The sequence below is a fragment of the Oryzomonas japonica genome (assembly GCF_008802365.1).
In the GTDB taxonomy this organism is placed as follows: domain Bacteria; phylum Desulfobacterota; class Desulfuromonadia; order Geobacterales; family Pseudopelobacteraceae; genus Oryzomonas; species Oryzomonas japonica.
The window spans coordinates 123269-180939 of sequence record NZ_VZQZ01000007.1 but is presented as its reverse complement, the minus strand read 5'-3'; the positions used below and the strand labels follow the sequence as shown (position 1 = coordinate 180939).

Below are 57671 nucleotides of genomic sequence, written 5' to 3'. Positions count from 1 at the left end.
AGGGAGGTCAGGATAACGGCATGCACCAGCGCGAAGGAAAGGGCCTGCAGTACGAAGCACTGGGCCTCGTCGCGGCGCCCCCGTCCCAGCGCATTGCCGATCAGGGTCGTTGCCCCGGTCGAGATGCCCGCGCCCACCGCCAGGATGATGAAGAACACCGGGAAGCAGAGCGACATGGCCGCCAGCGCCGTGGTGGAAAGCCGGCCGGCGTACCAGGTATCAACCACGTTGAACATGGTGTTGAAAAAGAAACCGATCCCGGATGGTATGGCCAGGCGCCGGATCAGTGCCGGTATGGGAGCGGTGGTCAGATCGGTGGTCATGGGTTACACCAATTCCAAATCAAGGCGCTATTCTCGCATTGGCTCGTCTTCGGCTCCTCAACGTACTCCCCGTACGCCTTCGTCGCCTCAATCCTCGTCGCATATTACTGTGCAATGGCATTCAACTCCACCCGGCTGCGTGAAGTCGTCTCCTTTTCCGGCGCCTTGAACAGGTCGTCGTTCTTCTGGAAGACCCGTTCGGCCGGGACATGCCCCTTTGCCACCAGGTAATTCATAACCGCCACGACCCGCTCGCGGGCCAGTATCTTCAGCTCCGTCTCCCCGATCACCGTATTGGCGATGATCAGTTTTTTCATCTCCTCGGGCGGAAGGGTCTTGACCAGGCCGAGCATATTGCGCGGTTTGGGGAATTTTTCCTTTTTGTAGACCGCGGTCAGATAGGTCGGATACTCATCCGGACCCACCGTGATGCTGTCGGCCTTTTCACCCTCCTTCAGCGCCCCCTGTCTGCCCAGGGCCAGGAACTTTTCCCCCCTCACCTTCCGGTCCAGCAGTTCGCGGCGGTACCCCTCCGTGTCCTTTTCCCGGTCCACATACCCTTTCAACTCCACCTTGAGGGCCGGCCGATCCAGGAGCGCCTTGGCCAGCGCGTTCAGCTTCTGTTCCTCCTGGGGGGGGATTGCGCTGGCGCCGTGGCCGAACTGGATGGCGCTGAAATCCTGGCCGCTGCCGACCATGGACGAGAGCAGGGACAGGGGCGAGGTGACCGCCTTGACCATCAGGTTCCTGATAACCTGAAAGACCAGCTTCCAGACGCTGAATTTGGGATCGTCGGTGCGGCCGGTGACCGGCACGTCCAGGTGGATCTCCCCCTTGCGGTCCTTGAGCAGGGCCAAGCCCAGCTTGACCGGCAGCTTGGTGGCCTTGCCGCTCTCCACCTTTTCGCCGAACGTGAACTGGTCGATGAAGATGCTGTTCGAGGCCTTGAGCAGTTTCTTTTCGATGTGGTACGTGAGGTCAAGGTACAGCTTGCCCTTCTCCACCGTGTACCCCAGATAGGTGCCGGAATAGGGGGTAACGGGCGACAGTTCGATGTCGCGGAAGGAGACCTTCAGGTCCACGAACAGGTCGTCGCGCAGCGGGTTGATCCGGCCGGTGATCTGGAGCGGCGAGTGGTTCTCCAGATTGCCGCGCAGGTCCACGTCGGCAAACTTGGATTCCTCGGAACTGAGGCCGCTGACCCGGCCGCCCAGGTTGTAGAAGGTGGTGGCGAAGTGTTGCGGCAGGTGGTTGTCGCTAAAGGACAGGGTACCGTCCTGAATCGTCACGGTGCCGATCTGTATCTGTTTTTTAGCGGCCGCCCGCTGCGGGGCGCTGGCGGCTGGAGGCACGGCCGTTACAGGGGCAGCGGATACCGGAGCGGCGGATGCCGAGGCCGCAGGGGTCGGCGCCTGTTTGGGTTTTTCCACCAGATTCTGCAGGTTCAGTGTGCCGTCCTTCCGCACGATGATGCGGGAGTAGACCCCGTTGAGGGCGATCTGGCGCAGGGCCAGGCTGAAGGGCTCCAGATTGCCTTGGATGTCGTCCAGTTGCAGGCTTTCCCATTTGAGCAGGTCTTCCTCGGACATGGTATCGATGGCGTGGAAGCCGCGGACACCGGCACTTCCTTTGAACGTACCGGTCGGCTTGCCGTCCTTGAGGGCGATATCCACGTACATGCTGGCGTCGGCGGAGCCCCCCAGGATGAAGACGTTGATGTTGGAGGGGAAGTATGCCTCAAAATCGCGGAGCGGCAACCTGCCCGCGCTGACGCTTCCACGGTAGCGGAAGGGATTGGGCGTGATCGTGCCGCTGGCCTTGAGCGGTGTGGCCTTGTTGAAGATCGACGAAAAACGCACCTGTGCCGGGGTGAATTTCGGGCCGTTCAGGTTGGCCAGGGTGAGACTGGTGTTGCGTAGCGTGAAGCGCGGCTTTTCCGGCAGCGTCTTGTCGGTAAAAGAACCGGCGAGTTTGTCGATACGCACCTTCTTGATGCGGAAGGAGAAGGGCTTGGCAGTCGGTCGTCCCGATGTTGCGGCGCTCTTCCTGCTCGAGGGCTTGGGCTTTTGTGCGGCGGCTCCCTGTGGTTTTTTCAACAGCGACAGGATCGAGATGCTGCTGTTTGCCTCACGGGAGAGAGAGACATTCCCCTGGGCCAGCATTACGTCGTCCAGATCAAGGCGGTTTTCCCGTTGACGGTAGGCCGCGCCGTTCACCTCCAGGCGCCGCAGGTCGAGCCCCTCTTTGTTGCCGTAGCGTGCCGAGAGCCCGCTGAGGGCAAGATCCGCCCGTTCCACGTCCACCCCGCTCTCCGGGGAATAGGCAGCCTCAACGGACAGGTCCAGGGTCCCCTTGAGCGGCGCCGTCAGGAACCGGGCCAGATAGGGCCACCCCCTCTGGAGTTTCAGGTCGTTCAGCTCGGCCGAAACCGTGGCCTTGAGCGGAGTCAGGCTGAAAGCGCCATCGGCGCTAAAGTCGGCCTCGTTGTCGAGGGACAGCGCCACTTCGTAATCAGTCGATTTTCCCGGTTCGTTGGTGAAACCTTTTACCGCGGCATTGACCCCGGTGATGTTTCCCTTGAAGCCTCCCTTGGGAAGGGCGTCGTTCACGTGGAGTACGCCGTTTTTGAAATCGAATGAAGCGATGCGGACCAAGGTTGCGGGGCTCTTTTTCGCATCCGTATCGGCCTTGGCAGCCGGTTTCTGCCCTGTCCCGGCAGACTGAGGCAGCAGGCGCTGGTACATCCACTCCCCTGCGGCACTGCGGCCGGCAAACAGTTCAAGCCCCTCCACCGTGATGCTGTCCACCAGAAAACGCCGGGCAAAGACCTCCAGGCTCGACGCCCGCACCTGGAACGACGGGAGCCGGAGCAGCGGCTGGCCCTCTTTAAGGTTAACGGTAACGCCATCCAGCTGCACCAGCCCCTTGATGGCCAATTCCGGTTTTTTTTCCGCGGATACGCGATAACTGACATCCGTGTTGACGGTCAGTTTGCCGGACGCCAGATCAGCCGGCGGCTTGACCGGCACATAGGCCACATAACCGGGCAGGTCGAGCTGCCGCAGGTCGATGTGCACGGAGGTTTCCAAGGATTTGCTGAGCGGTTTTACCTTGCCGGAAAAGCTGAAGGGTGCGCCGTTCACCAGGGCCGAGATGTGGGGATCGGTGTATTTTTCCACCAGATAGGGGATGTTGCTGATAAAGGGAACCGCAACCTTGAGGTCGCGAACGGTGTGTTTCCTCCCACCTCCCACGGCCCGGTCGTCAAAATCCACGGAACCGTTGGCAAGGGTGATATTGTTGATGGAAAAGCGGAATTCCCCTTTGGATTCCTTTTTGGGCTTTGCCTTCTGGCGCTCGATGATGTCGTTGAAGCTGTACCTGTTGGCGGCCAGACGGGCAATGGAGAGCGAAGGCGCCTCAATGGCGACTTGGGAGATGATCAGGGCGCGTTTGTAGATCGAGGCCAGACCGAGGGAGGCGCGGAGTTGCCTGATGGAGACAAAGGGGCCGCCCCCCTTCTCTTCGATGGCAAAGCCCGTGACCGTAACCGTGAGGGTAAAGGGATTGATGCCGACCTTCTCGATGCGGACCTTCCTGCCGGTGGCCTCCTCCAGGGCCGTGACGGCCTGGCTCCGGACGATGAGCGGCAGAATGGCGCTGCAGAAAAGGATGATCGCCACGAAAGTGGCGGCGATGATGATGGCTATCTTACTTTGTCTCGACATGTCGCCCTCGCGGCCCTCGCGGCAGAACAGGATCAACAAAAAAAAGTCCTTTTCAGAAATAATACCACGGACCCATCACCATTAATAATCCTAAAATCGGTACTTCCGCCACAGAGCCACCGGGACCCAGAGAAAATCACAGAGTTTTTCCAACTATTCTCACATTCGTGAATGAGCCATTAAGAAAATGAGCCAAAATGCTGTCTAACTCTCTGAAATTTTTCTCCGTGTCTCGTGTGGCCCTAGGGCACATGATCTAACGAAAAGGGCCGCGCAAGCGGAAATTGCGCGGCCCCAATGAGTCTGCGGCGACCGCCGCCCCTACCCTTTCCACCCTTTGGCGCCGCGCCCGATGGCCACAGCGCCGGTGCGGACCAACTCCTTCAACCCCAGTGGCCGGAGCAGTTCCAGGATGGCGTCGATCTTGGCCGGACTTCCGGTAGCCTCGATGGTGTAGGATTTAGGGGTGACGTCGATGATCTTGGCGCGGAAGATGTCGACAATCCGCAGCACCTCGGCGCGATTCTCGTCCTCGGCCGTAACCTTGACCAGAATCATCTCGCGTTCGATGGCGCTACCGTCGCTGAAATCGATCACCTTGAGCACGTCGATCAGCTTGTTAAGCTGTTTGGTGATCTGCTCAAGAATCTGCTCATCGCCACGGGTGACGATGGTCATGCGCGAGAGTCCCTCCTCGTTGGTCGGGGCGACGGTCAGGGAATCGATGTTGAAGCCGCGTCCCGAGAAAAGACTCGCCACGCGGGAAAGTACGCCAAATTCGTTTTCAACCAGTACTGATACGGTATGCAGCATGGGAAACCTCCATAAAGTCAAAAGCTACTTCCGCCACAGAGACACGGAGACACAGGGGCACACAGAGAAAACCCAAAAACAAAGCAATCCGAAAGGGATAATTCTATAAATGCATAAGACAAACGGGCCTTTCCGGCTATCTTCTGCCTTCGGCCTTTCTCTGTGTTTCTGCGTCTCTGTGGCAGATTTAATCAATTATTCATTCATGAGTTACGCATTCAAGACCATCTCGTTCAGCGACGCCCCGGCAGGAACCATGGGCAGCACCTTTTCCTCTCGGGCGATCTTGAACTCCATGATCACCGGACCCTTTTCCTTGAAGGCCTGCTTGATGACCGTTTCCACCTCGCCCGGCTTGGAGGTGCTGAACCCCTTGGCCCCGTAGGCCTCGGCCAGCTTGACAAAATCGATGGGCAGCTCCATGCAGGTCTGGGAATAGCGTTTGTCGAAGAATAGCTCCTGCCACTGGCGCACCATGCCGAGGAAGTTGTTGTTCAGGATCACGATCTTGACCGGCAGGCGGTTCTGCACCAGGGTGGCGATCTCCTGAATGTTCATCTGCACGCCGCCGTCGCCGCAGATGGAGATGACCTGACGCTCGGGGAAAGCTGCTTGCGCCCCCATGGCTGCCGGCAGGCCGTACCCCATGGTGCCGAGCCCGCCCGAGGAGAGGAGCGTGCGCGGCTTATTGAACTGGAAGAATTGGGCGGTCCACATCTGGTGCTGCCCCACGTCGGTGGCGACAATGACGTCATCGTCCGACAGTTCCCGCAATTTTTGAATGACGAACTGGGGCTTGATGATGGTTGAGCTCTGCTTGTACCCAAGGGGGTGTTTGTCCTTCCAGCCGGCAATATCTTCGTGCCAGGGGGTCAGCGCCGCCTTGAACCCATCCGCCTTATCCTTATGCTTGTCGGCCAGTTTGATCATCTTGGCCAAAACGTCCTTCACGTCGCCCACTATCGGCAGGTCAACCCGCACGTTTTTCTTGATGGAGGTCGGGTCCACATCGATGTGGATGATCTTGGCGCCGGGTGCAAACGTGGCGATCTTGCCGGTCACCCGGTCATCGAAGCGCGCCCCTACGGCAATGATCAGGTCGCTGTTGGTCATGGCCATGTTGGCGCAGTAGGAGCCGTGCATGCCCAGCATGCCGAGTGACAGCGGGTCGTTTCCCGGGAAGGACCCGAGCCCCATCAGGGTGGTGGTCACCGGCACCGACAGTTTGCGGGACAGGCCGGTCAGTTCGTCCGAGGCATTGGCCAGTATAACCCCGCCCCCGACGTAGATCACCGGACGGTGGGATTCCAGCAGCATGTCCACCGCCTTTTCCACTTGGCGGGGATGCCCTGTCACGGTCGGCTTGTAGCTGCGCATCTCTACCGTATCCGGGTAGACGAATTCAGTCTCGGCGATCTGCACATCCTTGGGAAGGTCCACTAGAACCGGGCCGGGCCGGCCGGTGCTGGCGATGTAGAAGGCCTTTTTCATGATCAGAGCCAGGTCCTTCACATCCCGCACAAGGAAATTGTGCTTGGTGCAGGAGCGAGTGATACCGATGATATCCACCTCCTGGAAGGCGTCATTGCCGATCAGCGCCGTGGACACCTGGCCGGTGATGATCACCATGGGGATCGAGTCCATGTAGGCCGTGGCGATACCGGTCACCGTGTTGGTAGCGCCCGGCCCGGAGGTGGCGATGGCGACGCCGACCTTGCCGGTGGCGCGGGCATAGCCGTCGGCCGCATGGGTGCCGGCCTGTTCATGGCGCGGCAGAATATGGTGAATATCCTTGAAACTGAAGAGTTCGTTGTAGATGTTGATCACGGTGCCTCCGGGATAGCCGAAGACCGTGTCCACACCTTCCTTTTTCAGACATTCCAGCAATATGCGTGCACCGTTCATTTTCATGGGTGATACCTCTTATTTGTAAGGATCGTTGAATGGGAAGCTATCGTTTGCGCGCCGCCATTGAAGCAATGACATGTATGGCGAAAACAACCGACCTGTGCGGAAGCGTTTCCATGGTTCCTCCTTTAAGCGCAGTCCGGTTCAAGACGCTCAGATGCATCAACCCCGGAAGTAGTAACAGACTGTTGAGAAATTGAGGTTATTCAAAAACAGTCAGATCGTCGCACCCGTAGAAGGTCCTGCGGAGGCGTAGCAGCGCTACGCCGCACAAGGGGGCCTTCGAGGATGGCGGCGAGATGGCTGTTTTTCAACAACCGACTTAATCGGCCGTGGTCACGGCGCCGGTGTGGGCCGAGGTCACCAGCTTGGCGTAGCGTGCCAGCCAGCCGGTCCTGATCTTGGCTTCCGGGGCCTTCCAGGCGGCCCGGCGGGCAGCCAGGGTGGCGTCGTCCACCAACAACTCCAAGCGGCGATTGGGGATATCGAGCAGAATGCGGTCCCCCTCTTCCACCAGGGCAATCGGGCCGCCCTCGGCCGCTTCCGGCGAGATATGACCGATACAGGGACCGCGGGTGCCGCCGGAGAAACGGCCGTCGGTCACCAGGGCGACCGAATCGCCGAGCCCCATCCCCATGATGGCAGCCGTGGGGGCCAGCATCTCGCGCATGCCGGGACCGCCCTTGGGTCCCTCGTAGCGGATCACCACCACATCGCCCGAGGTGATTTTCCCCTCCATGATGGCGGCCATGGCCTTTTCCTCGGCGTCGAAACAGCGGGCCGTCCCCTCGAACAGCATCATGGCGGCCGACACGCCCGACTGCTTGACCACCGCCCCCTTGGGGGCCAGGTTGCCGGTGAGGATGGCGATGCCCCCCTCTTTCTTGATCGGATTGGAGAGCGGACGGATCACCTCTTCATCCACATTGGCGATGCTTTCCGCCAACTGATGGGTGGTCAGGCCGAAGAGGGTCGGCGCATCCTTGATCTTGTCCCCCAACTGTTTGAGCACACCGCTGACGCCGCCGGCCACGTCCAGGTCTTCCATGAAGTATTCCCCGGCCGGGTTCATGGAGGCCAGTTGCGGGGTGTCCTTGGCCAGGATGTCGAAGGTCTCCAGCGGCAGATCCACCCCCGCCTCCCGGGCGATGGCCAGAAGGTGCAACACGGTATTGGACGAACCGCCCAGGGCCAGATCGACCCGGATGGCGTTTTCGAAAGCCGCGCGGGTCATGATGTCGCGGGGTTTGACGTCATTTTTCACCAGTTCGACGATCTTCTCGCCCGAGGCAAAGGCGATGCGGCGCTTGAGGGCAGAAACCGCCAGGGCGGTGCCGCAGCGTGGCAGGCTCATCCCCATGGTCTCGGTCAGGATGGCCATGGTATTGGCGGTGAACAATCCCTGGCAGGAGCCCATGCCGGGACAGGCGTTGTCCTCGCAGATCTTGAGTTCCTTGTCGTCGATCACGCCGGCCTTGTAGCGGGCCATGGCCTCGAAGGTATCGGTGACAAAGGAGTATTTGCGCCCGCTCAGGCTGCGCCCGCTCATCATGGGACCGGCGGTGACGATGATGCAGGGGATGTTCAGGCGCGCGGCGGCCATCAGCATGCCGGGGGTAATCTTGTCGCAGTTGGTCAGGAGCACCAGGCCGTCCAGCCGGTGCGCCTCGGCCACCGATTCCACCATGTCGGCGATCAGTTCGCGGGTCGGCAGGGAGTAATGCATCCCCTTGTGCCCCATGGCGATCCCGTCGCAGACGCCGGGGATGCCGAAGAAGAAGGAATAGCCTCCGCCGGAGTGGACGCCTTTCTCAATGAAGCGTTCCAGATCGCGCATGCCGGAGTGGCCCGGAATCAGATCGGTGAAGCTGGTTGCCACGCCGATGAACGGTTTTTCAAAGGCGCTGTCGGGAACGCCGGTTCCCTTGAGAAGCGCCCGGTGTGGTGTTCGTTCGAGTCCCTGCTTGATGGTATCGCTACGCATGATGGTCGTCCTTGATGATTCGAATTTTTCGTGGCGCCAAACAGCCGGTTGGCGCGAATAAAGGATATAAAAGATAGTATATATGCGGACGGGTGTCAACCCGGAATGCCGAGGAGTTACGCCGCTATTCCGCAGATAAAAAAACGGACGGTCGCCTCAAGGTCCCTCTGGGCGATGGGTGGGCAGGCTCAGTGTCGCTCGGTTGCCGAAAAACCCCATGGGCCACGATGTGCCGGCCAGGCAGTGCCTCGCAATCGCACGCCAAACCACCCAACTTCTGCACGGCGTTTGGCTCCGCCCCCCTCTCGACGCATTCATTAGCAATACCTAACCTTGCTTTCGAAGGAATCTGCCTATATACTTTATCGTCGCTCCCTAACACGTGACATGAAGGATCGGTTCCATGAACACACATGATATCCCTCCAAGCGGTGAAACGAAGCCGACCGCAACCGATCTGCAACGTTCCTTCATGCGGCATCTCCACTACACCCTAGTCAAGGACAAATACTCCGCCACCAAGGCCGATCTCTACCTGGCTCTTGCCTTTGCCGTGCGGGACATGCTGGCGGAACGCTGGCTCGACACCCAGCAGTCCTACTACATCAATGACGCCAAGCGGGTCTACTACATCTCCATGGAATTCCTGATGGGCCGCAGCCTGGGCAACAGCCTGATCAACCTCGGAATCAAGGAGGAGTGGGAAAATGCCCTCATGGAGATGGGGATCGACCTGGAGGACATCGCCGAAACCGAGTGGGACGCGGGCCTGGGCAACGGTGGCCTGGGACGGCTGGCGGCCTGTTTTCTCGACTCCATGGCCACCATGAGCCTGCCGGCCTACGGCTATGGCATCCGCTATGAGTACGGCATGTTTTATCAGAAGATCGTCGACGGCGGCCAATACGAACTGCCGGACAACTGGCTCCGCTATGAAAACCCCTGGGAGTTCGGCCGCCAGGAGCACCTGCACAAGATCCGCTACGAAGGCAGCATCGTGGAATCCAGCGACCCTGCGGGGGAGGTACGTCATTCGTGGGTCGATACCCATGACGTCATGGCCCTGGCCTACGACGTGCCGGTGCCGGGCTACGGCAACGAGACGGTCAACACCATGCGCCTGTGGAGCGCCAAATCGACCCGTGAATTCGAGCTTGAGTCCTTCAACCGGGGCAATTACGTGGGCGCGGTCGAATCCAAGATGAAGACCGAGAACATCTCCAAGGTGCTCTACCCGGCCGATCACATGGCCGAGGGCAGGGAGTTGCGCCTGCGCCAGGAGTACTTCCTGGCGTCGGCCACGGTGCAGGATATTTTCTACCGTTTTTCCAAAAAACATGACGACCTCAATCTATTGCCGGAAAAGGTGGCCATCCAACTCAACGACACCCACCCTACCCTGGCCATCCCGGAGTTGATGCGTATCCTGCTGGACGAGAAGCTGCTTTCTTGGAAAACGGCCTGGGACCTCTCCGTGAGGACCTTCGCCTACACCAACCACACCATCCTGCCCGAGGCCCTGGAAAAATGGCCGGTGCGCATGCTGGAGGGCATCCTGCCGCGCCACTTGCAGATCATCTACCGGATCAACGACCATTTTCTCAAGGAAGCGAGCGTCCGATTCCCCGGAGATAGCGACCGATTGCGTCGCATGTCCATCGTGGGAGAGGAGGGGGAAAAGCATATCCGCATGGCCTACCTGGCCATTGTCGGCAGCCACTCCATCAACGGCGTGTCGGTGTTGCACAGCGAAATCCTGAAGGACCACCTGTTCAGCGACTTCTTTGCCCTCTGGCCGGAACGCTTCAACAACAAGACCAACGGCATCACCCAGCGGCGCTGGCTCAAGTGCGCCAATCCCTGGCTGTCTGACCTGATCTCTTCCACCATCGGGGATGCCTGGGTCACCAATCTGGATGAATTGCAAAAACTGCGGGCAATGGCCGAGGACCGTGATTTCCAGCAACAGTGGGCGGAGGTAAAGCGTGCCAACAAGCAGAGACTGGCTGACTACATCTACCGGCATAACGGTATTCAGGTTTCTCCCGACTCCCTGTTCGACTGCCAGACCAAGCGTCTCCATGAGTACAAACGGCAGCTGCTCAACGTCCTCCACGTCATCGCCCGCTACAATCGCATCAAGGCCAATCCGGGCCTGAACGTCCCACCCCGCACGGTCATCTTCAGCGGTAAGGCGGCGCCATCCTATTTCATGGCCAAGCTGATCATCCGCCTGATCAATGCCGTGGGAGAGGTGATCAACAACGACCCGGCGGCCCACGACCGGCTCAAGGTGGTGTTTCTGGCCAATTACAGCGTTTCCCAGGCCGAACTCATCTTCCCGGCAGCCGACCTGTCGGAGCAAATTTCCACCGCAGGGACCGAGGCGTCCGGCACCGGCAACATGAAGTACGCCTTGAATGGCGCCCTGACCATCGGGACCCTGGACGGCGCCAATATCGAGATCATGGAGGAGGTCGGCCGGAACAACATCTTCATCTTTGGCATGAACGCCGAACAGGTGGAGGGTCTGAAGCGCGCCGGATACCGCCCCGGCGATTATTATTCCCACAATCAGGAGCTGCGGCAGGCTATGGACATGATCGCCGACGGCTCCTTCTCACCAGGCGATCCGGGCCTGTTCAAACCGATTGTGGACAACCTGCTGGGCAACGACCCCTACCTGCTCCTGGCCGACTACGCCTCCTATGTGGCCTGCCAGGACGAGGTGGACCGGCTCTACCGCCATCCCCACGAATGGACCCGCAAGTCGATCCTCAACACGGCCGGCATGGGGAAATTTTCCAGCGACCGTACCATCGCCGAGTATGCCCGGGATATCTGGGGCGTCAAACCCGAAAAGGTAGGCCGCCACAGCCGGCGCGACCTGGCCTGACCCGAAATGGAGCCAATGAAGACACCAACCCTGTGGGATTCCCCCGACAATTCAAAAGACCAACCGATCCCGGCGAACGCGCCGTTGGCGGAACGCATGCGCCCCCGCAGCGTAGCCGAATTCACCGGGCAGGAGCACCTGCTGGGCGACGGGCGCATCCTGCGGCGCATGATCGAGACCGACAACCTCTCCTCGATGATCTTCTGGGGCCCGCCCGGGTGCGGTAAAACCACCCTGGCCCATGTCATCGCACGGGAGACCAAATCCCACTTCATCTTTTTCTCCGCCATCCTCTCGGGGGTCAAGGAGATTCGCGAGATCTTCCGCGAAGCGGAGGGGTATGCCGCCCGCGGCGCCCGCACCATCCTGTTCGTGGATGAGATCCACCGCTTCAGCAAATCCCAACAGGACGCCTTTCTTCCCTACGTGGAAAAGGGGGTCGTCACCATTATCGGCGCCACCACCGAAAACCCCTCCTTCGAGGTGATCGCACCGCTCCTCTCCCGCTGTCGCGTACTGACCCTGAACCAGCTGGACGCGGCCACGGTCGGGACGATCCTGCGCCAGGCGCTGAACGATGGGGAGCGGGGCCTCGGCAGTCTCGGGCTGACGGCCGACGACGACGCGCTCGTCTTCCTGGCCGACCAGTGCGGCGGCGACGCCCGCATAGCCTTGAACACCCTCGAGGTGGCAGCGGGAATTACGACAGATGGCGTCATAACTATCGAGACCGTGCAGGAGGCCCTGCAAAAAAAGGCCCTGTTGTACGACAAGGGGGGCGAAGAGCATTACAACGTCATTTCCGCCTTCATCAAATCCCTGCGCGGCAGCGATCCCGATGCGGCCCTCTACTGGATGGCCCGCATGCTGGAGGCGGGGGAGGACCCGCTCTTCATCCTGCGGCGCATGATCATCATGGCCTCCGAGGACATCGGCAACGCCGACCCCCGGGCCCTGCAGGTGGCGGTTTCAGCCCTTCAGGCCTTCCAGTTCGTGGGGATGCCCGAGGGACGCATCACCCTGGGCCAGGCGGTCGTCTACCTGGCAACGGCCCCCAAGTCGAACGCCTCCTACGCCGGTATCAACGCAGCCCTGTCCGAGGTCAGGAAGAGCGGCGCCCTCCCCGTCCCCCTGCATATCCGCAACGCCCCCACCAAGCTGATGAAAGAATTGGGCTACCACAAAGGGTACCAGTACGACCACGACTACGAGGAAGGGTACGCCGGGCAGGAGTGCCTGCCGGAAAAACTGGCCGGACAGAAGTTCTACGAGCCCAAGGGGCACGGCTACGAGAAGAACATCCTGGAGCGCATGGAGTGGCTGCGCGCCAGAAAGAAAAAACCATAGAAAATGCATTTCCCCCTTTGCCCAAGGGGTGAAGCCTATCAAGGAGATACCTGCTCATGAAACGACTCGCCATACTTACCAGCGGCGGCGACTGTTCCGGCATGAACGCCGTGATCCGCGCCGCGGCCCGCACCGCCATCGCCAATAATGTGGAAATGATCGGCTACCGCAAAGGATTTGCCGGCCTCTTGAAGAACGACTATCTGGACCTTACGAGCAGAGCTGTTTCGGGGGTGCTCCAACGGGGGGGGACCTTCCTGCAGTCGGCCCGGTCCCAGGAATTCCGCACTGAGGAGGGACGCCGCAAGGCACTGGACAATCTGTTGCAGGAAAAAGTCGATGGTTTGATTGTCATCGGCGGCGACGGTTCCCTCAACGGTGCCCGCGCTCTCGACCTGCTCGGTTTTCCGGTAATCGGCATCCCGGCCAGCATCGACAACGACATCCCGTACACCGACATGGCGCTGGGGGTGGATACGGCGCTGAACAACATCATCTACGCGGTGGACTGTATCAAGGACACCGCCAGTTCCCACGACCGGGCCTTTATCGTAGAGGTTATGGGACGAAACTCCGGCTACCTGGCATCGACCTCGGCCATTGCCACCGGCGCGGAATTTGCCATTGTGCCTGAGGTGGAATTCGACCTTGCGGAAATGTGCCATCAGTTGCGGCGGCGCTACGAAGAAGGGCGCACCAATGCCTTGATCATCATGGCCGAAGGTGCCGGGCACGCCCAGGAGATCGCCGACAGCATCAAGGACTGCGCCGGCTTCGAGACCAGGGTGACCGTGTTGGGGCACTACCAGCGGGGCGGCGCGCCCACGGTCTTCGACCGTCTGCTGGGAAGCCGCTTCGGCTTGAAAGCGGTGGAGCTGTTGCTCTCCGGGACAAAAGGGGTTATGCTCGGCCTGTCGATCAATTCCTTGACCACCACGCTGCTGGAGATGGTGGTCAAGGGAGGCCAGAAAAAGCTGAACAACGAATTGGTGCACATGGCCGGCATCCTGGGGATCTGAGATGGCGCGCAAACGCAGGTTCTACAACGGGCAGTCCCGCAAGGCCGGTCTTCCTCCCGGCACCCTGGTCCACATCGGCACGGCTCGCAGCGGCGGCGCCGCCATCGACGTGACCGTCTATACGCCGGACACTGTCAAAGAATTTCGCCCCGAGGGATTCGATCAATGCATCCAGCCCCCCCCCAGACCGGCCATTACCTGGGTCAATCTGGAGGGGCTCCAGGATGTGGAGTTGATCCGGCGTTTCGGCGAATGCTATCATCTGCACCCGCTCGTGCTGGAAGATATCGTCAATACGACCCAGCGCCCCAAGATCGAGGATTACGGCGACTACATATTCATCGTCGCCCGCATGATCAGCTTCACGCCGGAACAGGGCATAGAAACCGAACAGGTCAGCATGATCGTCGGGCCGAACTACCTGCTGTCGTTCCAGGCAGGGACCGCCGGGGACGCCTTCGAACCGGTGCGGGAGCGGATCCGCAGCGGCCGGGGCCGCATCAGGACCATGGGTGCCGACTATCTGGCCTACGGCCTGATCGACGCCATTGTCGACAACTACTTTACCGTACTGGAGGGGATGGGGGAACTCATGGAGGATCTCGAGGAAGAGTTGGCCCAGGGGCCGACCCAGGAGATTCTCAAAAGGATCATCGCCCTCAAGCGGGAGATCATCTTCATGCGCAAGGGGGTCTGGCCGCTGCGCGAGGTCACCGCAGCCCTGGAACGGGGCGAATCGCCCCTGATCAGCGCGACGTCGCGGATCTTCTTCCGCGACACCTACGATCACACCATCCAGGTTATCGACGGCGTAGAGACCTTCCGCGACCTGTTGTCCGGCATGCTGGACCTGTACCTGTCCAGCATGAGCAACCGCACGAACGAGATCATGAAGTTTCTAACCGTCGTCGGCACCATCTTTCTGCCGCTGACCTTCATAGTCGGCGTGTACGGCATGAACTTCAAGTATATACCCGAGTTGGAATGGCGTTACGGCTATTTCATCATCTGGGGAGCGATGCTGGCCATTGCCGCGGCAATGGCTCTCTATTTCAAACGAAAACGGTGGTTATGAGCAGGTCATCGAAAAACTGCCGGAGGAAACTATGACACGACTCGTCCTAAAATGGGTATTGAACGCCTTTGCTCTCTTTCTAGTTATGAAACTGATTCCGGGGATTCAGATCGACCGCTTCCAGGATCTGTTGGTGGGAGCGCTGGTGATCGGCTTATTGAACGCTTTCCTGCGGCCGGTCATTGTCCTGCTGACCCTCCCGGTAACCGTGCTGACCTTGGGGCTCTTTACCCTGGTAATCAATGGGCTGATGTTTTATCTGGCCGCGACATTGGTCCACGGCTTCAGGGTCTCAGGCTTTACCACCGCCTTCGTGGCCGCACTGCTGTTCAGCCTGTTCAGCTTCGTCTTCAACATGCTCGTCCGCAAGGACTCCTGACATACCGGCAGCGTCAAGCCGTTCTTCTGTAACCAGGTCAATACATTGTCCTACAGCGGCAAAGAGATCCTGGTAACGGACCGGCTTGAAGAGATAGTGGCTGATCGTTACGCCTGAAACGCCGGAGTCTTCCGAGACCGACCTTTCGGTATCGGCAGTAATTACGATATGCTTCGTAGCGGGTTTGACGGAAGGGATTTGATCCGCCATCCGAACGCCTCCCCCTCCCGGCATGGTGATATCCGTGATAACGATATCCGGCGGGCATCCCCCCATGAGACTCAGCCCCGCCTCGCTATTGGCAGCCGAGTTAACGACGACACAGGGAAATTTCTTCGGGATTATGGCCGCGAGGATGTCGCGGGAGATATCGTCGTCCCCGATTATCAGCAGTGAGACCGCCGGGGGGTGGTTACAGGCCAACTCCATGTCACATTTCTCCCCTTGGACACTACGGGCACTAAAAAACCCGCGTTCAACGGGTAAATATCTAGCAACAACCGTACCTACCAGGCTTGAATTGACCGGCCGACCGGAAAATCACATCATTTTTCTCAAAAAACTACCCGTACACCGAAAAGCCGCCCCAGGGAGAACCTGGCGGCTGCAAGAGCGCCTGTTTTTCCTCACTGTTCACCGGCTGCGAGGCCTTCATTTTTGGGGGGGAGTCCTTCTGGGAGGTGGAGAGGGTAACAATATCGTCAGGCAAGACCTGTGGTCGGTTGGCGGCAACAGCATGCTTGACCGCAGCCGCTTCATTCGTGGCCGGGCGCTCTGCGAGTTGACGGGATACCAACTGCGACGCTGGTTGTGCGACTGTACCTGTCGATAATTTCATTTTGCAGCCCTTTTAATTAATTTTTGTTATATTACACCCAGCTACAGCGCAATACAAGCAGACTAATTTAGCAGGATTACTTCCCCGGTGTTTTTTGGTATAGTAACAACTCATTGAGCCAACTCAATGGCGTTAAAGGAAGGATCATGCTCCAATCGCTGCAAGGCGCCATGCAACAGATCGTACCCGACATCATTGCCCTGATCGAGAAAAAATGACCGATATCTCCGCCATGCTCCCCCCACGGGTCGCCCGCACCATCCGCGAGCAGCGGCTTTTTGAGCCGGGCGATACCATCATCGTAGCCCTCTCGGGCGGGGCCGATTCCACTGCCCTGCTTGACCTGCTTTCCCGTCTGCCGGGGCTTTCGCCACGGCTCGTGGCGGCCCACCTGAACCATTGCCTGCGCGGCCCGGAATCGGACCGGGATGAGGAATTCGTCCGTTCCCTTGCCGCCCGGTACCGCATTCCCCTGGAATGCCGCCGGGTGGATGTGAAAGAATATTCCCAAAGGGAACAACTCAACCTCGAAGATGCGGGCCGACGGGCGCGCATCGCCTTTCTCGACGAACTTCGCCACTCATGGCAGGCAACGGCGGTCGCGCTGGCGCATCACGCCGACGACCAAGCCGAGACGGTTTTGATGCGCCTCCTGAGGGGAGCAGGCCCGGGCGGCCTGGCCGGTATGTCCTACCGGAACGGTCGAGGCTTCATCCGTCCCCTGCTGGGGCTCAGCCGGGCCGAACTCGTGGCCTACCTGACGGAGCGAGGCCTCACGTGGCGCGAAGACGCCAGCAACCGGGACACAACATTTCTGCGCAATCGCATCCGCCATGAACTGCTCCCCATGCTGGAAGAGTACAACCCGGCCATCCGGGAACGCCTGGCCGCAACCGCCGCCGTGCTGTCGGATGAGCATGCGCTCCTTAATCAACTCACGAGTGCGATTGTCGCCCAGACCTGTGCCGCCGATGACGATACGCTCGCCTGCCCGGTCTCAACCCTGTCGGAGCAACCGCCGGCACTGCGTCGCAGGTTTTTCCGCCTGCTGCTGGAACGCCAGGCCGGTAATTTGAACCACTTTTCGAATCGGCATATCGCCGCCCTTGAGCACCTATTGGAGTCATCCCAGCCCAATGCGACCCTGAACCTGCCCCAAGGCATCACCGCCGTGCGCGAGTACGACACGCTGTTCTTACGGCGCAGAACCGTATCCGAACCGTCGCCACCGGCAATCGCCGTTGAACTGGAGATCACGGGCGCCGGACAGTACCGGCTTCCCGGCGGAGCAACCCTGACGCTGAGCCCTGTTGCCGCGCCGACCGGCGTCGAACCGCTCACAGCCAGCACCGCCCTCTTCGATCCGGACCGCGTCCCCTTTCCCTGGCGCGTGCGCATGTTCCGGAACGGTGACCGAATCACCCCCTTCGGCATGACCGGCAGCAAAAAGGTCAAGGAGCTTTTCATCGACGCCAAGGTCCCCCGCTCCAAGCGATGCGCCGTCCCCTTGCTCTTCTGCGGCGACGTCCTGATCTGGGTCTGCGGCCTGCGCACCTCTCAGCTTGCCCGCCTCGACGGCACCTCCACCCGTGCCATCAGGGCGGTTTTCTCGGAGCCGTGATGCCATGCACCGCTTTGCAGAGGCCGGCATCACGGCTCACCGGCCCGCCTTTTCAGTTCTCATGCTCATGATTACTGGAATCAAATTGAATCTGACGGTTCGTTATTGTTCATGTAGTTCTTGATCTTTTGCACTTGGTCCCGCTCACTTCGAAGGCTCTTCAATTCTTGAGGGGTATAGACAACCGTTCCTTTTGCGATTTCCCGGCCCAGCCGCTCAATTCTGTCCTGGAGCGAATTGGCTTGATTCGGACAATTCGCCACGTCCAACCGTGCGACCAGCAGGCATTCATCCTTCTGCATGGACCGTTCATCGTGCCCTTTCGCCCTTTCTTCAGCCAAAACCGGCAGTGCGGACATAACCATTGCCGCTGCCGCAAACGACAATATCGTGTATACTTTTCTCATGACGAACCACCTGATCAGGCAAAACCGAAAACGTTCCTTACCGATTAGTGCACCAACCGTTGCCAGGATTATGATATGAATTATCCCCTATCCTTTTCGCCGGCTCATTTATTGTTTAAAATACTACAATTCGATCTTTGTTGTAAATGATTTTCAATATCAATCCAAAACCGTGCCATCTTTCTTGGGGGCAATCGCCACCGCCTGTTAAAACCATGTCACCGGTCGTTTGAACTTGTCAATGGCCACTTGTTATGGTACTTAATTTCAATTTACACAAAAATGATTCGCACATTCAGGTACGGGGGTAACCGTGAACCAATTTTATAAAAATCTCGCACTCTGGCTCGTCATCAGCTTGATGATGATCCTGCTCTTCAACATGTTCAACAAACCGCGCCCGACGGCTGACAAGATCAATTTCAGCGATTTCATCGCCCAGGTGGATGCCGGCAAGATCACCTCCGTCACCATCCAGGGTAACGACATCACCGGCAAATTCGAGGGTAAGGACGGCAAGGAGTTCCGCACCTACAAACCCTACTCCGACGCTGACCTGACCGAGAAACTCCTGGATAAAAAGGTCACCATTATCGCCAAACCGGAAGAGGAAAAATTTTCCTGGTTCTCGATCTTCATCTCCTGGTTCCCGCTACTGCTCCTGGTGGGCATCTGGATCTTTTTCATGCGCCAGATGCAGGTCGGCGGCGGCAAGGCCATGTCCTTCGGCAAGAGCCGGGCAAAACTCCTGACGGAAAGCCAGGGCAAGATCACCTTCGAGGACGTGGCCGGCATCGAAGAGGCCAAGGAGGAGTTGAACGAGATCATCGCCTTCTTGAAGGACCCCAAGAAGTTCACCAAGCTGGGAGGCAGAATCCCCAAAGGGGTGCTGCTGATGGGCCCTCCGGGCACCGGCAAGACCCTGCTGGCCCGGGCCATCGCCGGCGAGGCGGGCGTCCCCTTCTTCTCCATCTCCGGCTCGGATTTCGTAGAGATGTTCGTCGGCGTCGGCGCCAGCCGGGTGCGCGACCTGTTCCTCCAGGGCAAAAAGAGCGCCCCCTGCATCATCTTCATCGATGAGATCGACGCCGTGGGCCGCCACCGCGGAGCCGGCCTGGGCGGCGGCCACGACGAGCGCGAACAGACCCTCAACCAGTTACTGGTGGAGATGGACGGCTTTGAGTCCAACGAAGGTGTCATCCTGATTGCAGCCACGAACCGTCCCGACGTACTCGATCCGGCCCTATTGCGTCCCGGCCGTTTCGACCGCCAGGTAGTGGTGCCCCGCCCCGACGTCAAGGGGCGCGAGATGATCCTCAAGGTGCACGCCAAGAAGGTACCACTCTCGCCCGATGTGGATCTGGCGGTCATCGCCCGCGGCACTCCCGGCTTCTCCGGGGCCGATCTGGCCAACGTGGTCAACGAGGCGGCGCTTCTGGCGGCGCGGGTGGACAAGGCCGTTGTGGAATCCATCGATTTCGACAATGCCAAGGACAAGGTGCTCATGGGCGTGGAACGGCGCAGCATGGTCATCTCGGACGAAGAGAAGAAGAGCACCGCCTACCACGAAGCCGGCCATACCCTGGTGGCCAAGCTGGTTCCGGGCACCGATCCGGTCCACAAGGTGTCCATCATCCCCCGTGGTCGCGCTTTGGGCGTAACCATGCAGCTCCCCATCGAGGACAAGCACAGTTACTCGCGGGAGGCGCTCCTGGCCCGCATTGCCGTGCTGATGGGCGGCCGGGCGGCCGAGGACCTCATCTTCAATACCTTTACCACCGGCGCCGGCAACGATATCGAACAGGCTACCGAGATGGCCCGCAAGATGGTCTGCGAATGGGGCATGAGCGACAAGATGGGGCCGCTCTCCTTCGGCAAGAAAGACGAACAGATCTTCCTGGGCCGGGAGATGTCCACCCACAAGAATTACAGCGAAGCCACCGCAGTGGAGATCGACACCGAGATCAAGCGCATCGTCGATGGTGGTTATGAACGCGCCCTGACCCTGCTCAAGGAAAATATCAAGAGTCTGCACAACCTCTCAGAATGCCTGATCGAAAAGGAAAACCTGACCGGGGCCGAGGTGGACGAGATCATTGAAGCCGGTACACCGATCTATGGCCGCGACGGCAAACAGACGGCCGGTGAAGAAGCGGCGGCACTGGCACAGCAGCAGCACACCACCGATCTCAAGGCTTGATATGAGTGCCTTCACGGTCAGGCTCCTCGCCGTTACCTCCCAGGAGGAAGCCGAACGGGAACTGGCAAGGATCGGCGTCGACCCGCGCGGTATCGGCATGATGTCCTCCAAGATGTTGACCCGTTGCGTGCACCTGAGCAAGCTCCTCTGCCGTCAGGCCAACATCCTCAAACAGGAGATGCTCGGCCTGGGGGGGGATGCCGCGGTGGCCCGCGGTACGGTGGCGTGCAGTATCGACCGAACCGACGTCATCCTGATCGGTACGGAGAAACAGCTCCGCAGGCTCTGCGAAAAACTTGCCCAGCAGCCGTTTGGCCTTGCCGATCTGGCGGGCGACTTGACCGCCCTCCTGACAAACGTTTCTCCGGCCGTGAAAACGTGGAAAACGGCGCGGCACGATTTAGTGCTCGATCGCCCGCTCATCATGGGCATCCTCAACGCAACTCCCGATTCCTTTTCAGACGGCGGCAGCTTCATCGACCCGCACAAGGCGGTGGAACGCGCTCTGGAGATGGAGGCCGAGGGGGCCGACATCATCGATATCGGTGGGGAAAGCACCCGGCCGGGCGCACCTGCGGTTCCGGCCGCAGAAGAGTTGCGCCGGGTCGCGCCGATCATCGAGCACCTTGCCGGGAGGCTCACCCGACCCATTTCGGTGGACACGTGGAAGAGCGAGGTGGCCCGGGGAGCACTTGCCGCCGGGGCCGACATCATCAACGACATCAGCGGCTTCTGCTTCGATCCCGCCATGGCGCCCTTGGCGGCGGAGAGCGGCGCCGGCGTGGTCCTGCAGCATACCCGCGGCACGCCCGACAGGATGCAGACCCGCACCGACTACGCGGATCTGCTGGGCGAGGTCATTGCCGGGCTGCGCAGCTCGGTGGACAGCGCCGTTGCGGCCGGGGTGGAACGGGAACGGATCGTCATCGACCCCGGTATCGGTTTCGCCAAGGATACCGCCGGCAACCTGGAAATCCTGCGGCGGCTGCGGGAGTTCACCAGCCTCGGCCTGCCGCTTCTGGTGGGGACATCCCGCAAAACATTCATCGGGAAAACGCTGGGGCGGGAAATCGGGGAACGCATGGTCGGCACCGCCGCAACCGTTGCCCTGGCCGTTGCCAACGGGGCCTCCATTGTGCGGGTACACGACGTCCGGGAGATGCGTGACGCCGCAGACATGGCCCATGCAATTATCACTAGCTGAATGCTCCTAGCCACCCCGGTTATAGGCGGCACCAAACCCGCTGCCATCAGAGGGAAAGAATGCCTGGTTTGCTCGACAACAGCACCCTGCTCGACCTCGGCGACATCCTTATCGTGGCTGTCCTTGTCTATCATTTTTCCCTTGTTCTGAAAAAGGACGCCGCCGTCAGGCTCCTGATCTTTCTGCTGCTGTTCTTCTCCTGCTTCTACATGGCGCAACTCTCCGGCTTTTCCTCCACGACCTGGTTGCTGCGCACCATATTTTCCTCGGCGCTGATCATTCTGGCCATCATCTTTCAGGGGGATATCCGCCGGGCCATCCTTTCCCTGGGACGTCGTCCCGTCCCCGCCAACACTCAGGACGAGACGAGCGAAACCATAGAGGAACTGGTCAGGGCGGTCGGTGAGATGTCGAAGAAGCGGATCGGGGCGTTGATCGTCATCGTGCGCCGCCTTCCCATCGATCACTTGGTCGAAGTGGGCACCGAAATCGATGCCAAGGTGACCAGCGAACTGCTCAATTCGATTTTCCTCCCCTATTCCCCGATCCATGACGGGGCAGTGATCATCCACAACGGAAAGCTCACCAAGGCCGGCTGCCTGCTGCCGTTGTCCAAAAACCCGGACATCGCCAAGAGCTTCGGCACGCGGCACCGGGCGGCACTGGGATTATCCGAACTCGTGGACGCCTTGGTCATGGTGGTTTCGGAAGAGACCGGCAACATCTCGCTGGTGCATGACGGCAAAATCTACTACGACCTGGAACAGACCGAAATACGGCGCATGCTGCGAAAATCCCTGGATTTCATGCGCCTCAACACCACGGTCCCGGCCGGAGAGGCGGTAAAACCATGACCTGGAGCCTTGCCGCCGTCAAACGCCGCTGCACACGAAACGCAAGCCTCAAGATCCTCAGCCTCATGCTGGCGGTCTGCATTTGGAGCTTTACCTCCCTTTCCCGGGAAACGCGCTACGACCTGGTCCTGCCCGTGGAGTTGCGCAACACTCCACCCGGCTATAGCGTGGCTCCGCCACTGCCGGGCGAGCTGCATTTCACCCTGACCGGGCCGTCAATTCTGATCGACGGCGCACGGCGCTCCAATTCCAGTGTCATCCTTAACCTGCGGGGCGCCAGGCCCGGGAAAGCCATCTTTTCCCATTTGGAAACCAACCTGAAGTTGCCGGAGGGGATCAAGGTGACCCGTATCTCGCCGGCGGTGCTGGAAATAGACCTGATCAGAACACAGATGAATTCAGACCAAGGAGATCAAAAACCGTGAAAAAACTTTTCGGGACCGATGGGGTCCGCGGCGTGGCCAATATCTATCCCATGACCAGCGAGATAGCCATGCAGCTGGGCCGGGCCGCGGCATACATCTTTAAAAGCGCCGGCAAGCGGCGGCACCGCATCGTCATCGGCAAGGATACCCGCCTGTCGGGCTACATGTTGGAAAATGCTCTGGTGGCGGGTATCTGCTCCATGGGGGTGGATGTACTCGTGGTGGGGCCGCTCCCCACGCCGGGTATCGCCAACATCACTTCTTCCATGCGGGCCGATGCCGGCGTGGTCATCTCGGCATCCCACAACGACTTCCAGGACAACGGCATCAAGTTCTTCTCCGCCGACGGTTTCAAACTGCCTGACGAGATCGAACTGAGGATCGAGAATCTGATCGAAACGAATCACATCGATTCCCTGCGTCCAACCGCAACCGAGGTGGGCAAGGCCTTCCGCATCGACGATGCCGCCGGCCGCTACATCGTATTCCTCAAGAACACCTTTCCCCAGGAGATGGACCTGTCGGGCCTGAAGATCGTTCTGGATTGCGCCAACGGCGCCGCCTACAAGGTTGCCCCGGCCGTCTTCGAGGAGTTGGGGGCCGAGGTGATCCCCTTGGGAGTAAAGCCGAACGGCACCAACATCAATGCCGGGTGCGGGTCGCTCCACCCGGAGGTGATCAGCAAAGCCGTCAAGGAACACCGGGCCGACATCGGCATTGCCCTGGATGGCGACGCCGACCGGGTGATCGTCTGCGACGAATTCGGCAACGAGGTGGACGGCGATCATATCATGGCGATCTGCGCCACGGACATGTTGCGCCGCAACATCCTGAAGAAGAATACCCTGGTGGCAACCGTCATGAGCAACATGGGGCTGGACATCGCCGTCAGAAAGGCGGGCGGCACGGTGGTCAAAACCGCCGTGGGGGACCGCTATGTGGTGGAGGAAATGCGCAAAGGGGGGTACAATCTGGGAGGTGAGCAGTCCGGGCACATGATCTTCCTGGACCACAGCACCACCGGCGATGGTATCCTCTCGGCGCTCCAGCTTCTGGCGGTCATGCGCCGCGAGGGGAAACCGCTCTCCGAACTGGCCAAGCTGATGATCGCCCTTCCCCAGGTGCTGGTCAACACGCGGGTCGCCGAAAAGAAAGACATCATGACCATCCCCGAGATCGCCGCCAGGATTGGCGACGTGGAAAAGAAGCTGGGAAGCGAGGGGCGCGTGCTGATCCGCTATTCCGGCACCGAACCGCTCCTGCGTGTCATGATCGAGGGGCAGGACAAGTACGAGATCACCACCTGGGCCAACGAGATAGCAGATCTGGTGAAGCAGCATATCGGGGAGTAGATAATAAAGAAAAATCTGCCACAGAGACACAGAGACGCAGAGAACGGCAAAACTTTAGAGCAACCCTGAATCTTGGTTTTGTTATTTACCCTGAATGTTTTTCTTTTCTCTCGTTGTTCCTCTGTGTCTCTGTGTCTCCGTGGCAGATGTGAAGTATACTGTATTTAGATTTGCCCCTATGGCAAATTTAAGGAGGTTTTAACGTGGCCAAATTGGGATTGAACGTCGATCATATTGCAACCGTGCGTCAAGCCCGGGGCGGGTTGGAACCCGATCCGGTGACGGCGGCCGCCATGGGTGAGATGGCCGGGGCCGAGGGGATCACCATCCACCTGCGGGAGGACCGTCGGCATATTCAGGACCGGGACCTGGAGATCCTGCGCCAGACCGTGAAGACCAAGTTGAATCTGGAGATGGCCGCGACCCAGGAGATGGTGCGCATCGCCCTGAGGGTGAAGCCGGAGCAGGTCACCCTGGTGCCGGAGAAACGCCAAGAGCTGACCACCGAGGGGGGCCTGGACGTCATCCTCAATATCAAGGCCGTCACCGACGCCGTCAAACGCCTGCGGGACAACGGCATCATCGTCAGCCTGTTCATCGATCCGAACCAGGAACAAATCAAGGCCGCCAACAAAACCGGCGCCGATTACATCGAGATCCATACCGGCTCCTATGCCGAGGCCCGGGACTGGGCCCTGCAGGAGAAAGAGCTGGAGGCCGTCGATACCGCCATCAAGCTGGCCCGCAAGGTCGGCCTGGGGGTCAATGCCGGGCACGGGCTCAACTACGTCAACATCAAGGCGATTACCGCCCTGGGCGGCATCGAGGAATTCAACATCGGCCACTCCATCATCTCCCGCGCCATGCTGGTCGGCCTCGACCGGGCTGTACGCGACATGGTCGAGTTGATCAAGTACGCATGATCTCCGGCATCGGCATCGATACGGTGGAGATCAGCCGCTTCCGGCGCTTTCTGGAAGAGGGCAACGAGGCGATCATCGCACGGATCTTCAGCCGCGAGGAACGGGACCGGTGCAGCGTTCGCAAGGACGCCGCTTCATGCTATGCCGCCCGGTTCGCCGCCAAGGAGGCCTTCCTGAAAGCCTTGGGCAGCGGCCTGCGCGACGGCATCTCCTGGCACGACATGGAGGTCGTCAATAACGAGTCGGGCAAACCGGATCTCCGGCTCTCGGGCCAGGCGCACACAATTTTCACGGAGAGGGGACTGGGGACGGCATTTCTCTCCCTGTCCCATGACGGCGGACAGGCCGTTGCCATGGTAGTGCTGGAGGCACCATGAAGGTCATAGCGGCGCAGACCATGCAGGAGTTGGACCGGCAGACCATTCAGGAGCACGGCATACCGGGGCTGGAGTTGATGGAACATGCCGGCCACGCCTGTATGGAGGCAATCTTCCACGAGTTTGGCTATACCGGAGGCAAACGGGCTGTCATCTTCGCCGGGCGGGGAAATAACGGCGGCGACGGTTACGTCATCGCGCGCCTGCTTTTGCAAAGTGGCTGGCAGGTCCGGGTCTGCATCCTGGCGGAACGGGAACGGATCGGCGGTGATGCGGCCATCAATCTTGAGCAGTTGCCGCCGGCCGCGGTTTCCTACTGCACCGTTCCGGGACAACTGGCGGGGCTGTTACAGGAAGAACTCAGCCAGACAGATGTCATCGTGGATGCCCTTTTCGGGACCGGCCTGAACAGTGAAGTCGCAGGCATCAACCGGGAGGCTGTGGAGTTGATCAACGCCGCCGGGTGCCCGATCCTGGCGGTAGACATTCCTTCCGGCATCCACGGGACTTCCGGCCGGGTCTTGGGATGCGCGGTGCGGGCGACCGTCACCGTTACCTTTGCCGCCGCAAAACTGGGGCACGTCCTGTATCCGGGTGCCGACCACACCGGCCGCCTGGTGGTGGCCGACATCGGCATCCCGGCCGAACTCGTGGCGAACGCCTCCGGTTGCGAATTCCTCACCGCCGAAAGCATCGCCCTCCTGCTGCGCCGCCGTGACCGTCAGGCCCACAAGGGGCATTTCGGCCACTGCCTGATCGTCGCCGGGTCCAGCGGCAAGACCGGCGCCGCCGCGCTCTCCGCCAACAGCGCCGTGCGGGCCGGGTCCGGTCTGGTGACCCTGGCGGTCCCGGAAAGCCTCAACCCTATTCTGGAGGTAAAGACCACCGAGGCCATGACGGTCCCCTTGGCCGATTCCGGTGGCGGCTACCTCACCGACAGCGCATTTCCCGCCATCGCAGGATTGCTCCCCGACAAGGATGCCCTGGCCATCGGCCCCGGCCTGGGACAGCACCCCGCTACCGTTACCCTGGTGCGTGCCCTGCTGAAAGCGGCCGACCTCCCCTTGGTGATCGACGCCGACGGTCTGAATGCCGTGGCCCAGAACGCTAACTGCCTGCTGGACAAGAAAAGCACTCACGTCGTGTTGACCCCCCATCCGGGAGAGATGGCCCGCCTGATGGGGGCCACCATCGCAGACGTGGAAGCCGACCGCATCGCCACAGCCCGAAAGTTTGCCGCCGCCTTCGGCGTTCACCTGATCCTCAAGGGTTCCCGCACCATCATCGCCGCACCGGACGGCAGCACGGCCATCAACGGCAGCGGCAATCCGGGCATGGCCAGCGGCGGCATGGGGGACGTGCTGACCGGCATCATCGTCTCACTCTTGGGCCAAGGGTACAACTGCCATGATGCCTGCCGCCTGGGGGTCTTCATCCACGGCTACGCCGCCGATCTGGTGGCCCAGGACAAAGGGGAGATCGGCATGTGCGCCGGCGACGTGCAGGAAAAGCTCCCCTACGCCTACCAGAAACTGCTAACAGGTTGTTGAAAAACTTAGGTTGTTCAAAAATAGTCAGATCGTCGTACCCGCAGAATGCCCCGAGGAGGTGTAGCAGCGCTACGCCGCACGAAAGGGCTTTCGAGGACGAAGGCCTGATGGCTGTTTTTCAACAACCCGCCAACACGACAAGAGGAGAACAGCGTATGCAGACTGTAGCCGACATCATGACCAAAGACGTCGTCACCGTAAAAAAAGAGACCAACCTGCGGGAATTGTCGGGGATATTCGAGACCCGTCGCTTCGGCAGCCTGCCGGTGGTGGACGAAGCCGGCAACCTGACCGGTATCGTGACCTCCTCCGATTTGATCGAACAGGGGCGCAACCTGCATATCCCCACGGTCATCTCCATCTTCGATTGGGTGATCCCCCTGCAGGGGGAACGAACCCTGGAGCGCGAGGTGCAGAAGATGACAGCCCAGACCGTGGGGGAAATCTGCTCCGGCGACGTGGTGACGATCGCCCCCACCGACTCGGTCGGCACGGCGGCCGACATCATGAGCGACCGCAAATTGCATGCGCTGCCGGTGGTGGAAGGACACAAGCTGGTGGGGATCGTTTCCCGCATCGACATCATCCGCAATCTGGTCCCGAAGTGATCCAGGAGGTCTTCCACACCAACTCGCCCGGCGAAACCGAGGAGTTGGGACGGCAGGTGGGGGCGCTGCTGGAACAGGGTAATTTCCTGGCGTTGCGGGGCGAGCTGGGGGGGGGCAAGACCTGCTTCACCCGCGGCGTGGTTCAGGCTGTGGCCCCGGAAAGCGCCCACCTGGTTGCCAGCCCCACCTTTGCCATCATGAATCAGTACCCCGGCCGCGTACCGATCTATCACTTCGACTTCTACCGCATGGCAGGAGAGGCAGATATAGACGACCTGGGCTTCACGGAGTACCTCCAGGGCGAAGGCGTCTGTATTGTCGAATGGTCCGAGCGCCTGAAAGATCTGCTTCCCGCCGATCACCTGCGGATTACGTTTTGCTATGACAGCGACGACCGGCGCAGAATCACCATGGAAGCGAGGGGAACATCCTCGGAGATTCTGTTGTCACGCTTGCTAAAGCGTATACAAGGCGATAAAATTTCTTTGACCTGAGAGTTGATAATCTGTTATAGAGCTTTACCTTCGGGTAGTCTGTCCCACCACCTATTTGTGAAGGAGCGATGTATGGCACTGGTAGTCCAGAAATACGGCGGCACGTCGGTTGGCACCGCCGACCGCATCAAAAACGTCGCCAAGCGGATCATCAAGACCTATGAAGCGGGTAATGACGTGATCGTCGTCGTGTCCGCCATGTCAGGAGAGACCAATAAACTGGTCGCCCTTGCCAACGAGATGAGCGAAATCCCCGACGGGCGTGAATATGATGTGGTGGTCGCCACCGGCGAGCAGGTCACCATCGGCCTCTTGGCCATGCACCTCAAGTCTCTGGGGTACAAGGCCAAGTCCTACCAGGGGTGGCAGGTGCCGATCATTACCGACAGCGTCGCCAGCAAGGCCCGCATAGAAAGCATCGACGACAAGAACATCCGTGCCGACCTCAAAGATGGCGCCATCGTGATCGTGGCCGGTTTCCAAGGGATTGACGCGGCCGGTAACGTCACCACCCTGGGGCGCGGCGGTTCCGATACCTCGGCCGTGGCCATTGCGGCGGCCCTCACGGCAGACGTCTGCGAGATATACACCGACGTGGACGGCGTCTACACCACCGATCCCAACATCTGCAAGGAAGCCCGCAAGGTCGAGAAGATCTCCTATGACGAGATGCTCGAGCTGGCCAGCCTGGGCGCCAAGGTGCTGCAAATCCGTTCGGTGGAATTCGCCAAAAAATACAATGTGGACGTTCACGTTCGTTCGAGTCTTAATGAAAACACCGGTACCATGGTTACCAGGGAGGATAAGGAAATGGAAGGTATTCTCGTATCAGGGGTGGCGTACGACAAGAATGAAGCCAAGATTGCCGTCATGGGAGTACCGGACAAGCCGGGCATCGCCGCCAAGATTCTCACGCCGCTCTCCGACGCGGCCATCTCGGTGGACATGATCGTCCAGAACGTCAGCCAGGCAGGCATGACCGACTTCACCTTCACCGTGACCAAGGCCGACCTGAAACAGGCCCTTTTGATCACCAACGAGGTTGCCAAAGCTACCCAGGCAAAAGAGGTTCTTTCCGACGAAAATATCAGCAAGGTATCCATCGTCGGCCTCGGTATGCGCAGTCACGCCGGCGTCGCCACCCAGATGTTTGTCGCCCTTGCTGCCAACGGGATCAACATCCAGATGATTTCCACCTCGGAGATCAAAATCTCGGTCGTGGTCGACGAAAAATACACCGAACTGGCCGTACGCGTACTGCACGATACCTTTGGGCTGAAAGACTGACCTCCCTTCCCGCGTCCCAACGAAAACGCCCCACCGGATTTCCCGGCGGGGCGTTTTCGTTGGCGATCCTGTTCTTCTGCCTACTTCGACAGTTTGAACAGATCTCTGTACTGTTACCGTTACGTATGGCTCCCGACCGGGCGCCTAGTAGCCGCTGCCTCAACAGTTGGCGATTGTGTTGATTTGATAACCGTTGGCCTGAAAGGCAAGCTTGAGCGCACTGCGCTGCTCCGGCGTCATGTCTTCAAGAGTGGCCAACAATCGTTCTTTAACTTTGTTAGACGAACATATTCCCTCATGAAGGTCCTTCTGCATCGCCTCCGGGAGGCGAGAGTCAGTCAGAATCCGGTTTATATCGCCGGATTCGCAAAGCACTTTTTTCAGGGTCGCGCCATCACTGGTGACGTAAAAATGCTTGGCGTCCTTGTAAACCAGGAAATTTGCACTTCCGCATCCCGCCGTAAGAGTAGTCAGAACCGCAAAGATACCAATCAGGATGTGCTTGTTCATCATGGCTACCTTCCCTTCAAGAGTTTTTGCACCTTGCCCTTGATCTGGGCTGAATTCCAATCCAGTTGCCCGATAAGTTTGTCCCGGACTATACCGGAACGATCGATCAGTATGCTGACGGGCTGCCCGAAAAGTCCGAATGTATCGAAATAGACATTTTTTTCACTATCCAGCAGAACGGGATACTCTATCTTCAACCGGTCTGCCTGTTCACGAACAGGCTTTTCCGAAGAATCAATGGCAATGCCGAGTACCACCAGGCCCTTTGCCCTCATGTCGCGGTAAAGCGTATTCAAGCCGGGTATCTCGGCTATGCACGGGGGGCATGCGGTAGACCAGAAGTTCAAAATGACCGCGCTGCCCTTTAGCTCATACAGGGTTACTTTGCGGCCATTCAGGTCCTTCAGGTTGAAGTTGGGAGCCTTGTCATTAACCCGTGCAGCCTGCGCAGCAGTACCTGTAAATAGGCACAAACCGAGAACGAGACCAAGGCTGAATGCTTTCAAAGGTAAACCGATATTCATTGACACTACCCCTGCATAAAAAACATATTAAAATGCAGATAAATATATACTTCAATTTAACATCGAACGCCAGAAATTTGTGAGCGGAGAAATCAGGAAACAGGCAGGCTACGCCGGCGGCGGCGCAGTTCGGCAAAAAAGGTGCTCAGCAGCGATGAGCATTCCTGTTCCAGAATACGGGGGACAAGGTCCACCCGGTGATTGAGGCGGGGATCGTTGGAGAGATCGTACAGGGTGCCGGCCGCGCCCCCCTTGGGGTCGTGGCAGCCAAAGACAACGGTGGGTATGCGGGCCAGAATGATGGCCCCCATGCACATGATGCATGGTTCGAGGGTGACGTAAAGTGTCGTATCCAGGAGCCGCCAGGAGTTAAGCTTCCGCGCGGCCTTTCTGATGGCGATCAACTCGGCATGGGCCGCGGGGTCTTGGGCTGTTTCGCGCAGATTGTGGCCGCGTGCGATGATCTTGCCATCCCGGACAATGACGCAGCCGATGGGAACTTCGTCCTTGGCCCGGGCCTTGGCCGCTTCGGCGATAGCCTTGGCCATCCAGTAGTCGTGGTCGTTCTTCAAAACGGTCTCACATCCTGTCCGGTGTTTCATATGATCGTTCACCAGGGAAACATAGCGAAAAGGAGGCGGGGTTGTCTACCTAATTCCACGAGTATGAACTGGCCGCCCCCACCCCTCGAAAAAGCCGTTGTCTTTGAAATACTTGCAATTTATAGCTTGACCACGGGGTGTATTCATATTAGCTTTTACCGCTGGACCGGATTGTCCCTGTTCATGGACGGCGCGAAAATGGGGACGAGGTGAAGCAGTCGGACTCAGTTCTGGATCATTCGCTACAACAGGGTAGACCGGAAGTAAGAGGCAGTTGCATTACGCATGACATTCCCAGAATTTCCCAATCAATAAACACCAGGTGGTGCCATATGTTCATGAAATCAAGCGACAAAGTTGTTAATGAATTGCGCAAGGAACTGCGGGCGGCCATGGGGGACCACGGCAAGTTGAGCAAGCTCCACTCCCTTGTCACGGAAAAGATCAACCATGTGGAAACGTTCGGCGAAGAGAAGGAAAACCTCACCAGGTTCAGGAAGGAAGTCAGGGACGCCCTTAACTGCTGTACCTCGCGGCCGGGGTTTTAGCACGCCTTGACGGCGCCACCACGCCTGTTTCAACAATCCCCTACCCCGTCACCCTTTTCCCATCATACCTCGAACGGCTGCCGGCAGGTCGGCCGGCAGGACCACCATCTTGGCGTTGGGTGAGGCGGCCAGCTTCTGTAGCATGTTGACGTAGCGGTCCCCCAGCAGGAACACGGCGGGCAGGTCGCGTTCCTTGATAGCCTCACTGATATCGGTAATGGCCTTGGCCGACGCCTCGGCCAGCCTGACCTGGGCCTCTGCCTCGCGCTTGGCGGCTTCCAGTCGTCCCTCAGCCTCTCGAATGGTGGCTTCCCGCTTGCCCTCTGCCTCCAGAATGGTGGCCTGCTTGAAGCGGTCGGCGCTGGCCTGCTGCTCCATGGCCCGCTGCATGGACTCGGACGGTTTGATGTCCTGGATCTCCACCGATTGGACATAGATCCCCCAGGTTGCCACCTCCTTGGAGATAGCGTCCTGAAGTCTGGCCTTGATATGTTCCCGCTCCGACAGGGCGCTGTTCAGGTCCATCTGGCCGATGATGGCCCGCAGGGAGGTCATGACCAGGTTCTGGATGGCATATTCGTAGTTCTGAATCTCGTACACGGCGCGGGTCGGATCGGTGACCTTGATGAAGGCGATCGCATTGGTGATGATGACCGCGTTGTCCCTGGTAATCACTTCCTGTGCGCCCACGGAGAGCACGTCCCCCTTGGTCGAGACCCGGTAGGCCACGGTATCGATGTAGGGGATGATAAAGTTGAGTCCCGGCTTGAGGGTCGAATGATATTTGCCCAGCCGCTCCACGACCCACTCCTGCCCCTGGGGAACGGTCTTGACCCCGGCGAACAGCGTTGCAGCGACCACCACCAGAAGAACGCCAAAAACAACAACTCCAGCCATCTTTCCCCCCTAGATTTTAGTTACCTTAAGAACCTGCCCTTCAATATCCACGACGCGGACCGAATCTCCCACCTGCAGCACATCATCGGCATAGCAGCCCCACTCGTCGGCGCCCAGCACGGCAATGCGGAATCGTACCGTCCCCCGGCCATAGCTATCCTCCGTCCCCCGGATGATGATGCCGGTCTCCCCCACAATCCCTTCCTTCGATTGGCCGGCATGGGTTCTACTGACCTTGGGCTTGAGATATTTGAACCACATCACGGTGAAACCGATGGACGACACGGTCCAGAGAAACAACTGCCCGGCCAGGGGAAATCCCGACCAGAGCACCTTCAGCAGGCCGACCACCAAGGCCCCCAGGCCGAACCAGATGATCGTGAACGACGGCACGGCCAGTTCCAGGCCGATCAGGCAAAATCCGGCGATTATCCAGTACCACCATTCGAACTGCATCATGCGACCTCTTTCGTCAATATCATCGTCAAACTCTAGGCAATCATCCCTCAAAAGTATAGCAAAAATATCACGCCAAATTGACCTTTTCCCTTTTTTGTTGCACTTTTGATATGCATGTTGCAATAATAACGACCAAGGAGATTTATCATGGATATCAGTACGATTGCCGGGGCCGCACTGTCGGTAAAAGCCGGGCAGACTCAACAGACGCTGTCGATGGCCATGGTGAAACAGGCCGCCAACCAGCAGAGTCAGATGGCCGACCTCCTGGCCCAGAACGTTCAGCAGGCTCCCCAAGCGGACGGTTCCTACAACTTTTCGACCTACGCCTGACGCGTTACCCCGGGGAGGTTTTCCCGCAACGGAAGGTGAAGCCCCCCCGATAACGTCCCCCCAAGAAAAGAGCCCTTCCCCCGCCTGGAAGCGCAAAATTTCTCGGCTCATAATCATTCGTTTTATTTGCAATCATCCGGCAGCGAAACGACCCTCAAAGCAGGAATCAAAGACGGATCCAGCGACGCCATACGCTCTTTGCCTAACTGTATCAGCGCCTCCCGCACCCTGTCGGCAGCGGCGATGAAAGCGGCCACATCCACCCACTGGCAAACCGCCGGCACGCGCCTCAGGTACGCCGCCCCACCCTCCAAGAGAGTGACCGCCCCGCCGAAATTACCGTTTCTCCAATGGTGCAGGGCCACCGACACCTGGAGAACCCCCTGGTAGAAGTAGCGCGCCTCGCCCTCCTCCCCCACCCAGAGGTCTTCAAGGGTCTCGTGGCATTCATACCAGTCACGGGTATTGAATTGCCGCACCGCCTCAAGCAATTGTCGCGACGGAGAGTCTTCACAACATCGCATAAACAGTACCTCACGCTTGTTCAGCCGCCAGCGCCAAACGCCTGCAACCACCTAAAAACAGAAGAAAACAACACAAGTTCGTTGTGCGCCCACGTGCAGGCTGGTATAGTTCCGTCCGTAACGTAAGGTTGATTGCCATTTTTGAACTAGGTCCTCACGCGGAAGCGATGACACAACCAGCCACTATAGTCGGGGAGCCAATGCCATGAATGCACTCTGGAACTATTATCTCTGTTTGAGCATCAAAACCAGGCTCACAATCCTGTGTGTATGTTACAGCGGCTGCATCATCGCTGCAACCTTTGCCGGGAGGTCGCTTGACTCCCCCCTCCTGCAATTCTGCGCGGCTGCTTTCTTCATCTGCCTGGGGGCTCTGTTCGGCGGCATCAATGTCTGGGCCATAAGTAATTCCATCGGCCGTACCATCGGCTACCTGCAAACCATGTCCAAAGGCGATCTCAGCCCTGAGATCATCGTACGACGCAATAACGAAATCAGCAAGATCCTGATGGCCATGCGGGTCATGGTGGCAAACCTGACCGATGTGCTGCGCAACATCCACGAAGCAAGCCTTCAGATGGAACAGTCGTCGTTTCAGATCGCCGAAATATCCAACGACATCTCCAACGCAAGCCATTCCCAGCAGGAACGGGCGCAGGACGTGACTGCGGCGACATCCGAGGTTCGCATGATATCGGAATCGGTGCGGGAGTTGTCGGAACGGGTGCGCAGCACATCCTCTGAGACGGAGCAGGAGGCGGAACGCGGGCTCATGGCGACCAGGGACAACATCGCCCAGATGCGCCTGACCGTGGAAGAGGTGAACCGGGCGGCCTTGGAAACGGCCGGTCTCCACCAGGTGGGAGAAAAGATTCACCAGATTATTGAAAGCATCACCGATATCGCCGACCAGACGAACCTTCTGGCCCTGAATGCAGCCATAGAGGCGGCCCGGGCGGGTGAACAGGGACGCGGTTTCGCGGTGGTCGCCGACGAGGTACGCAATCTGGCCTCACGCACGGCGCGGGAAACGGAGGAAATCTCCGGGATCATCGCTGAATTGACGAGCCAGGTCAACCAGAGCAGGAAGACAATGGAGCAGATCGTTACGCGGGTGCACGACGGCGAGCAAAAGACACAGGAAACCGCAGAGATCATTGAGCGAATGGTAGCCTCGGTACGGGAGTCCACCGCTGCGAATACACGCATATCCGAGGTCAGCCAATCCCAGATGGAACAGTTATCCACCCTGCAGCTGAGTCTGGATTCGCTTTTCCACACCATCCGCGAAAGCGGCTCAAAGGTGGGGATAACCGCCACCATCAGCACCGATCTCAACAATGTGACCCAGGAATTCAACAAACTGATGGCCCGTTTCACATTCGACACCGCCACCACGATCCTGCCCACACAAAACGAAAACCGGCTCTATCCCCGCGCCCAGAACGGGCTACTGGTCTACGTGCGGCGCGCAGGCCAGCAAAGCCCGATCAAAGGGATCTCCAGCGATTTCAGCCTGTCGGGGCTTAAGCTACGCCTGCCGGGGAATACCGATATCCCGCACAACGAAACCCTCGAAGTGGACATCATGACCCCCTGCAAATCCCGGGACGAGTACGAGCGCCAGACGCCGCTCCGCATTGCCGCACGGGTTGTCTGGAACAGCAAACAGAAAGACAACGGCCTCTACGGGCTCCATTTCATCGACGCGACACCGCAGCAATTGCAAAGGATCGAGTCCTGTTTTGCCTACTTCCACAAGAATCCCCGTTTCCAGGAGAGATAGGCGGACAGGGGCACGTGTCCCGGTTCAATTACAGTTTAGTTTGTTCCTCCCTGGTAAGAAGCTGAATACAAAAACGGTCGTTCGCAAGTGCGAACGACCGTTTTTAGAGTCCCCAGGCAGTACGAGCCTCAGTTCATCATACCACCGGTCCCGGACATCCCTCCCACCATGCCCCCTCTGAAGGCGGTCGACATATTCAGGTACGGTTGTCCGGCACTCATCATCGGCATATTCCCCAGGGTTGTGGTCATGGTGCCCATAAGGGTCGTCATGGCCGTTTGGGAATTCGGCCCCTTGATGGACGACATGTTGCTGAAGATCATCCCCATCATGCCGCGGTAGCGATTGACATCAACGGTAACGGTGGTTCCGCTTGTTCCCATCACTTGAGCCATCTCTCCCCCCATCAGGCTCGCCATATTCTGCGCCGCAGTGTGCATGGTGGCGTTATTGGCGAGCATATAGTCTTCGAGCATGTTCGTCCCGACCGTCATGCCAAGTTTGGCCGCCAGGGCGGTCATGGCCTGCTGCATGGAAGCATATTTCCCTGTTTCCATCATTTCCCGCAGTTGGGACGACATGGGGCTGATGAAGTTGCTGTTGACCGTGCCGCTCGTGGCTGTCGCCGGCATGCTGAGGACATAACTGTTTGCTACCGGCAGCCCGGTATCCTTGTCCATGGTCTGCCCCTTGATTGCCAGCGCCACGATGGGATACTTGCCCACATCCGCGGGGTCGACCGTCAGGGTGTACGCGCCGTTGGCATCCGTGGTGGCCGAGGGTTCGCCGGCATCCAACTGGTAGTTGCCGTTTTTGTCGAGGAATACGGTGGCACCGACGAGATAACCGTCAGCCACTTTGCCGCTCAAGGAGGTTGTGCCTGTTGCCGGAGTAGTCCCGCCTCCGCTGCCGCACCCGGCGATAAGGCCGACAGTAATCATCGCTGCTGCTAGTATAGTTTTTTTCATCATGGTCGTTTCTCCTTCAATCGCTTCTCCAAGCGAAGTCTAGAATTCGTAAAAGACGGCGAGTCCCATGCCGTAATCGGGACTGGCGGTCGTGATCCCCTTGGCCAGATAGCCATCGATGCCGGTGTGTTTCGCAAACTGGTACTTGACTCTGAGCCGCGCCTCCAACTGGGACGCTGCTCCGTTGACGGTAGGAGTGGTCCCTTTGAGCAACACCATGGGGCGCAGCCGCTCGGTGAGTTGATAACCGGCTCCGGCGTAGTAGTTGAGATAATTTTTGACGGCAATGACCGATGATTTTCCCTGGATGACGTACCCCGCCTCGCCGTCCGCAAACCAACTGCCGAACCACTTGGTTAACTCCACGGCAAAGCCTTCATCAAACTCCCCGGTTCCAAGGAACTTGTTCTTGTCGGCGGTGGGAATTTTCACGTAGACGTTGGGGCGGATGGCCGGTACATACTTTTCCTCGGTGTACAGGACATATCCGGCCTTTAGTTTGATATCGCCGAGCCCGGAATGGGAATTGTTGACGCTCCCCGCCGACGCAGAAGTCATCGAGCCGGAGGCCCCCATGCCATTCATTGCTGCCACAACCGACTGCATGCCGGATTGCCCCTGCATTCCCATGTATTGCCCCGCCACCACCGCACTGCTGCTCTGGTAGACAAAAGGAATTTCCAGCGAAAAATCAAGTCGCTCGGTCGGGTAGACCGTCGCCGTGAACGGCATATATATGGAGTCTGTCCTGATTCCGGTTCCGTATTTACCCGACGCAAACTCAAAACCAAGGCCGACGGAATATGCGGGTTCGTCGGCACAAGCCCATGCCGGAAGAATGAAGAGGGTCATGATGGCAAGAAGGAAGGAAAACCTTCCCAATCCAATAAATTGTTGCATTGTCAGCTCCTTTTCTAAGGTAACCGGTTTCGTGGGCAACAAGACGGCAAACATCAGCGCCTCATCATCCCGCCACCACCGCGCATCATACCACCGCCCTGCATCATGCCGCCCGAATTCCACCCGGACCAGGCGGCCCTCCCTTGATCATTCCGCAATGCCGCTTGAGAGCCGGTTGTCTTGTTTGTGAGCTTCTGCACCATCAGATAGGTTTTCCCGTCCTTGCCCTGAGCCTTGGAACCCTTGGCGGTGATATCGTCGTTGGGATGGAGCGGAATTTCCTTTTTCTCCCAGAAAGACTTCGGCCCAAGGTTGAGACTGATGATCTCCCCCCCGGCTCTTACGTCCACAAAAATGTGCTCTTTTTCACCGGTCTGAGGAGAAGATGCCACACGGCCCGTTACGGTCGTCACCGTGTTGACATCATACCCCTTGGCGAAGTCCAGACCGCTCTTCCCTACGGCATCACTGCCGAAGCCGAAACCGGCAAACGCGGAGCCGATCAGCAGGCTATTCAAAACGATTGCCAACGTCGCGATGGAGAAAAAACGGTCTTTGGTCATACAGGACTACTCCCGATTCGTGCTATTTGGTGGTTGTGGCTGCGGGTGTTTTCGTGGTGGTCATACCGTTGCCGCCACCGTTTATCTGCCCGTACGGCATGGTGGCGGTAGTGCCGGCGCCTCCCTGCGTCATCCCCTGCGCCCCTGTTCCATTCATTGCCATATGCTGCGACCCAGCGCCATTCAGCGCCCCCTGATGCATCCCCGCCCCGCTGGTTCCCTGCATGCCGGAAGACATCTGATGCCCCCCGCCCATGCTTCCCCCCATTTGGCCGCCCCCCATCCCGCCGCCGAAAGCGAATGCCTGGACGGCAAGTATGAGAGCGGCGCTTGCCGCCACTGTTGAGATTGTTCCGATCCTTTTCATTTGTGGATACCTCCGTGGAATATGATGATTCTGTCCAGGTATATTCCACGGTGTGTGCCAAAACGAAAAAACTTAGTAATACCTCGATATCATTAATTTTATTATTTATTCATAAAAGTCAAATAAGGATAAAATGTGCAAACAATTGCACCATGTGAGAAGGATGTTGCACAACACTAGTCTTCGTCGAGCAGGCCAAACTCCTTCAGCTTGTATTGGAGGGTCCGGCGCGACACCCGTAGCTCCTCGGCAGCCAGACGGCGGTTGCCGCCATGCTGTTCCAGGGCTTTGACGATCAGATCGCGCTCCACCATTCTCAGCTTGTCCTTGCCGGTAATAGCGACCGGCTCCGGTGAACGCGCCAGAGCATCGGGGAGATTGGCAGCCCGGACCATATCCTGGGCAAGGATGACGGCCCGCTCCACGACGTTCTGCAACTCGCGGATATTGCCCGGCCAGGCATATGCCTTCATGGCCTTGAGCGCCTCAGGTTCGATGCCCTTGAGCTTCTTGCCGACCTGACGGCAGAAGCGCTGGATAAAGTACTCGGTCAGCAGCGGGATGATATCCCGCCGTTCCCGAAGCGGCGGCAAATTGACCGGAAAGACGTTGAGGCGGTAGAAGAGGTCCTCGCGGAAACGCTTCTCCACGACCTCTTCCGCAAGGTCGCGATTGGTTGCCGCAATCACCCGCACATCGGCCTTGATCTCCTTGCCGCCCCCGACCCGTTCGAACACCCGTTCCTGAAGAACCCGCAGCAGCTTGGCCTGGAGGCTCACCGGCATTTCTCCGATTTCGTCCAGAAAAATGGTCCCCCCCTTGGCTAATTCGAACTTGCCCAGTCGGGCCTGGATAGCCCCCGTAAAGGCCCCCTTTTCGTGGCCGAAAAGCTCGCTCTCCAGCAGATTCTCCGGGATGGCCGCGCAGTTGAGCGGGACGAACCCGCCGTTACTCCGGGGGCTGAGCAGATGGATGATCCTGGCCACCAACTCCTTGCCGGTACCACTTTCGCCGTAGATAAGCACATTGGCCGTGGTGCCGGCCACGTTATGGACCAGTTTTCGTATCGACTGCATGGCCGATCCGGCAAAGATGAGCTCTTCCGGCGGTAACCCAACCGTTTCGGATTCCTTGAGCGCACGATAGTCCCGCGAGTGTTGCAGGCCTTCAAGCGCCCTGTTCACAATCCTCAACAGGGTATCCGGGTCTTCCAGCGGTTTGGTGAGAAAATCGAAAGCGCCATCCTTCATGGCGCCGACCGCCTCCTCCACCGTTCCGAACGCTGTCAGAAAGATAAACCGGGGAGGGTTGGCATCCTGTATGGTGTCCCGGAACAGTTCAAGACCGCTTTTGCCGGGCATCTTCAGATCTGAGATAACCAAGTCGAACTGCTTGCCCTTTATCAACCGGGCCCCGGACAGTCCGTCGCCGGCGGTGAGCACATCATGCCCCTCGTCCTCCAGAACGGTCTGCAAAAAACTCCTGAAGGTTTCATCGTCCTCAACCAGCAGAATACGCCCTTTCATGACTTCTCCCCTACCCGTGCCCCTGGCAGCGTTATGGTTACCGCCGTCCCGTGGCCTGAACTTTCAAGTGCAATCGAACCGTGGTGTTCTTCGATGATCTTCTTGCTGAGCGCCAGCCCCAACCCCGTACCCCTGGCCTTGGTGGTAAAAAAGGGGGTGAATATCCTGGCAAGGTTTTCCGGGCTGATGCCGTGCCCGGTGTCGCTGATGGTGACGATTGCCTGTGGGCCGACCGGGTGCGCCGTTACGCGAAGCTCTCCCCCGTCGGGCATCGCCTGCACACCGTTTTTGACGATATTGAGCAGCACCTGTCCGAGCCGGTCCCGCTTGCCGGTTACCACCAGATCGTGGGGGCAGTCAACGACGAGGACGACCCGGGCCTGTTCGGCTTCTGACCGTACCAGATCAACGCAATGTTCGACAAGTTGGGCAAGGGCACAAGGCTCCGCCTCACCCCCGTCGTTCCTGGCAAAGGCGAGCAGGTCCGTCACCAGGGACTCGAGGCGCCGGGCCTCCGCCACGATCCGGTGGGCGGATTCCTTCGTCCGGGGGTCGTCGGGCCTTTTTTCAATGAGCTGGGCAAACCCTTTGATCCCTGCCAGGGGGTTGCGGATCTCATGGGCCAGCATGGCCCCCATCTCCCCCATTTGGGCCAGGCTTTCGCGCTGCGCCATTTTCTGCCGGTGCAGCTCTTCCCGCAGGGAATAGCGATAGATGACAAAGGTCAGGAACCACCCGACCGCAACAAGGGCGAACAGTACGGCCATGGTAAGCCGGGCATGCCTGATGACCGCGTCGGCCCGATAGGTGTGGAGCACCAGACGCAGCCCCAGGGTCTCACGGGGCGTGTGGATGTGGCCGTACAACTCGTACGCGGTTTCACCCGTAGCAAGCTTTACGCGCGTGCCCGACATGGTCTCGGCGAACAACCGCCGCAACGTGTCGCTGTTGTTCAAACGGGTACCGATCAACTCCTGGTTGGAGTGGAATCGGTAAACGCCATCCCTGTCGACAAGAGCGAAATAGGCCAGGTCCTGGGCATGAAACGTCGCCAGGGATTGGAGGGAAGGATCGTGAACCACACTGTTTTCAATGGCCGCATGAAGCGAATGGGCCAGCCCGAAAAGATTATCCTCCGCGATGGGGCGCGCATCGCGATAATTGCTCATGGCGAACCAGAGGATGAACAGGGAGATCACGGCCCCGCATACCAATCGTATCAGTTTGAGCATAACGCGGCTTTCGTTACCATGAGATTGCGAGGGGAACGGCATTTCGCAAGTCTAACACAATTTTCCGGATCGGTATCTGCGGAGATTTTTTTTTGGACAGAAACAGATCTCGTTCCCGCGGCGTGCCCGGTCTTAACGCTTCCACATATTGAGCATCGCCACAATCGGCAGCATGGCGTATGCCCCACGTACGACCGCTTCAAGCGGGTTGGCCACCGGCATGACCGTAATGCCGGTGGCCGCATGAATCCTTTCCCGCATGCCTGCCAGCAGGGCGCCTCCTCCCGTCAGGGTAATGCCGTTTTCGATGATCTCACTTCCCGTTGAGTGCGGCATCTCCCGGAGAAACCCTGTTATCAGGTCCAGGATCGCCTCCACCATCGGCTCACAGTCCTCCCGCGCTTCAACAAGGCTGATCGGCGGTAGTGCGGGACAATCGCCTCCCTGTGCATCTTGTGTCTGCATGGCAACAGCACCCGAACCGCAGAGCGCCGCGCGAACCAGCGCCTCTGCCTGACGGGTGGGGATTCGCAGGTTCCACCTCCTGAGCGCCCCCTCCCGTACCGCGTTCCGTAGCGCACAGCAGCCTCCCCGCAGGGCTGCCGTGTCCACGACCTTGCCGGACGTGATGACGGCACAGTCCGTTACCCCTTCACCGATATCGACAACCATCCGTGCGTAGGGCGATACGATATCAACTCCAGCCCCGACGGCTGCGGCGAGAGGTTCCGGGACAACGACGACGGCGCATGCACCGCCCCGGGAAACCCCCTCGACAAGAGCATTGCGCTCGCCGGCGTTCGCATCGGTGGGTGCGCACGCCACGGCGCGTGGACGGATCATGCCGAAGATCTTCATTTTTGAAATGAGCGGTTCAAGAAGCGCCACCACGGCGTCCAGATTCGCCACCACGCCGGAAGACAATGCCGGCACGTTTCCAGCCATGGAAATATGGGTTATAACCCCATGCCCCTTGCTGACGACACGGGTCGTTGCAGTACCCAGGTCTATGGCGATATCCGGACGCCAATGGGAGAGACCTCCCCAATGTTTGGCCATGATGCTTCTCCTGCTGGAAAATCATTTCACAATTTTTGGAGCTGTGCCTCTTGTTGCGTGGCTCTTTCCGACCTGCGTTCCAGTTCCAGCACTATCGGACTTGCGATAAATATGGATGAGTAGGTCGCGATGACGACGCCGCTTACCAGGGCGAGGGCAAAATCGTGGATCACTTCCCCGCCGAAAAGAAATAGCGACAGCGCCGCCAGAAAGGTGGTCAACGAGGTGATCACGGTTCGGGACAGGACTTCATTGATGCTTTTGTTGAATATGCTCTCCATGGACCCGGACAGGTTCCTGTTAAGATTTTCCCTGATCCGGTCGAACACCACCACCGTATCGGTCAGGGAGTACCCCGCAATCGTCAGAACCGCGGTAATGAACAGAAGGTTGATCTCCTTGTCCAAGACGTAAAACAGGGCGATCATGGCCATGACGTCGTGAAGTGTGGAAACGACGGCGCCGAAACCGAATTTGAAATCAAAGCGCCAGGCTATATACATGATGATGCCGAGCATGGAAACCCCCACAGCTATCAGGGTATCCTTCTTGAGCTTGTCGCCGATGGAAGGTCCGATCTCCGTGGAACTTTCCACCACGAAATCGTTTCCCGGGAACCCTTTTTTGAAGACCTCCTTGATGGTATCGGCATTGTTCCCGGCCATCAGGCTGGCTTTTCCGACCTTGATAAGGAGCTTGTTCCCCTCCTGAATTTCCTGCAAGTTGGCCTCGCCGAGGTTGTTTCGGGCAAGGAGGGCCCGGGCCTTTTCCAGGGGAACCGGCTGGGCGAAATTGAGCTGCACCGATGTCCCCCCTGAGAAGTCGATACCCATATTGGCGGCGTTTCTGGCGATCTGGACAATGCCGATCAAGCCGATAATAACGATGATACCCGATATGATGAAGGTGATGTTTCTCTTGCCGATAAAATCGATCGCGGTTTTATTGATAAGTTGCACCGTTTCCTCCTGGAAGCGTGTTTTTGAGATTGGAAAGCGACAGGATGTTCCGCAGACGGCACAAACACAGACGAGGGCCGGCGCAGGGCGCTGTCCTGACGACAGGGGCACGCAGAAACCGTTCGCAGAGAAACCTCTCCCGGCGCACACGGCTTGCGGTGGTAAACTAAGGGTAATGCAGGGGGACGAAGCTGTTACGCGGGCGGTGCCCTGGCTGGGACGGCCGGGACTGCGGCCGAGACGGGAACATGGAGGTCACAGAGGTAAGACGAAATGTGGACGACACGATTTCCCAGCCGGGAGACCGTGCCGGAAAAATCCAGCAACTGGGCGTTTTTTGCAATCTTGCCGTGGGAGGATTGCAGCAGATTTTTGACAACAAGGTGGGCTGATGGCTTGACTTTTTGCGGGCTTGAGAGCTTCGGTTCCCGTGGATCGGCAAGGTGGGGTACGCTTATCCCCTGGAGAATAAAGAAAACCGCGGCCACCATGACAAGCGGCAGCAGACATTTCCTATGGTTAGAATATGTCTCCAATAAGCGCATGGATAAAGCCTATACGAAACCGGTATCGGGCGCAAGGGATATCGGTCGTACCGCGCCGTACCGGTAAGTTGCCATGCCGCGTACGGCCGCGATCATTTTTTCAACTTGCCCCGGCAGAGCGAGAGGATTTCCGCCTGCTGCTGCGGGGTCATCACATCGAAGCGAACGCCGACACCGGGAATCTCGCTGGTCATCCCCCACTCCCGTTTCCAGCAGATGGTGGACGCAATAGGCGTCGGGTCGCTCAGGGCAACCAGTCGTATCCATACGGTCGATTGCAGGGCAATCTCGTCGTTGACGCAGAACAGGAAACAACCGCCCACTGAAAAGTCGATACAGACCGTACGTTCGGCATCCGTCATATCCGGGGAGCATGACAACACGGCATTCAGATTAAGCGGCACCCTGTTGCAAATGGGAGCGACCTTCGGGAGTTGTTCGCAGCAGTATCGGAGGTGCTCCTCGGGGGTATGAGCCCCATCCTGATCGTCCCATGAGATCAGCATGCGAATCTTTTGGGTTTTGGCGGCAATGTTGAGGCGAGCGTTGGGCATGGCATGCAGGGCATCCTCCACCAGGCTCTTTTCGTACCGGGACGCCTTTACCATCAGGGGCATGTCGAGAAAGATGGCGTTATAGGGCTGCCGGGCGGCCTGATTCGCCACATCGCGCAGAGATGACACCGTATGGCAGATCACCCGCTCATTTTTGATAAACGTTTCATATATGAGGCGCCGTTCTTCGTCGGCAACGGCAAGGAGTATTTGGGGCTGCACTATGTCATCTCCTCATGGCATTCGTCTCGGGTATCCATCTGGTACTGGCCTGCATGGTAGGAACTGCGCACATAGGGGCCGCTCTCCACATGGCTGAATCCCATGCCCAGGGCGTTTTTCCGCAACTCATCGAAGACCTCCGGCCGGACAAACTCCTGCACCGGATAATGGTTGCGGCTGGGGGCCAGGTACTGGCCGATACTGAGATAGACGCATCCCGCCCCACGCAGGTCGCCCAACACCTGCAGCACCTCTTCCCGCGTTTCCCCCATCCCCAGCATGATGCCCGACTTGGCCGGGGTTTCCGGCGCTAACTCCCGGCAGGCGCGGAGCAGATCCAGGGAGCGGCCATAGTCGGCACCGTTGCGGATGTGGTACAAACGCGGCACCGTCTCCACGTTGTGGGCGATGATGTCCGGCCCCGCGGCCATGACGGTTGCCAGGCTCTGGCGGTCCCCCTGAAAATCAGGGATGAGCGGTTCGATACGCGTTGTGGGCGATGCGGCGCGGATGGCAGCCACCGTTGCGGCGTACAGGGCTGCCCCGCCGTCCGGCAGATCATCCCGGGTCGGACTGGTGATCACCACGTGGCTCAGCCCCAGCCGGGCAACCGCACTGGCCACCCTGGCCGGCTCCCCGCTATCCGCCGGCTCAGGCGGCGATTTGTCCACGTTGCAGAAGGAGCAGTGCCGGGTACAGTGCCTGCCCAGGATCAGGAACGTGGCCTGGCCGCAACGGAAACATTCGGAGATATTGGGGCAAAGCGCCTGCTGGCAGACCGTGTTCAGGCGCAACTCCCCCAAAAGCGCCCGCATCCCGACCTGTTCCCCTGGATTAACGCGCTTTTGCAGCCACTCCGGTTTCCTCACCATCTTCACGCATCCACCCCTTCCAGGTTCCATCGATCCGTACCGTACCGTCCCACCAGCAACTCCCCGGCCAGAGAGCGTTCCTGTTCCGTGAGCGGCTGGGGCGAAAGCTCCACGGTGAAGTTTCTTTGAAAGGCCTCAATCAGCTTGTGCCGCACCAAGTCGTACTCCGGGGGGATGCCGCACTGTTCCAGACTGACGGCGTCCTCCGCCAAGCAGGGCGCCCGATCCTTCATGAACGAGAGTCCCAGAGTGGCCCGGTTCACCAGCGGCAGCGAGCCATGCTGAAAGATGATCCCCTTCTGCCGGCGCTGGGCATTGCCGCCGATCTTCTTCCCCTGCACCAGGATGTCGAAACTCTCCTTGCCCGCAAAACAGAAGGGGGTCCGTTCTCCCAGACGCACATCCGGGGAGACGGCGTCCAGGGCATATGATACCTCAAGTCCCAGGTCCCGGTACAGGGTAATCAGAAAACCGGTCAGTATACGAAATGAGTCCTTGATGGACGAGGCGGGCGGGATCTGGTCCGGCGAACAAACCAGGGCATAGGTCACCTCGTCCGCGTGGTAGATCGTCCCACCGCCGGTGATGCGGCGCACGATGGGCACCCCACCGGCCCGGCAGCGCTCCAGGTCCAGCACTTGGGCCGCCTTCTGAAAGCGCCCCAAGGAGAGGGCCGGCGGCTGCCAGCCGTACAGACGCAGTACCGGGTGGGACCGGACCGGATCAAAGGAACGCAACAGCGCCTCGTCGATGGCCATGTTCTCCGCTCCGGTACGCGGTCCGTCCTCGACGAGGCGCCAGGTTGACGCGGTATCAGTCATCAGTGGACGTACCCTCCCCTATCACCCCAGGTAGCAGACATGCTGCTCCCTGGCCGCCTTAGTCTCGTCCAGCCGCGAGACCGGCATGGTCAGCGGCGCGTCCAACACCGCCTGGGGGTCGCTTTCGGCGGTCCGGGCAGCCTCGATCATCACGTCGATAAAGGCGTCCATGGCTGCCTTGCTCTCGGTCTCGGTCGGCTCGATCATGATCGCTTCCTTGACGATGAGCGGGAAGTAGACCGTGGGAGGGTGATACCCCCGATCGATCAGGAACTTGGCGATATCGATGGCGTGCACGCCGTGGGCCAGTTGCCGGGAGGCCGAGAAGACGCACTCGTGCATGCAGGTCTGGTCGTAGGGAAGATCGTAGTAGGGCTTCAGACGTTCCTTGATGTAGTTGGCGTTGAGCACCGCCTGCTCGGATACCTGGATCAACCCCTCGCGTCCCAGCATGATGATGTAGGCATAGGCCCTGACCATGATGCCGAAGTTGCCGAAAAAATTGGCAGCGCGGCCGATGGAGCCGGGCCGGGAGGTCTGGAGCACAAAGGTTCCCTCGTCGTCCATGTCGATGCGCGGCTGAGGCAGGAACGGGATCAGGGCCTTTTTGACCCCCACCGGCCCGGCACCGGGACCGCCGCCGCCGTGGGGCGTTCCGAAGGTCTTGTGCAGGTTGACGTGCACCACGTCGAATCCCACATCCCCCGGTTTGACCTTGCCCATGATGGCGTTCAGGTTGGCGCCGTCGTAGTACATCAGGGCGCCGAACGAATGGGCGATGTCGCAGATTTCCTTGATGTGCGGGTTGAACAACCCCAAGGTGTTGGGGCAGGTCATCATCACCGCCGCCACCTCGTCGCTCATGGCCTGCCGGAACAGTTCCAGGTCCATGTCGCCGTAAGGTGCGGTCGGCACGGTGATGATCTCGTAGCCGGCGATGGTGGCCGAAGCCGGGTTGGTACCGTGGGACGAGTCGGGGACCACCACGTATTTTTTCCTGTTCCCCTTGGCGCGATGGTAGGCGGAGATCAGCAGGATGCCGGTCATCTCGCCGTGGGCGCCCGCCAAGGGCTGGGTGGTGACCTCGTCCATGCCGGTGATGTCGGCCAGCATCTGCCCCAGGTCGTAGAGCATCCCCAGGCTCCCCTGGCAGAACTCCCCGCCCCCCGGCAGAAGTGCCGTCATGGGGTGGAAGGGGACAAACAGGACCGCGGCGTTCTCCAGCACCTTGGCGTTGTACTTCATGGTGCAGGAGCCCAGCGGGTAGAAGTTGGTGTCCACCGAGAAGTTCAGCCGGGACAGGTTGGTGAAGTGCCGCACCAGATCCAGTTCTGATACCTCGGCCAAGCCGGCCGGTTCCGTGCGCAGCAGCCCTTCCGGCAGAGGAGGGGCGGGAGGCACGTCCGAGGCCGGCAGCTTTACCCCCCTGCGGCCGGGAACGGATTTTTCATAGATAAGCTCCATACGATTGTCTCTCCAAGATCAGATATGCCCGCATTACAACCTGAATCCGTGATGCCGGAATGCCGCAATGGCCGGAAGAGCCGGAGCCCGCTCGCTGCCGTGTCGTGACAGTCCACTCACCAGGCTGGTCCGCCGTCTAATGGCCGAAGACTGCTCAAACGCAAAGACAGAGGCCTTTCGGACTAGCGGCATGGAGGCGTCACGGATTCAGGTTACAACTCGGCCCGTAACGCCTCGGTCAGCCAGTCGATCTCTTTCTTCGTCCGCTTCTCGGTGACCGTCACCACCAGGGCGTTGGCCGAATCCTCGTAGTAATCCTCCAGCGGCACGCCGGGGGCAATACCCTGCTTGAGCAGTTCCGCCACGACCGGTGCGGCCGGCTTGGGCAGGAACACCGTGAATTCGTTGAAGGTGGGCGCCGATGGCAGCACCGTCACGCCGGGAATCCCGGCCAGGCGGGCCTTGGCGTACTCAGCCTTGTCGCGGTTGAGGCGCGCCAGATCCGCCACCCCTTCCCTCCCCACAGCCGAGAGGAAAATCAGACCGCGCAGAGCGCACAGCCCCTGGTTGCTGCAGATGTTGGAGGTGGCCTTGTGGCGCTTGATGTGCTGTTCCCGTGCCTGGAGGGTCAAGACGAAACCGCGTTTGCCGTTCTTGTCCACGGTTTCGCCGACGATGCGCCCCGGCATGTTGCGGATAAAGGCCTTTTTTGCGGCGAGGAAACCGAAGGAGGGGCCGCCGAAGGAGAGCGGGTTGCCCAGACTTTGGCCGTCCCCCACGGCGATATCCACCCCCATCTCACCCGGGGACGTTATGATGCCCAGGGAGATCGGATAGACGGAAGCCACCAGCAGGGCGCCGGCGGCATGTACCTGTTCCGCCAGGGGGCTCAGGTCCTCGATACAGCCGAAGAAATTGGGGTTCTGCACCAGCACCGCCGCAACGTGCTCATCCAGGCAGGCGGCTAGGGCAGCGCGGTTCAGCAGGCCGTCCAGGGGCGCAATCTCCACGACCTCCACCGCCTGGTTGTAAAGATAGGTCTTGAGCACCTGCCGGGAGAAGGGGCTGACGCAGCCGTCCACCACGATCCGGGTGCGGCCGGTCACCCGCAGGGCCATCATGGCCGCCTCGGCGCAGGCCGTGGCGCCGTCGTAGAGCGAGGCGTTGGACACCTCCATACCGGTCAGGCGGCAGATGGCGGTCTGGTATTCGAACAGGGCCTGGAGGGTCCCCTGGGAACACTCCGGCTGGTAGGGGGTATAGGCGGTGTAGAACTCGGCCCGGCCGGAGAGATGATCGACCACGGCGGGAATGATATGGTCGTAAAAACCGCCCCCGATAAAATTGACCATGGCGGCGCTGTTGTCGGCGGCAATGGCCTGCATCCGGGCAAAGGTCTCGAACTCGGACATGCCGGGGGGGATATTGAAGGTCTTGGCCCGCAATTCTGGCGGGATCGGAGCGAACAACTCCTCGACGCTGGAGGCGCCGGCAACCGAGAGCATCTCCCTGATCTCTTCCGGCGTATGGGGGCAATAATGACTGTCGTTCATGCGGACTCTCCTGGCACAAAGCATCGGGGCGCTCCTTGCGGCCGCCCCAGACCGGACAAAGGGGGATTTCCCCCGGCAGGCTGTTGAGAAATCAAGGTTGTTCAAAAAGAGTCAGATCGTCGCACCCGCAGAATGCCCTGAGGAGGCGTAGCAGCGCTACGCCGCACGAAAGGGCTTTCGAGGACGAAGGCCTGATGGCTGTTTTTCAAAAACCTCCTACACAGTTTTCAGATACTCGTCGTACTGTTCCCTGGTCATCAGATTCTTCAGCTCCGCCTCGTCGGCGATCTCGATCCAGGCTAGCCAACCGGCGTCTTCCGCGCTTTCGTTGACGATCTCCGGGGCGTCGTTTAAGGCCTCGTTGATCTTGACCACCTTGCCGGAAACCGGCGAATAAATGTCGCTGGCGGCCTTGACCGATTCGATGGCCCCCAGCATATCGAACTGTTTGACCACCTTGCCCATGACGGGAAGCTCCACAAAGGTGATGTCCCCCAGTTCATGGGCGGCATGTTCGCTGATGCCGACCGCACCGATCCCTTCCTTGACCTTGACCCATTCGTGTTCCTTGGTGAAATAGATGCTCATGTCGGCATATCCTCCTTTTAAGATAAAAAATCTGTAAAATCTGCCACAGAGGCAGATTGCGTTTTATGACCTGAGCGACCCGCCGCGGTAGAAAGGGAGTTCGCAGACCGCGGCCTCCATGCTGACCCGTTCATGGATGATGGTAAGCGGCGTACCAATCGACGCCAAATCCGGCCTGACGAATCCCAGACCGATGCCGCGGCCGAGCATGGGTGAAAAAACACCGCTGGTTACCGTGCCGACCCCCTCGCCACTGAAACAGAGTTCGTAGTGGTGGCGCGGCGAGCGGCGGCTGTTCACCTCGAAGGCAACCTTTCTGCGGGCTACGCCCTGCTCCTTCTGGCGCAGCAACGCCTCCTTGCCCACAAAGTTCTTGGACAGGTCCACAAACCCCTCCAGACCGGCCTCCAACGGTGTGGTCGCCTCGTCGATATCGCTGCCGTAGAGCGAGTACCCCACCTCAAGGCGCAACACGTCCCGCGCCCCCAGCCCAGCCGGTTTGACCCGCTCGTCCAGTAGCAGCTGATCCCACAACTCGACGACCTTGTCCGAGGGGATGAAGATCTCGTAGCCGAGTTCCCCGGTATAGCCGGTGCGACTGACGATGGCCTCCACACCCAAAATGTTCATGGTGGTGAATCGGAAATAGGGTATGGCGGCGATTTCCGCGCCGAAGGCCGCCACCATGACGTCCCGGGAGAGCGGCCCTTGGATGTCCAGCTTGCCGGTCTGAGCCGAGATGTCGGTAAAGGCGCCACCCTTCAGCCGGGCATTGATGACGGCAAAATCCTTGGGGGCCGTGGCCGCATTGACCACGATCATGGCCTTGTCTGGTGCCAGGCGGAAGACGATCAGGTCGTCGATGATGCCGCCGCTTTCGTTGAGCAGGAAACCGTAGCGCGAACGCCCGACCGGGATCGTTGCGACGGAAAAGGTGAGGACATCCTCCAGGCCGCCGGCCGCAAAGTCCCCCTCGAAGAGGAATTCCCCCATGTGACAGATATCGAAGAGCGACGCCTTGGCGCGGCACCAGGCGTGTTCGGCAATGATCCCTTCGTACTGGATCGGCATGTTCCAGCCGCCAAAGGGGGACATCAATGCCCTGAGCGCCTCATGCCGCCCGCAGAGCGGCGTTTGTTTAAGCAGTTCATCCATGACTAGACCCCCCTGTTTCGTTACCTGTACGTTTTCGCCTCGGCCCGGCCGCGAAAAAAACGGGGCATGGAGCGCCATCGCCCCCTCGCTGTTTTTTCTCCGCATGGTAGTGGAATTATGATGTATACGCAACTCGAAAAATGGGGAAAATGTGATACGTTTTGTAACTGTTTAACTTGTGAAAAAACAAAATTGTGCATAGAATCAGCCGGTACAACGGCATCCCCACTCAAAGCCCCGGAGTCCACACGGTGAAGGCTTTTTCCGGATGGTCCATTCGCACCCACCTCATCCTGTTGGTCGCATTCGCGGTCACCCCCGCCCTGGCGATCATTCTCTACACCGGTCTCGAACAGAAACGGAATTCCCTGAACGAGGCCCACAGCCGGTGCTCCGCCCTCGTCAGGGCGCTGGCCGGCGATATGGGCAATACGGTCAGCAGCACGCGCCAACTCCTGACAACCCTGGCCGTGCTGCCCCAGGTGCGCAACATGGATGCACCGGCCTGCGACGAACTGTTCCGGGAAATCCTGCGCAGCGACAACCGCTATCTGAATCTCCAACTCTTTCGCCCCACCGGCGAATCGGTCGCCTCTGTCGTCCCCCCTCCCCCCGGGCTCAACGTAAGCGACCGGAAATACTTTCGCGATGCGGTACGCCGGCGGACCTTTTCCGCCGGGGAGTACATCGTCGGGCGCACGGTCAACAAACCGACCTTCAACTTTGCCCTGCCGGTCACAGGCGACCGGGGGGAACTGCTGGGCGTGGTCCAGGCGGCCATCAACCTGGAACGGGCCAATGCAATCTTCGACAGATCCCACTTTCCGGCCGGCTCTGCCCTGGTCTTACTCGACGGCACGGGCACGATCCTGTTTCACAGCGCCGATGCCCGCTACCAGATCGGCACCAAGGACGATCAGGGCATTTTCAACGACATGCGCGCTGCCCGGGGTGACGAGAAGATCACCCTGCGCACTTCAGGGGGATCGTACCGCATCATGGCCTACCGCTCCCTGCAACTGGCCGGCGATCCAACCCCCTATCTCCACATCAGGCTGGAAGTGCCCGAGGAAGCAATCCTCACCGACGCCAATCGCATCCTCTTCCGCAACCTGTGGTTTCTGACGTTCGCCGTCGCTCTTGCGGCCATGGCGGTGTTTGCCTATGCCAACCGCGTCATCACCAACCGGGCCAGGCGCTTGGTGCGTTCATCCATGTTGCTGGCTTCGGGCGGACAGGATGTACAGGTCGGCATCCCCTACTCCCAGGGTGAGTTCGGCCTGATTGCCCAGGCCTTCGACGACATGGCCAGGACCCTGGCGTCACGCGAGGAGGAGCGCACCACATTCGTCCGGGAACTCCAGGCGGCAACCCGCCAAGCCCTCGACGAGCGGGCCAAGACCGAGGCCATCCTTGCCAGCATCGGCGACGGCATCAGCATCCAGGATCGGGAGTACCGCATCCTCTATCAGAACGGCACCAGCAGAGGGTGGATGAACGACCAGTCCGGGCGTTTCTGCTATGAGGCCTACGAGCAGCGGCTCCATGTGTGCGACAACTGCCCGGTCAGACAGACGTTCGAGGACGGTCTGGTGCATACGGTGGAACGCAGACTGACGATAAACGGCCGGGATACGTGTCTGTTGGTTACGGCTTCGCCGCTCAGGAATTCGGCCGACGACATCATCGGCGGCATCGAGATCGTCAAGGACATCACCGACCGAAAGATGGTCGAGATCGCCCAGAAGGAACTGACGGGCAAACTGGCGGAGTCAAACCAGCAACTCCAGCATTTTGCCTATATCGCCTCCCACGACCTGCAGGAACCCTTGCGCACCATCACCAGTTTCATACAGCTTCTGGCCCGGCGGTACCAAAACAAACTGGACAAGGACGCGGGGGAGTTCATCGCCTTCATAATCGATGGAGCCCAGCGCATGCAACGGCTCATCAACGATCTTCTGGAATATTCCCGCGTCGAATCCCAGGGCGCCCCGTTCGTTGTTTTTGAAGCCGGGGACGCGTTCAGGGCCGCAACAATGAACCTGAAGAGGCGTATCGAGGAAAGCGGCGCTGAAATCACCCATGACCCGTTCCCGGCCATAACGGGTGATGAAACCCAGATCATGCAACTGTTCCAGAACCTGCTCAGCAACGCCATCAAATTCCGGGGCGACGAGCCGCCCCGTATCCACGTTGCCTGCGCCGAGACCCCCACGGAATGGGAATTTCGCGTCACGGACAACGGCATCGGCATCGATGGCCAATTTTTCGAGCGAATCTTCGAGATCTTCCAGCGGCTGCATGGGAGGGGCGCCTACTCCGGCACCGGCATCGGGCTGGCCGTCTGCAAAAAAATCATCGAACGCCACGGCGGCCGTATTGGGGTGACGTCAGAACCGGGCCGGGGCAGTTGCTTCTCGTTCACCATCAAAAAGAACCTTTCCGAAAAGGGGGATGCGGCATGAGGCGTCTGCACGCGGCATACCTTGCCGTCCTGTTCATGGCACTGACGCTGGCGACAGCCGGTCCGGCCCACGCCGCCGATGCCGGGGGGCAAAAGACGCGTATCCTGATCCTCAACTCCTACCACCCCTACTACACCTGGTCGGACAACGAACTTATCGGCATCGTCGAGACGCTGCACCGAGCGCGGCCGGATATAGAACCGACCGTGGAGTACCTGGACTGCAAATACTTCCCGAAAATGGAACATTTCGGCAAGATCAGGGACCTGTTTATCCAGAAATACCGGAACGTGACGATCCCCCTGATCATCGCCGCGGATAATCCGGCCCTCGACTTTGCCCTGAAATACCGCGACGCCATATTCCCCGGCACCCCGATCGTCTTCTGCGGGATCAACGGCTTTGAACCGGCGATGATCAAGGGGCAGCGCAACGTGACCGGCGTTGCCGAGCGGCTCGATGTCAGGGGCACCGTGGAGTTGATGCTCAAGGTACACCCCGCAACACGGCACATTTTTGTCATCCACGATTACACCTCCACCGGGCTGGCGACCCGCAGGCAGGCGGAGGAGGATCTGAGAGGGTTCAAGAGTCCGGTCGCGATCCGCTATATGGACAACCTGACAACCGATGGCATGCTGCGACAATTATCGTCACTTTCGACGGACAGCCTTGTCCTGGCGCTTTCCTACAGCCGGGACCGGGACGGGCGGGTATTCGACCATACCAAGATAGCGCAGCTTTTGGGGGAGCGATCCCCGGTCCCGGTGTACGGCGGTCATGAAGAGCGCATCGGCCACGGCATCATCGGCGGGAGCCTGCTAGGGGGGCGACAGCATGGGGCGCAAGCCGCGGAAATGGCCCTGGAAGTGCTCAATGGGCGGGACATTGCCACCCTCCCGGTCTACACCGGCCAAACGGCGCGGGTGATGTTCGACTACACCCAGCTCACCCGTTTCCACATCCCCGTTTCCCGACTGCCCTACGGCTGCACCCTCGTCAATAGGCCGGTGTCATTCTACGAGAGGTACACCAGACTGGTCTGGACGACAATTTTTGTCATAGCCAGCCTGGGCATGATCATAACCCTGCTCATTCTGAACATCAGCCAGAGCCGCAGGGCGGCGCAGGAACTGGCTCTCAAGGCCGGGGAACTGGAAAAAAGCAATGCCGAGTTGAAAGAATTCAACATGCTGGCCTATCATGACCTTCAGGAGCCTCTGCGGGTCATTGGCGGGTTTGTGCAACTCCTGGAAAAACGCTACAAGGGAAAACTCGACCGGGAGGCCGATGAATTCATAGCCATCATCGTCGCCAACGTGTCCCACCTCAAGCATCTGTTCAACGACCTGCTAGCTTACCTCAACCTCGGCCGGCAGCCGGTCAGACACGTCCCTCTGGACGGCGCGGAGATCGTAACGAGCGCCCTTGCCGGTCTGGAGGAGATGATCGCCCGGCGCGGTGCCGTCGTCACCCATGCCCCTTTCCCCGAGCTTACCGGCGACCGGCAGCTTCTTGTCATGCTGTTGAGAAACCTTTTGGAGAATGCACTGAAATTTTCCTGGGAAACGCCAGTGATATCAATTAATTGTCACCGCGCAGAAGATCAACATATCATTTCGGTGCAGGATAACGGCTTCGGCATCGCCCCGGAATACCAAGAAAAAATATTTCTACTTTTCAAAAAGCTGCACAATCGGGACGAATACCCCGGCACCGGCATTGGTCTTGCAATTTGCAAACGAATTGTGGAATTGCACGGGGGAAAGATTTGGCTTGAATCGGAGCCGGATAAAGGTTCAACCTTCTTTTTCAGCCTGCCGGCCAGATAAAGCAGGACGAGTATTTTACGTCATTTGACGCAGTTGGAGGCCCACACCATGACACCACCGTACCTCAAACCGGCGGAAATTCTGCTAGTTGAAGACAATCCCGCCGATGTCAGACTGACAATGGAAGTGTTAAAAGACGCAAAACTCTGTAATAATATCAGTGTCGTCAACGACGGTGTCCAAGCCCTTGACTTCCTGTATCGCCGGGGGGAATATGGTTCCGCAGCCCGCCCCGATATCATCCTGCTCGACCTCAACCTGCCCCGGCTGGACGGGCGCGAGGTGCTGGAACGGGTCAAGGGCGACGATAGTTTGAAGCATATCCCGGTAGTGGTCCTGACAACCTCCAGCGCCGAACAGGACATACTCAAAAGCTACGCCCTGCACGCCAACTGCTACATCACTAAACCGGTAGACCTGGAACAGTTCACCAAAGTGGTGACATCCATCGAGGAGTTTTGGTTTTCCATTGTGAAGCTTCCCGGAATGTGAGTGCGCCGCCATGCCCTACGCCGAAATAATCAGAGTCCTGTTGATCGAAGACAATCCCGCCGACGTCCGGCTGCTGCGAGAGTGTTTCTCGGAACTCTCCGATGTGCTTTTTCTGGTCCACGATGCCAACTGCATCGCCTCCTCGATACAACTCGTTTCGGAGAAACATTTCGACGTCATCCTCCTCGACCTCTCGCTCCCCGACAGCATCGGGCTGGAGACGCTGCACCGCATGCACACCCAGGCCCCCGACATTCCGATCATCGTCCTGACCGGCATGTCCGACGACGCCCTGGCCCTCACCGCCATGCGGCACGGCGCCCAGGACTATCTGCTCAAGGGACAGTTCGACATCAACCTGCTGAGCCGAGCCATCCGTTACACTATCGAACGCAAACGGGCCGAGGCGGAGATCAAGAAGCTGGCCTACTACGATACCCTAACCGGGCTCCCCAACCGGGTACTGTTCAGCGACCGCCTCAAGCAGGCCATCGTCATGGCTGAACGGGACAAAAAGGACCTGGCGCTCCTGTACCTCGACCTTGACCAGTTTAAATACGTCAATGACACCTTGGGGCACGCCTACGGCGACCGCCTGCTGAAGATCAGCGCCGACCGCATCCAGGGATGCCTGCGCAGTTCCGACACCGTGGCCCGCATCGGCGGCGACGAGTTCGTCATCATCCTCTCCCTGCTTTCCGGGGGAGACGACGTACCAAAGGTGGCGGACAAGATTCTCGAAACCCTCAGAAAACCGGTTCAATTCGAGAACCATACCATCCACACCAGCGCCAGCATCGGTATCGCACTGTACCCGGAAAATGGCGCAACGGTCGATGAACTGCTGAAAAACGCCGACATTTCCATGTATCAGGCCAAGGAGAAGGGGCGCAATAACTATCAATTTTTCTCCGAAGAGATGAACCAGCTGGCGCTCGCGCGGCAGGTGATCGAGTCGAACCTGCGCCAGGCCATGGTGCGGAACGAGTTTTTCCTGGTATACCAGCCGCTGTTCGACATCGCGAGCCGGACGATCATCGGGTTTGAGGCGCTGATCCGTTGGCACCATCCCCAACATGGGGATATGCTCCCGCCTCAATTCATCAACATTGCCGAAGAGACCGGCATGATCGTTGCCATCGGCGAGTGGGTCCTGCGGACGGCGTGCCGGCAGGCCCGGCAATGGCATAACGGCGGTTCCAACGGCTTGCGCATCTCCGTCAACGTCTCGGCCAGCCAGTTAAAACATGACAGCTTCCTCGATATTGTCGCATCGGCCCTGAAGGAATCGGACCTTCCGCCCGGCTGCCTTGAATTGGAGTTGAACGAAAGCACCATCATTGAACAGGGAGAGAAAAACATCCCTATTCTGAAAAAACTGAAGAAACTGGGAGTTTCCCTGGCCGTCGATGACTTTGGCACCGGCTATTCCTCCCTCTCCTACCTCAAGCACTTCCCCATCGACCGGGTCAAGATCGACGGCACCTTTGTGCGCGATATCACCCCCGGCGGGGATAATGCGGCCATCGCCGAAGCGATCATCTTCATGGCCCACTCACTCAAGCTCAACGTGGTTGCCGAAGGGGTCGAACAGGAGAAGCAGTATTCCTTCCTTCACAACAGCAAATGCGATGAGTTGCAGGGATTTTTCATGTGTCACCCCCTGCTGCCGGAAGACATTATCCCGCTTCTGCGCACCTACACCACGTTAACACACTAGCCACGCCATTGTGGCG

Annotated in this window: 53 protein-coding genes (1 of these 53 cut by a window edge); 24 read left to right on the top strand and 29 right to left on the bottom strand. The window is 59.1% G+C overall.

Annotation, left to right across the window (positions count from 1 at the left end; all coding sequences use genetic code 11):
* From F6V25_RS12085 to ilvD, 5 genes are all read right to left on the bottom strand, one after another.
* Nucleotides 1-323 carry the 5' end (the start) of an MATE family efflux transporter gene (locus F6V25_RS12085; protein WP_151128809.1) on the bottom strand. 1033 nt of this gene lie to the left of the window's left edge, so 323 of the gene's 1356 nt are visible here — the first part of the coding sequence; the start codon lies at nucleotides 321-323; its stop codon lies beyond the left edge, outside the window.
* Between the two features lie 104 nt (nucleotides 324-427).
* Nucleotides 428-4051, bottom strand: coding sequence for a DUF748 domain-containing protein (locus F6V25_RS12080; protein ID WP_151128808.1), 3624 nt, complete (start codon nucleotides 4049-4051; stop codon nucleotides 428-430).
* Nucleotides 4052-4372: 321 nt separating this feature from the next.
* The gene (gene ilvN / locus F6V25_RS12075; protein ID WP_151128807.1) at nucleotides 4373-4864 is read right to left on the bottom strand and encodes an acetolactate synthase small subunit; all 492 of its coding nucleotides are present in this window, start codon (nucleotides 4862-4864) and stop codon (nucleotides 4373-4375) included.
* A gap of 210 nt (nucleotides 4865-5074) precedes the next feature.
* A complete protein-coding gene (gene ilvB / locus F6V25_RS12070) occupies nucleotides 5075-6775 on the bottom strand; it encodes a biosynthetic-type acetolactate synthase large subunit (protein ID WP_151128806.1) in 1701 nt (566 codons plus the stop codon).
* Between the two features lie 319 nt (nucleotides 6776-7094).
* Nucleotides 7095-8756, bottom strand: coding sequence for a dihydroxy-acid dehydratase (gene ilvD, locus F6V25_RS12065; RefSeq protein ID WP_149305952.1), 1662 nt, complete (start codon nucleotides 8754-8756; stop codon nucleotides 7095-7097).
* Between the two features lie 403 nt (nucleotides 8757-9159).
* On the opposite strand from ilvD, the gene F6V25_RS12060 reads away from it, so the two are divergent.
* From F6V25_RS12060 to F6V25_RS12040, 5 genes are all read left to right on the top strand, one after another.
* A complete protein-coding gene (locus F6V25_RS12060) occupies nucleotides 9160-11652 on the top strand; it encodes a glycogen/starch/alpha-glucan phosphorylase (protein ID WP_151128805.1) in 2493 nt (830 codons plus the stop codon).
* A gap of 96 nt (nucleotides 11653-11748) precedes the next feature.
* A complete protein-coding gene (locus F6V25_RS12055; RefSeq protein ID WP_246167038.1) occupies nucleotides 11749-12999 on the top strand; it encodes a replication-associated recombination protein A in 1251 nt (416 codons plus the stop codon).
* 56 nt (nucleotides 13000-13055) lie between these two features.
* Complete coding sequence (gene pfkA / locus F6V25_RS12050) at nucleotides 13056-14018, top strand: 6-phosphofructokinase (RefSeq protein ID WP_151128803.1); 963 nt, start codon at nucleotides 13056-13058, stop codon at nucleotides 14016-14018.
* Nucleotide 14019: 1 nt separating this feature from the next.
* Entirely contained in the window at nucleotides 14020-15093 is a 1074-nt protein-coding gene (gene corA / locus F6V25_RS12045; protein ID WP_151128802.1) for a magnesium/cobalt transporter CorA, read from the top strand.
* Nucleotides 15094-15124: 31 nt separating this feature from the next.
* On the top strand, nucleotides 15125-15472 hold the full coding sequence (locus F6V25_RS12040; RefSeq protein WP_151128801.1) for a phage holin family protein: 348 nt from the start codon (nucleotides 15125-15127) through the stop codon (nucleotides 15470-15472).
* Here the strand turns inward: F6V25_RS12040 and F6V25_RS12035 are convergent.
* Both F6V25_RS12035 and F6V25_RS12030 read right to left on the bottom strand, forming a co-directional pair.
* Complete coding sequence (locus tag F6V25_RS12035) at nucleotides 15386-15901, bottom strand: response regulator transcription factor (protein WP_151128800.1); 516 nt, start codon at nucleotides 15899-15901, stop codon at nucleotides 15386-15388. The two genes, F6V25_RS12040 and F6V25_RS12035, sit on opposite strands and share 87 nt — an antisense overlap.
* Before the next feature lie 133 nt (nucleotides 15902-16034).
* Nucleotides 16035-16310, bottom strand: coding sequence for a hypothetical protein (locus F6V25_RS12030; protein ID WP_151128799.1), 276 nt, complete (start codon nucleotides 16308-16310; stop codon nucleotides 16035-16037).
* Between the two features lie 214 nt (nucleotides 16311-16524).
* Between F6V25_RS12030 and tilS the strand changes: the two genes are divergently transcribed.
* Nucleotides 16525-17931, top strand: a complete 1407-nt coding sequence (tilS, locus tag F6V25_RS12025) for a tRNA lysidine(34) synthetase TilS (protein ID WP_151128798.1) — start codon at nucleotides 16525-16527, stop codon at nucleotides 17929-17931.
* 80 nt (nucleotides 17932-18011) lie between these two features.
* On the opposite strand, the gene F6V25_RS12020 is transcribed toward tilS, so the two are convergent.
* Nucleotides 18012-18338, bottom strand: a complete 327-nt coding sequence (locus F6V25_RS12020; RefSeq protein WP_151128797.1) for a hypothetical protein — start codon at nucleotides 18336-18338, stop codon at nucleotides 18012-18014.
* 313 nt (nucleotides 18339-18651) lie between these two features.
* Between F6V25_RS12020 and ftsH the strand changes: the two genes are divergently transcribed.
* The 11 genes from ftsH to F6V25_RS11965 all read left to right on the top strand — a co-directional run bounded on the left by ftsH (nucleotide 18652) and on the right by F6V25_RS11965 (nucleotide 29612).
* Nucleotides 18652-20538, top strand: a complete 1887-nt coding sequence (ftsH, locus tag F6V25_RS12015; RefSeq protein ID WP_151128796.1) for an ATP-dependent zinc metalloprotease FtsH — start codon at nucleotides 18652-18654, stop codon at nucleotides 20536-20538.
* A 1-nt stretch (nucleotide 20539) separates the two neighbouring features.
* Nucleotides 20540-21742 (top strand): dihydropteroate synthase, encoded by a 1203-nt coding sequence (folP, locus tag F6V25_RS12010; protein WP_151128795.1) that lies wholly within the window; start codon nucleotides 20540-20542, stop codon nucleotides 21740-21742.
* Nucleotides 21743-21801: 59 nt separating this feature from the next.
* Nucleotides 21802-22596 carry a diadenylate cyclase CdaA gene (cdaA, locus tag F6V25_RS12005; protein WP_151128794.1) on the top strand — a complete coding sequence of 265 codons (795 nt, stop codon included), beginning with the start codon at nucleotides 21802-21804 and terminating at the stop codon, nucleotides 22594-22596.
* Nucleotides 22593-23021, top strand: coding sequence for a YbbR-like domain-containing protein (locus F6V25_RS12000; protein ID WP_151128793.1), 429 nt, complete (start codon nucleotides 22593-22595; stop codon nucleotides 23019-23021). The genes cdaA and F6V25_RS12000 overlap by 4 nt, the downstream gene beginning before the upstream one ends.
* Nucleotides 23018-24373, top strand: a complete 1356-nt coding sequence (gene glmM, locus F6V25_RS11995; RefSeq protein WP_151128792.1) for a phosphoglucosamine mutase — start codon at nucleotides 23018-23020, stop codon at nucleotides 24371-24373. Before F6V25_RS12000 ends, glmM begins: the two co-directional genes overlap by 4 nt.
* Before the next feature lie 203 nt (nucleotides 24374-24576).
* Nucleotides 24577-25296 (top strand): pyridoxine 5'-phosphate synthase, encoded by a 720-nt coding sequence (locus F6V25_RS11990; RefSeq protein ID WP_149305967.1) that lies wholly within the window; start codon nucleotides 24577-24579, stop codon nucleotides 25294-25296.
* Entirely contained in the window at nucleotides 25293-25673 is a 381-nt protein-coding gene (locus F6V25_RS11985; protein WP_151128791.1) for a holo-[acyl-carrier-protein] synthase, read from the top strand. Before F6V25_RS11990 ends, F6V25_RS11985 begins: the two co-directional genes overlap by 4 nt.
* Entirely contained in the window at nucleotides 25670-27223 is a 1554-nt protein-coding gene (locus F6V25_RS11980; RefSeq protein WP_151128790.1) for an NAD(P)H-hydrate dehydratase, read from the top strand. Before F6V25_RS11985 ends, F6V25_RS11980 begins: the two co-directional genes overlap by 4 nt.
* A 155-nt stretch (nucleotides 27224-27378) precedes the next feature.
* The gene (locus F6V25_RS11975; RefSeq protein WP_151128789.1) at nucleotides 27379-27831 is read left to right on the top strand and encodes a CBS domain-containing protein; all 453 of its coding nucleotides are present in this window, start codon (nucleotides 27379-27381) and stop codon (nucleotides 27829-27831) included.
* The gene (gene tsaE, locus F6V25_RS11970; RefSeq protein ID WP_151128788.1) at nucleotides 27828-28325 is read left to right on the top strand and encodes a tRNA (adenosine(37)-N6)-threonylcarbamoyltransferase complex ATPase subunit type 1 TsaE; all 498 of its coding nucleotides are present in this window, start codon (nucleotides 27828-27830) and stop codon (nucleotides 28323-28325) included. The genes F6V25_RS11975 and tsaE overlap by 4 nt, the downstream gene beginning before the upstream one ends.
* A 72-nt stretch (nucleotides 28326-28397) precedes the next feature.
* On the top strand, nucleotides 28398-29612 hold the full coding sequence (locus F6V25_RS11965; protein WP_149305972.1) for an aspartate kinase: 1215 nt from the start codon (nucleotides 28398-28400) through the stop codon (nucleotides 29610-29612).
* 159 nt (nucleotides 29613-29771) lie between these two features.
* Here the strand turns inward: F6V25_RS11965 and F6V25_RS11960 are convergent, their stop codons facing one another.
* The 3 genes from F6V25_RS11960 to tadA form a co-directional block, all read right to left on the bottom strand.
* Nucleotides 29772-30125 (bottom strand): hypothetical protein, encoded by a 354-nt coding sequence (locus F6V25_RS11960; protein ID WP_151128787.1) that lies wholly within the window; start codon nucleotides 30123-30125, stop codon nucleotides 29772-29774.
* Between the two features lie 2 nt (nucleotides 30126-30127).
* Nucleotides 30128-30646 carry a peroxiredoxin family protein gene (locus tag F6V25_RS11955; RefSeq protein ID WP_151128786.1) on the bottom strand — a complete coding sequence of 173 codons (519 nt, stop codon included), beginning with the start codon at nucleotides 30644-30646 and terminating at the stop codon, nucleotides 30128-30130.
* Between the two features lie 92 nt (nucleotides 30647-30738).
* On the bottom strand, nucleotides 30739-31248 hold the full coding sequence (gene tadA / locus F6V25_RS11950; RefSeq protein ID WP_151128785.1) for a tRNA adenosine(34) deaminase TadA: 510 nt from the start codon (nucleotides 31246-31248) through the stop codon (nucleotides 30739-30741).
* Between the two features lie 332 nt (nucleotides 31249-31580).
* Here tadA and F6V25_RS11945 point away from each other — a divergent pair, with 332 nt between their 5' ends.
* Nucleotides 31581-31796 (top strand): hypothetical protein, encoded by a 216-nt coding sequence (locus tag F6V25_RS11945; RefSeq protein WP_149305976.1) that lies wholly within the window; start codon nucleotides 31581-31583, stop codon nucleotides 31794-31796.
* Nucleotides 31797-31844: 48 nt separating this feature from the next.
* Here the strand turns inward: F6V25_RS11945 and F6V25_RS11940 are convergent, their stop codons facing one another.
* Entirely contained in the window at nucleotides 31845-32693 is an 849-nt protein-coding gene (locus F6V25_RS11940; RefSeq protein WP_151128784.1) for an SPFH domain-containing protein, read from the bottom strand.
* A 9-nt stretch (nucleotides 32694-32702) separates the two neighbouring features.
* A complete protein-coding gene (locus F6V25_RS11935) occupies nucleotides 32703-33152 on the bottom strand; it encodes an NfeD family protein (protein ID WP_338045596.1) in 450 nt (149 codons plus the stop codon).
* Between the two features lie 147 nt (nucleotides 33153-33299).
* Here F6V25_RS11935 and F6V25_RS11930 point away from each other — a divergent pair, with 147 nt between their 5' ends.
* Nucleotides 33300-33485 carry a hypothetical protein gene (locus F6V25_RS11930; protein WP_149305978.1) on the top strand — a complete coding sequence of 62 codons (186 nt, stop codon included), beginning with the start codon at nucleotides 33300-33302 and terminating at the stop codon, nucleotides 33483-33485.
* 122 nt (nucleotides 33486-33607) lie between these two features.
* Here the strand turns inward: F6V25_RS11930 and F6V25_RS11925 are convergent, their stop codons facing one another.
* Nucleotides 33608-34009 (bottom strand): DUF309 domain-containing protein, encoded by a 402-nt coding sequence (locus F6V25_RS11925; RefSeq protein ID WP_151128783.1) that lies wholly within the window; start codon nucleotides 34007-34009, stop codon nucleotides 33608-33610.
* Nucleotides 34010-34214: 205 nt separating this feature from the next.
* Between F6V25_RS11925 and F6V25_RS11920 the strand changes: the two genes are divergently transcribed.
* On the top strand, nucleotides 34215-35795 hold the full coding sequence (locus F6V25_RS11920) for a methyl-accepting chemotaxis protein (protein WP_151128782.1): 1581 nt from the start codon (nucleotides 34215-34217) through the stop codon (nucleotides 35793-35795).
* Between the two features lie 128 nt (nucleotides 35796-35923).
* Here F6V25_RS11920 and F6V25_RS11915 read toward each other — a convergent pair whose 3' ends face one another.
* The 15 genes from F6V25_RS11915 to gcvT form a co-directional block, all read right to left on the bottom strand.
* Nucleotides 35924-36766, bottom strand: a complete 843-nt coding sequence (locus F6V25_RS11915) for a peptidase associated/transthyretin-like domain-containing protein (RefSeq protein ID WP_246167035.1) — start codon at nucleotides 36764-36766, stop codon at nucleotides 35924-35926.
* A gap of 36 nt (nucleotides 36767-36802) precedes the next feature.
* Nucleotides 36803-37663 carry a transporter gene (locus F6V25_RS11910; RefSeq protein WP_151128781.1) on the bottom strand — a complete coding sequence of 287 codons (861 nt, stop codon included), beginning with the start codon at nucleotides 37661-37663 and terminating at the stop codon, nucleotides 36803-36805.
* 53 nt (nucleotides 37664-37716) lie between these two features.
* Nucleotides 37717-38226 carry a MamS/MamX family magnetosome protein gene (locus tag F6V25_RS11905; RefSeq protein WP_151128780.1) on the bottom strand — a complete coding sequence of 170 codons (510 nt, stop codon included), beginning with the start codon at nucleotides 38224-38226 and terminating at the stop codon, nucleotides 37717-37719.
* A gap of 22 nt (nucleotides 38227-38248) precedes the next feature.
* Nucleotides 38249-38593 carry a hypothetical protein gene (locus tag F6V25_RS11900; protein ID WP_151128779.1) on the bottom strand — a complete coding sequence of 115 codons (345 nt, stop codon included), beginning with the start codon at nucleotides 38591-38593 and terminating at the stop codon, nucleotides 38249-38251.
* A 176-nt stretch (nucleotides 38594-38769) separates the two neighbouring features.
* Nucleotides 38770-40119, bottom strand: coding sequence for a sigma-54-dependent transcriptional regulator (locus F6V25_RS11895; RefSeq protein WP_151128778.1), 1350 nt, complete (start codon nucleotides 40117-40119; stop codon nucleotides 38770-38772).
* Nucleotides 40116-41351: a two-component system sensor histidine kinase NtrB gene (locus tag F6V25_RS11890; protein ID WP_151128777.1), complete on the bottom strand. Its 1236-nt coding sequence runs from the start codon at nucleotides 41349-41351 to the stop codon at nucleotides 40116-40118. Before F6V25_RS11890 ends, F6V25_RS11895 begins: the two co-directional genes overlap by 4 nt.
* Nucleotides 41352-41483: 132 nt before the next feature.
* On the bottom strand, nucleotides 41484-42410 hold the full coding sequence (locus tag F6V25_RS11885; protein WP_151128776.1) for a rod shape-determining protein: 927 nt from the start codon (nucleotides 42408-42410) through the stop codon (nucleotides 41484-41486).
* 26 nt (nucleotides 42411-42436) lie between these two features.
* A complete protein-coding gene (gene secF / locus F6V25_RS11880) occupies nucleotides 42437-43369 on the bottom strand; it encodes a protein translocase subunit SecF (protein ID WP_151128775.1) in 933 nt (310 codons plus the stop codon).
* A gap of 637 nt (nucleotides 43370-44006) precedes the next feature.
* Nucleotides 44007-44690 (bottom strand): PilZ domain-containing protein, encoded by a 684-nt coding sequence (locus tag F6V25_RS11875; protein WP_151128774.1) that lies wholly within the window; start codon nucleotides 44688-44690, stop codon nucleotides 44007-44009.
* Nucleotides 44690-45568: a lipoyl synthase gene (lipA, locus tag F6V25_RS11870; protein ID WP_151128773.1), complete on the bottom strand. Its 879-nt coding sequence runs from the start codon at nucleotides 45566-45568 to the stop codon at nucleotides 44690-44692. The genes F6V25_RS11875 and lipA overlap by 1 nt, the downstream gene beginning before the upstream one ends.
* Entirely contained in the window at nucleotides 45565-46383 is an 819-nt protein-coding gene (locus tag F6V25_RS11865) for a lipoate--protein ligase family protein (RefSeq protein ID WP_151128772.1), read from the bottom strand. Before F6V25_RS11865 ends, lipA begins: the two co-directional genes overlap by 4 nt.
* 21 nt (nucleotides 46384-46404) lie before the next feature.
* Entirely contained in the window at nucleotides 46405-47847 is a 1443-nt protein-coding gene (gene gcvPB / locus F6V25_RS11860) for an aminomethyl-transferring glycine dehydrogenase subunit GcvPB (protein WP_151128771.1), read from the bottom strand.
* Between the two features lie 212 nt (nucleotides 47848-48059).
* Entirely contained in the window at nucleotides 48060-49400 is a 1341-nt protein-coding gene (gcvPA, locus tag F6V25_RS11855) for an aminomethyl-transferring glycine dehydrogenase subunit GcvPA (RefSeq protein WP_151128770.1), read from the bottom strand.
* A 216-nt stretch (nucleotides 49401-49616) separates the two neighbouring features.
* Nucleotides 49617-49988, bottom strand: a complete 372-nt coding sequence (gene gcvH, locus F6V25_RS11850; protein WP_151128769.1) for a glycine cleavage system protein GcvH — start codon at nucleotides 49986-49988, stop codon at nucleotides 49617-49619.
* A gap of 63 nt (nucleotides 49989-50051) precedes the next feature.
* The gene (gene gcvT, locus F6V25_RS11845; RefSeq protein WP_151128768.1) at nucleotides 50052-51143 is read right to left on the bottom strand and encodes a glycine cleavage system aminomethyltransferase GcvT; all 1092 of its coding nucleotides are present in this window, start codon (nucleotides 51141-51143) and stop codon (nucleotides 50052-50054) included.
* A 251-nt stretch (nucleotides 51144-51394) separates the two neighbouring features.
* On the opposite strand from gcvT, the gene F6V25_RS11840 reads away from it, so the two are divergent.
* From F6V25_RS11840 to F6V25_RS11825, 4 genes are read left to right on the top strand one after another with little or no spacing between them, the layout of a single operon-like run.
* Nucleotides 51395-53611 (top strand): sensor histidine kinase, encoded by a 2217-nt coding sequence (locus F6V25_RS11840; RefSeq protein WP_151128767.1) that lies wholly within the window; start codon nucleotides 51395-51397, stop codon nucleotides 53609-53611.
* Nucleotides 53608-55443 (top strand): sensor histidine kinase, encoded by a 1836-nt coding sequence (locus F6V25_RS11835; protein WP_151128766.1) that lies wholly within the window; start codon nucleotides 53608-53610, stop codon nucleotides 55441-55443. Before F6V25_RS11840 ends, F6V25_RS11835 begins: the two co-directional genes overlap by 4 nt.
* 48 nt (nucleotides 55444-55491) lie before the next feature.
* Nucleotides 55492-55935: a response regulator gene (locus tag F6V25_RS11830; RefSeq protein WP_151128765.1), complete on the top strand. Its 444-nt coding sequence runs from the start codon at nucleotides 55492-55494 to the stop codon at nucleotides 55933-55935.
* 10 nt (nucleotides 55936-55945) lie between these two features.
* The gene (locus F6V25_RS11825) at nucleotides 55946-57655 is read left to right on the top strand and encodes a putative bifunctional diguanylate cyclase/phosphodiesterase (RefSeq protein WP_151128764.1); all 1710 of its coding nucleotides are present in this window, start codon (nucleotides 55946-55948) and stop codon (nucleotides 57653-57655) included.
* Nucleotides 57656-57671 lie beyond the last annotated feature (16 nt).

Bases quoted from the DNA above. Each gene is read 5' to 3' on its own strand.
- F6V25_RS12080 (WP_151128808.1), bottom strand. From the start codon at position 4,051: ATGTCGAGACAAAGTAAGATAGCCATCATCATCGCCGCCACTTTCGTG.
- ilvN (WP_151128807.1), bottom strand. From the start codon at position 4,864: ATGCTGCATACCGTATCAGTACTGGTTGAAAACGAATTTGGCGTACTT.
- ilvB (WP_151128806.1), bottom strand. From the start codon at position 6,775: ATGAAAATGAACGGTGCACGCATATTGCTGGAATGTCTGAAAAAGGAA.
- ilvD (WP_149305952.1), bottom strand. From the start codon at position 8,756: ATGCGTAGCGATACCATCAAGCAGGGACTCGAACGAACACCACACCGG.
- F6V25_RS12060 (WP_151128805.1), top strand. From the start codon at position 9,160: ATGAACACACATGATATCCCTCCAAGCGGTGAAACGAAGCCGACCGCA.
- F6V25_RS12055 (WP_246167038.1), top strand. From the start codon at position 11,749: ATGCGCCCCCGCAGCGTAGCCGAATTCACCGGGCAGGAGCACCTGCTG.
- pfkA (WP_151128803.1), top strand. From the start codon at position 13,056: ATGAAACGACTCGCCATACTTACCAGCGGCGGCGACTGTTCCGGCATG.
- corA (WP_151128802.1), top strand. From the start codon at position 14,020: ATGGCGCGCAAACGCAGGTTCTACAACGGGCAGTCCCGCAAGGCCGGT.
- F6V25_RS12040 (WP_151128801.1), top strand. From the start codon at position 15,125: ATGACACGACTCGTCCTAAAATGGGTATTGAACGCCTTTGCTCTCTTT.
- F6V25_RS12035 (WP_151128800.1), bottom strand. From the start codon at position 15,901: ATGGAGTTGGCCTGTAACCACCCCCCGGCGGTCTCACTGCTGATAATC.
- F6V25_RS12030 (WP_151128799.1), bottom strand. From the start codon at position 16,310: ATGAAATTATCGACAGGTACAGTCGCACAACCAGCGTCGCAGTTGGTA.
- tilS (WP_151128798.1), top strand. From the start codon at position 16,525: ATGACCGATATCTCCGCCATGCTCCCCCCACGGGTCGCCCGCACCATC.
- F6V25_RS12020 (WP_151128797.1), bottom strand. From the start codon at position 18,338: ATGAGAAAAGTATACACGATATTGTCGTTTGCGGCAGCGGCAATGGTT.
- folP (WP_151128795.1), top strand. From the start codon at position 20,540: ATGAGTGCCTTCACGGTCAGGCTCCTCGCCGTTACCTCCCAGGAGGAA.
- cdaA (WP_151128794.1), top strand. From the start codon at position 21,802: ATGCCTGGTTTGCTCGACAACAGCACCCTGCTCGACCTCGGCGACATC.
- F6V25_RS12000 (WP_151128793.1), top strand. From the start codon at position 22,593: ATGACCTGGAGCCTTGCCGCCGTCAAACGCCGCTGCACACGAAACGCA.
- F6V25_RS11985 (WP_151128791.1), top strand. From the start codon at position 25,293: ATGATCTCCGGCATCGGCATCGATACGGTGGAGATCAGCCGCTTCCGG.
- F6V25_RS11980 (WP_151128790.1), top strand. From the start codon at position 25,670: ATGAAGGTCATAGCGGCGCAGACCATGCAGGAGTTGGACCGGCAGACC.
- F6V25_RS11975 (WP_151128789.1), top strand. From the start codon at position 27,379: ATGCAGACTGTAGCCGACATCATGACCAAAGACGTCGTCACCGTAAAA.
- F6V25_RS11965 (WP_149305972.1), top strand. From the start codon at position 28,398: ATGGCACTGGTAGTCCAGAAATACGGCGGCACGTCGGTTGGCACCGCC.
- F6V25_RS11960 (WP_151128787.1), bottom strand. From the start codon at position 30,125: ATGATGAACAAGCACATCCTGATTGGTATCTTTGCGGTTCTGACTACT.
- F6V25_RS11955 (WP_151128786.1), bottom strand. From the start codon at position 30,646: ATGAATATCGGTTTACCTTTGAAAGCATTCAGCCTTGGTCTCGTTCTC.
- tadA (WP_151128785.1), bottom strand. From the start codon at position 31,248: ATGAAACACCGGACAGGATGTGAGACCGTTTTGAAGAACGACCACGAC.
- F6V25_RS11945 (WP_149305976.1), top strand. From the start codon at position 31,581: ATGTTCATGAAATCAAGCGACAAAGTTGTTAATGAATTGCGCAAGGAA.
- F6V25_RS11940 (WP_151128784.1), bottom strand. From the start codon at position 32,693: ATGGCTGGAGTTGTTGTTTTTGGCGTTCTTCTGGTGGTGGTCGCTGCA.
- F6V25_RS11935 (WP_338045596.1), bottom strand. From the start codon at position 33,152: ATGATGCAGTTCGAATGGTGGTACTGGATAATCGCCGGATTTTGCCTG.
- F6V25_RS11930 (WP_149305978.1), top strand. From the start codon at position 33,300: ATGGATATCAGTACGATTGCCGGGGCCGCACTGTCGGTAAAAGCCGGG.
- F6V25_RS11925 (WP_151128783.1), bottom strand. From the start codon at position 34,009: ATGCGATGTTGTGAAGACTCTCCGTCGCGACAATTGCTTGAGGCGGTG.
- F6V25_RS11920 (WP_151128782.1), top strand. From the start codon at position 34,215: ATGAATGCACTCTGGAACTATTATCTCTGTTTGAGCATCAAAACCAGG.
- F6V25_RS11915 (WP_246167035.1), bottom strand. From the start codon at position 36,766: ATGATGAAAAAAACTATACTAGCAGCAGCGATGATTACTGTCGGCCTT.
- F6V25_RS11910 (WP_151128781.1), bottom strand. From the start codon at position 37,663: ATGCAACAATTTATTGGATTGGGAAGGTTTTCCTTCCTTCTTGCCATC.
- F6V25_RS11905 (WP_151128780.1), bottom strand. From the start codon at position 38,226: ATGACCAAAGACCGTTTTTTCTCCATCGCGACGTTGGCAATCGTTTTG.
- F6V25_RS11900 (WP_151128779.1), bottom strand. From the start codon at position 38,593: ATGAAAAGGATCGGAACAATCTCAACAGTGGCGGCAAGCGCCGCTCTC.
- F6V25_RS11895 (WP_151128778.1), bottom strand. From the start codon at position 40,119: ATGAAAGGGCGTATTCTGCTGGTTGAGGACGATGAAACCTTCAGGAGT.
- F6V25_RS11890 (WP_151128777.1), bottom strand. From the start codon at position 41,351: ATGCTCAAACTGATACGATTGGTATGCGGGGCCGTGATCTCCCTGTTC.
- F6V25_RS11885 (WP_151128776.1), bottom strand. From the start codon at position 42,410: ATGGCCAAACATTGGGGAGGTCTCTCCCATTGGCGTCCGGATATCGCC.
- F6V25_RS11865 (WP_151128772.1), bottom strand. From the start codon at position 46,383: ATGACTGATACCGCGTCAACCTGGCGCCTCGTCGAGGACGGACCGCGT.
- gcvPB (WP_151128771.1), bottom strand. From the start codon at position 47,847: ATGGAGCTTATCTATGAAAAATCCGTTCCCGGCCGCAGGGGGGTAAAG.
- gcvPA (WP_151128770.1), bottom strand. From the start codon at position 49,400: ATGAACGACAGTCATTATTGCCCCCATACGCCGGAAGAGATCAGGGAG.
- gcvH (WP_151128769.1), bottom strand. From the start codon at position 49,988: ATGAGCATCTATTTCACCAAGGAACACGAATGGGTCAAGGTCAAGGAA.
- gcvT (WP_151128768.1), bottom strand. From the start codon at position 51,143: ATGGATGAACTGCTTAAACAAACGCCGCTCTGCGGGCGGCATGAGGCG.
- F6V25_RS11835 (WP_151128766.1), top strand. From the start codon at position 53,608: ATGAGGCGTCTGCACGCGGCATACCTTGCCGTCCTGTTCATGGCACTG.
- F6V25_RS11830 (WP_151128765.1), top strand. From the start codon at position 55,492: ATGACACCACCGTACCTCAAACCGGCGGAAATTCTGCTAGTTGAAGAC.
- F6V25_RS11825 (WP_151128764.1), top strand. From the start codon at position 55,946: ATGCCCTACGCCGAAATAATCAGAGTCCTGTTGATCGAAGACAATCCC.